Source organism: Achromobacter sp. 01N37 (assembly GCF_056399725.1).
In genome coordinates, this window is the sequence record NZ_JBFTRX010000004.1 from 224,991 (window position 1) to 282,661 (window position 57,671).

44 protein-coding genes (1 of these 44 only partly in view) are annotated in these 57,671 nt (G+C 65.1%); 27 read left to right on the plus strand and 17 right to left on the minus strand.

Features of this window, described 5'->3' with window-relative positions; translation table 11 throughout:
- Nucleotides 1–555, minus strand: partial view of an MFS transporter gene (locus AC1DSJ_RS09995; protein ID WP_441371363.1) — the 5' portion only. 675 nt of this gene lie to the left of the window's left edge; only the first 555 of its 1,230 coding nucleotides appear in the window; its start codon is at nt 553–555; the stop codon falls past the left edge of the window.
- Nucleotides 556–653: 98 nt separating this feature from the next.
- Between AC1DSJ_RS09995 and AC1DSJ_RS10000 the strand changes: the two genes are divergently transcribed.
- Nucleotides 654–1,604, plus strand: a complete 951-nt coding sequence (locus AC1DSJ_RS10000; protein WP_441371364.1) for a LysR family transcriptional regulator — start codon at nt 654–656, stop codon at nt 1,602–1,604.
- Nucleotides 1,605–1,641: 37 nt separating this feature from the next.
- Here the strand turns inward: AC1DSJ_RS10000 and lhpI are convergent, their stop codons facing one another.
- Nucleotides 1,642–2,583 (minus strand): bifunctional Delta(1)-pyrroline-2-carboxylate/Delta(1)-piperideine-2-carboxylate reductase, encoded by a 942-nt coding sequence (gene lhpI, locus AC1DSJ_RS10005; protein WP_342066280.1) that lies wholly within the window; start codon nt 2,581–2,583, stop codon nt 1,642–1,644.
- A 404-nt stretch (nt 2,584–2,987) separates the two neighbouring features.
- Here lhpI and AC1DSJ_RS10010 point away from each other — a divergent pair, with 404 nt between their 5' ends.
- From AC1DSJ_RS10010 to AC1DSJ_RS10030, 5 genes are all read left to right on the plus strand, one after another.
- Nucleotides 2,988–3,926, plus strand: coding sequence for an ABC transporter permease (locus AC1DSJ_RS10010; RefSeq protein WP_054421119.1), 939 nt, complete (start codon nt 2,988–2,990; stop codon nt 3,924–3,926).
- Nucleotides 3,923–4,828: an ABC transporter permease gene (locus tag AC1DSJ_RS10015; RefSeq protein ID WP_245636246.1), complete on the plus strand. Its 906-nt coding sequence runs from the start codon at nt 3,923–3,925 to the stop codon at nt 4,826–4,828. The genes AC1DSJ_RS10010 and AC1DSJ_RS10015 overlap by 4 nt, the downstream gene beginning before the upstream one ends.
- 80 nt (nt 4,829–4,908) lie before the next feature.
- On the plus strand, nt 4,909–6,486 hold the full coding sequence (locus AC1DSJ_RS10020) for an ABC transporter substrate-binding protein (protein ID WP_054421121.1): 1,578 nt from the start codon (nt 4,909–4,911) through the stop codon (nt 6,484–6,486).
- A gap of 92 nt (nt 6,487–6,578) precedes the next feature.
- Nucleotides 6,579–8,033, plus strand: coding sequence for an amidohydrolase family protein (locus AC1DSJ_RS10025; RefSeq protein ID WP_054421122.1), 1,455 nt, complete (start codon nt 6,579–6,581; stop codon nt 8,031–8,033).
- Nucleotides 8,030–9,808: an ABC transporter ATP-binding protein gene (locus AC1DSJ_RS10030; protein ID WP_054421123.1), complete on the plus strand. Its 1,779-nt coding sequence runs from the start codon at nt 8,030–8,032 to the stop codon at nt 9,806–9,808. Before AC1DSJ_RS10025 ends, AC1DSJ_RS10030 begins: the two co-directional genes overlap by 4 nt.
- 36 nt (nt 9,809–9,844) lie before the next feature.
- On the opposite strand, the gene AC1DSJ_RS10035 is transcribed toward AC1DSJ_RS10030, so the two are convergent.
- Nucleotides 9,845–10,501, minus strand: a complete 657-nt coding sequence (locus tag AC1DSJ_RS10035; RefSeq protein ID WP_441371365.1) for an aspartate/glutamate racemase family protein — start codon at nt 10,499–10,501, stop codon at nt 9,845–9,847.
- A gap of 91 nt (nt 10,502–10,592) precedes the next feature.
- On the opposite strand from AC1DSJ_RS10035, the gene AC1DSJ_RS10040 reads away from it, so the two are divergent.
- A complete protein-coding gene (locus AC1DSJ_RS10040) occupies nt 10,593–11,549 on the plus strand; it encodes a LysR family transcriptional regulator (RefSeq protein ID WP_441371366.1) in 957 nt (318 codons plus the stop codon).
- Here the strand turns inward: AC1DSJ_RS10040 and AC1DSJ_RS10045 are convergent.
- The 3 genes from AC1DSJ_RS10045 to AC1DSJ_RS10055 form a co-directional block, all read right to left on the minus strand.
- Nucleotides 11,546–12,478: an N-carbamoyl-D-amino-acid hydrolase gene (locus AC1DSJ_RS10045; protein ID WP_175170696.1), complete on the minus strand. Its 933-nt coding sequence runs from the start codon at nt 12,476–12,478 to the stop codon at nt 11,546–11,548. The genes AC1DSJ_RS10040 and AC1DSJ_RS10045 overlap by 4 nt on opposite strands.
- An 84-nt stretch (nt 12,479–12,562) precedes the next feature.
- On the minus strand, nt 12,563–14,032 hold the full coding sequence (gene hydA / locus AC1DSJ_RS10050) for a dihydropyrimidinase (RefSeq protein ID WP_175170695.1): 1,470 nt from the start codon (nt 14,030–14,032) through the stop codon (nt 12,563–12,565).
- Nucleotides 14,033–14,320: 288 nt separating this feature from the next.
- A complete protein-coding gene (locus AC1DSJ_RS10055) occupies nt 14,321–14,746 on the minus strand; it encodes an Lrp/AsnC family transcriptional regulator (RefSeq protein WP_054421128.1) in 426 nt (141 codons plus the stop codon).
- A 124-nt stretch (nt 14,747–14,870) separates the two neighbouring features.
- Between AC1DSJ_RS10055 and AC1DSJ_RS10060 the strand changes: the two genes are divergently transcribed.
- The 4 genes from AC1DSJ_RS10060 to AC1DSJ_RS10075 all read left to right on the plus strand — a co-directional run bounded on the left by AC1DSJ_RS10060 (nt 14,871) and on the right by AC1DSJ_RS10075 (nt 21,136).
- Entirely contained in the window at nt 14,871–15,923 is a 1,053-nt protein-coding gene (locus tag AC1DSJ_RS10060; RefSeq protein WP_441371367.1) for an ornithine cyclodeaminase, read from the plus strand.
- Nucleotides 15,924–16,107: 184 nt separating this feature from the next.
- Nucleotides 16,108–17,595 carry an EAL domain-containing protein gene (locus AC1DSJ_RS10065; protein WP_441371368.1) on the plus strand — a complete coding sequence of 496 codons (1,488 nt, stop codon included), beginning with the start codon at nt 16,108–16,110 and terminating at the stop codon, nt 17,593–17,595.
- A gap of 90 nt (nt 17,596–17,685) precedes the next feature.
- The gene (locus AC1DSJ_RS10070; protein ID WP_441371369.1) at nt 17,686–19,236 is read left to right on the plus strand and encodes a hypothetical protein; all 1,551 of its coding nucleotides are present in this window, start codon (nt 17,686–17,688) and stop codon (nt 19,234–19,236) included.
- A gap of 10 nt (nt 19,237–19,246) precedes the next feature.
- The gene (locus AC1DSJ_RS10075; RefSeq protein WP_441371370.1) at nt 19,247–21,136 is read left to right on the plus strand and encodes a hypothetical protein; all 1,890 of its coding nucleotides are present in this window, start codon (nt 19,247–19,249) and stop codon (nt 21,134–21,136) included.
- A gap of 9 nt (nt 21,137–21,145) precedes the next feature.
- On the opposite strand, the gene AC1DSJ_RS10080 is transcribed toward AC1DSJ_RS10075, so the two are convergent.
- From AC1DSJ_RS10080 to AC1DSJ_RS10095, 4 genes are all read right to left on the minus strand, one after another.
- A complete protein-coding gene (locus tag AC1DSJ_RS10080; RefSeq protein WP_054421132.1) occupies nt 21,146–21,358 on the minus strand; it encodes a DUF1059 domain-containing protein in 213 nt (70 codons plus the stop codon).
- A 203-nt stretch (nt 21,359–21,561) separates the two neighbouring features.
- Nucleotides 21,562–23,694 (minus strand): putative bifunctional diguanylate cyclase/phosphodiesterase, encoded by a 2,133-nt coding sequence (locus tag AC1DSJ_RS10085; protein ID WP_441371371.1) that lies wholly within the window; start codon nt 23,692–23,694, stop codon nt 21,562–21,564.
- Between the two features lie 184 nt (nt 23,695–23,878).
- Nucleotides 23,879–24,985, minus strand: a complete 1,107-nt coding sequence (locus AC1DSJ_RS10090; RefSeq protein ID WP_441371372.1) for a YcjF family protein — start codon at nt 24,983–24,985, stop codon at nt 23,879–23,881.
- A gap of 40 nt (nt 24,986–25,025) precedes the next feature.
- Nucleotides 25,026–25,979, minus strand: a complete 954-nt coding sequence (locus tag AC1DSJ_RS10095; RefSeq protein ID WP_441371373.1) for a LysR family transcriptional regulator — start codon at nt 25,977–25,979, stop codon at nt 25,026–25,028.
- 229 nt (nt 25,980–26,208) lie between these two features.
- On the opposite strand from AC1DSJ_RS10095, the gene AC1DSJ_RS10100 reads away from it, so the two are divergent.
- The 4 genes from AC1DSJ_RS10100 (at nt 26,209) to AC1DSJ_RS10115 (ending at nt 31,263) form a co-directional block, all read left to right on the plus strand.
- Entirely contained in the window at nt 26,209–27,672 is a 1,464-nt protein-coding gene (locus AC1DSJ_RS10100; protein WP_346552505.1) for a sodium:solute symporter family protein, read from the plus strand.
- A gap of 49 nt (nt 27,673–27,721) precedes the next feature.
- A complete protein-coding gene (gene speB, locus AC1DSJ_RS10105; RefSeq protein WP_441371374.1) occupies nt 27,722–28,768 on the plus strand; it encodes an agmatinase in 1,047 nt (348 codons plus the stop codon).
- A gap of 342 nt (nt 28,769–29,110) precedes the next feature.
- Complete coding sequence (locus AC1DSJ_RS10110; protein ID WP_175170623.1) at nt 29,111–30,124, plus strand: hypothetical protein; 1,014 nt, start codon at nt 29,111–29,113, stop codon at nt 30,122–30,124.
- Entirely contained in the window at nt 30,121–31,263 is a 1,143-nt protein-coding gene (locus AC1DSJ_RS10115; RefSeq protein WP_175170622.1) for a glycosyltransferase, read from the plus strand. The genes AC1DSJ_RS10110 and AC1DSJ_RS10115 overlap by 4 nt, the downstream gene beginning before the upstream one ends.
- A 9-nt stretch (nt 31,264–31,272) precedes the next feature.
- Here the strand turns inward: AC1DSJ_RS10115 and AC1DSJ_RS10120 are convergent, their stop codons facing one another.
- The 3 genes from AC1DSJ_RS10120 to AC1DSJ_RS10130 form a co-directional block, all read right to left on the minus strand.
- A complete protein-coding gene (locus AC1DSJ_RS10120) occupies nt 31,273–33,204 on the minus strand; it encodes a bifunctional metallophosphatase/5'-nucleotidase (protein WP_476760304.1) in 1,932 nt (643 codons plus the stop codon).
- Between the two features lie 169 nt (nt 33,205–33,373).
- Entirely contained in the window at nt 33,374–34,483 is a 1,110-nt protein-coding gene (locus tag AC1DSJ_RS10125; RefSeq protein WP_054421138.1) for an S-(hydroxymethyl)glutathione dehydrogenase/class III alcohol dehydrogenase, read from the minus strand.
- Between the two features lie 29 nt (nt 34,484–34,512).
- A complete protein-coding gene (locus AC1DSJ_RS10130; RefSeq protein ID WP_054421139.1) occupies nt 34,513–34,803 on the minus strand; it encodes a metal/formaldehyde-sensitive transcriptional repressor in 291 nt (96 codons plus the stop codon).
- 119 nt (nt 34,804–34,922) lie between these two features.
- Between AC1DSJ_RS10130 and hutC the strand changes: the two genes are divergently transcribed.
- The 8 genes from hutC to AC1DSJ_RS10170 all read left to right on the plus strand — a co-directional run bounded on the left by hutC (nt 34,923) and on the right by AC1DSJ_RS10170 (nt 44,940).
- Nucleotides 34,923–35,666, plus strand: coding sequence for a histidine utilization repressor (hutC, locus tag AC1DSJ_RS10135; protein ID WP_175170620.1), 744 nt, complete (start codon nt 34,923–34,925; stop codon nt 35,664–35,666).
- Complete coding sequence (locus AC1DSJ_RS10140; RefSeq protein ID WP_441371376.1) at nt 35,663–36,259, plus strand: HutD/Ves family protein; 597 nt, start codon at nt 35,663–35,665, stop codon at nt 36,257–36,259. Before hutC ends, AC1DSJ_RS10140 begins: the two co-directional genes overlap by 4 nt.
- Before the next feature lie 199 nt (nt 36,260–36,458).
- The gene (gene hutU, locus AC1DSJ_RS10145) at nt 36,459–38,156 is read left to right on the plus strand and encodes a urocanate hydratase (protein ID WP_441371377.1); all 1,698 of its coding nucleotides are present in this window, start codon (nt 36,459–36,461) and stop codon (nt 38,154–38,156) included.
- Nucleotides 38,140–39,573: a purine-cytosine permease family protein gene (locus tag AC1DSJ_RS10150; RefSeq protein ID WP_441371378.1), complete on the plus strand. Its 1,434-nt coding sequence runs from the start codon at nt 38,140–38,142 to the stop codon at nt 39,571–39,573. The genes hutU and AC1DSJ_RS10150 overlap by 17 nt, the downstream gene beginning before the upstream one ends.
- 45 nt (nt 39,574–39,618) lie before the next feature.
- Nucleotides 39,619–41,148, plus strand: a complete 1,530-nt coding sequence (gene hutH, locus AC1DSJ_RS10155; protein ID WP_175170616.1) for a histidine ammonia-lyase — start codon at nt 39,619–39,621, stop codon at nt 41,146–41,148.
- Between the two features lie 119 nt (nt 41,149–41,267).
- Nucleotides 41,268–42,677: an amino acid permease gene (locus AC1DSJ_RS10160; protein ID WP_346552511.1), complete on the plus strand. Its 1,410-nt coding sequence runs from the start codon at nt 41,268–41,270 to the stop codon at nt 42,675–42,677.
- Nucleotides 42,678–42,701: 24 nt separating this feature from the next.
- Nucleotides 42,702–43,919: an imidazolonepropionase gene (gene hutI / locus AC1DSJ_RS10165; protein WP_441371379.1), complete on the plus strand. Its 1,218-nt coding sequence runs from the start codon at nt 42,702–42,704 to the stop codon at nt 43,917–43,919.
- 256 nt (nt 43,920–44,175) lie between these two features.
- On the plus strand, nt 44,176–44,940 hold the full coding sequence (locus AC1DSJ_RS10170) for a carbon-nitrogen hydrolase family protein (RefSeq protein WP_054421393.1): 765 nt from the start codon (nt 44,176–44,178) through the stop codon (nt 44,938–44,940).
- A gap of 126 nt (nt 44,941–45,066) precedes the next feature.
- Here AC1DSJ_RS10170 and AC1DSJ_RS10175 read toward each other — a convergent pair whose 3' ends face one another.
- Together AC1DSJ_RS10175 and AC1DSJ_RS10180 are read right to left on the minus strand one after the other, a co-directional pair.
- Nucleotides 45,067–46,665: a methyl-accepting chemotaxis protein gene (locus AC1DSJ_RS10175; protein ID WP_346552513.1), complete on the minus strand. Its 1,599-nt coding sequence runs from the start codon at nt 46,663–46,665 to the stop codon at nt 45,067–45,069.
- Nucleotides 46,666–47,000: 335 nt separating this feature from the next.
- Entirely contained in the window at nt 47,001–48,410 is a 1,410-nt protein-coding gene (locus AC1DSJ_RS10180) for an MFS transporter (RefSeq protein WP_054421147.1), read from the minus strand.
- Between the two features lie 460 nt (nt 48,411–48,870).
- Here AC1DSJ_RS10180 and AC1DSJ_RS10185 point away from each other — a divergent pair, with 460 nt between their 5' ends.
- Genes AC1DSJ_RS10185 through AC1DSJ_RS10200 form a run of 4 tightly spaced genes read left to right on the plus strand, consistent with a single transcriptional unit; the run spans nt 48,871 to nt 53,506 of the window.
- Nucleotides 48,871–49,377: a Csu type fimbrial protein gene (locus AC1DSJ_RS10185; protein WP_427948514.1), complete on the plus strand. Its 507-nt coding sequence runs from the start codon at nt 48,871–48,873 to the stop codon at nt 49,375–49,377.
- Between the two features lie 47 nt (nt 49,378–49,424).
- A complete protein-coding gene (locus tag AC1DSJ_RS10190) occupies nt 49,425–50,102 on the plus strand; it encodes a fimbrial biogenesis chaperone (RefSeq protein ID WP_156336335.1) in 678 nt (225 codons plus the stop codon).
- A gap of 42 nt (nt 50,103–50,144) precedes the next feature.
- A complete protein-coding gene (locus AC1DSJ_RS10195; RefSeq protein WP_427948512.1) occupies nt 50,145–52,493 on the plus strand; it encodes a fimbria/pilus outer membrane usher protein in 2,349 nt (782 codons plus the stop codon).
- Nucleotides 52,490–53,506 (plus strand): Csu type fimbrial protein, encoded by a 1,017-nt coding sequence (locus AC1DSJ_RS10200; protein ID WP_441371380.1) that lies wholly within the window; start codon nt 52,490–52,492, stop codon nt 53,504–53,506. Before AC1DSJ_RS10195 ends, AC1DSJ_RS10200 begins: the two co-directional genes overlap by 4 nt.
- 12 nt (nt 53,507–53,518) lie before the next feature.
- Here AC1DSJ_RS10200 and AC1DSJ_RS10205 read toward each other — a convergent pair whose 3' ends face one another.
- Together AC1DSJ_RS10205 and AC1DSJ_RS10210 are read right to left on the minus strand one after the other, a co-directional pair.
- Nucleotides 53,519–55,621 (minus strand): site-specific recombinase, encoded by a 2,103-nt coding sequence (locus AC1DSJ_RS10205; protein ID WP_441371381.1) that lies wholly within the window; start codon nt 55,619–55,621, stop codon nt 53,519–53,521.
- A 16-nt stretch (nt 55,622–55,637) separates the two neighbouring features.
- The gene (locus tag AC1DSJ_RS10210) at nt 55,638–57,329 is read right to left on the minus strand and encodes an MFS transporter (RefSeq protein ID WP_441371382.1); all 1,692 of its coding nucleotides are present in this window, start codon (nt 57,327–57,329) and stop codon (nt 55,638–55,640) included.
- Between the last annotated feature and the right edge of the window lie 342 nt (nt 57,330–57,671).

Genomic DNA, 57,671 nt, shown 5'->3' on the forward strand with positions numbered 1-57,671 from the left:
CGCGCCCAACGCCACGATAGTGACGGCGGCCGCCACGAACATGGCGCGCCAGCCAAATTGCTCGGCGACAAAACCGCTGACCACGCGTGACAGCAGAATGCCCAGCAGCAGGCCGGTCATGACCGTGCCGACGATCTTGCCGCGTTGTTCCACGGGCGCCAGATGGGCGGCGGCGGGCACGATGTCTTGCGCCAAGGTGGCCGACAGGCCGACGACGAAACTTGCCGCCAGCAGCACGCCGATGGACGGCGACACGGCGGCGGCCAGCAGCGCCAGGCTCAGCACGGCGGCCTTGATCAGGATGATCTGCTTGCGGTCATGGCGGTCACCCAGCGGCGCCAGCATCAGGATGCCGAAGGCATAGCCCAGCTGCGTCAGCGTGGGAATCCAGCCCAGCGTTTCAGCGCTGGCGTGGATGTCCACGCCCAGCACGCCCAGCATGGGCTGGCTGTAATACAGGGACGCAACCGACAGGCCCGCGCCGATGGCAAGCAGGAAAACCAGGCCGCTGGATAGCGTGCTGGCTGGATGGGAGGGAGAGGTTTGGGAAGACATGATGGGCTATCCGAGGGATCGAGTACGGGGCAAATTCTGGGCTTCCCGCCCGCGTTTTGGTAGCCAACCTAGGGGTACATCCGTTATACGATAGGCGTATGACCACCCCTGCCCTGACCGCCGCAGCCGGCACCGACCGCATGCTGCTGATCGAAACTTTCGTGCGTATCGTCGAGGCCGGCAGCCTGTCAGCCGCTGCCGCGCAGATGGGCGGCACGCAGCCGACCGTCAGCCGCCGATTGCAATTGTTGGAGCGCACTTTTGGGGTGCGCTTGTTGCAACGGTCCACGCATGCCATCCGCCTGACCGAAGATGGGCAGCGCTGCTACGAGCGCGCCAAGGAACTGATCGCAACGTGGCAGTCCTTTGAAAGCGAGGTGCGTGGCGCGGGCGATGAACCCATCGGCACGTTGCGCGTGGTGGCCCCGCATGCGTTCGGCCAGGACCAATTCGTGGAGCCGCTGGCGCGATATCTGAAGCAGTATCCGAACATGCGCGTGGAATGGCTGCTGCATGACCGCATGCCCGACCTGATTGCCGAGAACGTGGATTGCGCGATTCGGGTGGGCGCGGTGACGGACCCGTCAGTCATTGCCGTGAAGTTGGGCGAGGTGCCGCGCATCGTGATCGCGTCGCCCGATCTGTTGCAGGGCGCGCCGGTGCCGCAAGAACCTGCCGAGCTGGCGCGCTTGCCGTGGCTGGCGCTGCGTACGTTCTATCGCACCGAAGTCAGCCTGACGCATTGCACGACGGGTGCGACGGAACGCTTCGGCATTCAGCCGCGCTTATCCACCGATGGCCTGCATGCGTTGCGCAAGTCGGCCGTGCTGGGGCTGGGCGTGGCCTTGGGATCGGCCTGGGCCATGCAGGACGATTTGGCTGCGGGCCGCTTGGTGCATCTGGCGCCCGAGTGGCGCGCAGACGCTTTGCCCGTGTTCCTGGTGTATGCGCCGTCGCGCTTTCAGCCGGCGCGGCTACGCCGCTTTATCGAAATCATGCGCGAGCATCTGCCGGTGGAATTGGCCGAGCCGGACAGGGATCGCATTTGACCCATGCATCTCCCGCGCTTCACCTGCGCGTCTCCCCTCAAGCCGCGTCGCTCACCGCCTCATACACCAACGTCGCCAGCGTCAAATCCTCCAGCGCGCTGCCCACGGCCTTGAACACCGTAATCTCGTCATCACGCTGCCGGCCCGGACGCTGTCCCGTCGTCAGCTGATGCAGATCCCCTTGAATCGCGTCTAGCGTCAGCACGCCCGCATCGAAAGCGGACAGCAGATCGCCGGACTTGGTCGGCGCTTCATCCGTGTCCACGTACACCGTCGTGCCGTCAAAGCAGGCGGGGTCGGTTTCGCGCATTTCGGGTTTGAAGCTGCCGATCAAATCCAGATGTACGCCGGGGCGCAGCCACGCGCCCTGGATCAGCGGCACGGTGGACAGCGTGGCGCAGCTGATGATGTCGGCCTGGCGCGCGGCGGCTTCCAGGTCGGTCGTGGCGTCGGCGTCAAAGCCTTGTTCGCGCAGGCTCGCCGCCAGCGCGTCGGCGCCGGCTGCGCGCACGTTCCACACCAGCACACGTTCAATCGGGCGCACGGTGCGCATGGCTTGCGCGACCAGCCCCGCGATGCGGCCCGACCCCACGATCAACAACGTGCGGGCATCCTTTCTAGCCAGGTAGTCCGCGCCCAACGCCGCCGCGCCCGCCGTGCGGTAAACGGTGACGATGTCGCCGTCGACTTGGGCAATGGGCACGCCGGTGGTGGCGCTGTACAGGTTGTAGGTGGCGTGCAGGCCCGGCAAGCCCTGATGCGTGTTCTCGGGAAAGATGTTGATGATCTTCACGCCGAAATAACCGCGGTCGCTCCATGCGGGCATGATCAGCGTGGTGCCATGCGCCGTGCCGGACTGGATGGCGTGGACGTGGCGGGGCGGCACGGTGGCGCCGTCGCGAAACGCGTCCCGCAAGGCGGGAATGACGGCGTCAAAGGACAGCGCGTTGCGGGTCTGTTCAGTGTCGATAAAGCGCATGGGATCACTGCCTGAAAGGGGTCAATCAATCAAAGGGCCGCAGGCAGTCTAGCAGCGCGTCCCCGGGCGGGTCCCTGGCAGGCCGTTCGCGGCTATCAATCTTTGCGCAGGCGTCATAACGCCCCGTTATCGGATGCCCTTTTGTGCGGTGCTCCGAATGCGCATAAATACATTGCAGATCAAGGGTTTGCGATGCGGAAGCGGCGATGCGCGCCATTCGCTTCATAGTGGATTTCCCTGGGTCCACGCGGCTCGGGCGCACTGGCATTCTTCGACCACCGTAAGCCCCCGGGGCGCACCAAGAGAGGTTGCTTTATGCCGAGATCCGTTCACCCTGCCGCCGCACAGTCCCTGCCGGGCTGCTGCAACGGCGGGCCGAATTCCGCGACCGGAGTCCGCGTCGCATGATCCGGCAACTGCTTAACCGTCTGTACATTTCCCTGCCCGTGCTGCTGGGCGTGATCGTGGTGTGCTTCGTGCTGCTGCAAGTGGCGCCCGCCGACCCCGCCGCCGTTATCGCCGGCCCGACCGCCTCCGCCGACGAACTGGCGCAGGTGCGCCAGGAGCTTGGTCTGGACAAGCCGCTCGCCGTGCAGCTGACCGGCTACATGTGGCGTCTGGTCCATCTGGACCTGGGCCGCTCGATGATTTCGAACGTGCCCGTCATCGATGAAATCGGCAGCACCATCGGGGCCACCGTTGAATTGATGCTGGCCAGCGTGATCTGGTCGATACCGCTGGCGATCCTGCTGGGCACGCTGGCGGCGTATCGCCGCGGCAAGTTGATCGATCGATTCGTCATGACCTTGTCGGTGGTAGGCGTGTCGCTGCCTGTGTTCTGGGTGGGCCTGCTGCTGGTGCAGCACGTGGGCGGGGCCGGCATCCTGCCTTACATCGGCCGCAACGGCCCATTGTGGACGCTGGCCGGGCTGGAATCCATTGCGCTACCCGCGCTGACGCTGGGCTCGGTGCTGATCGGGCCGGTTGCGCGCATCACGCGCACTGCCGTGATCGAAACGCTGAGCGGTGATTACGTGCGCACGGCGCGCGCCAAGGGGGCGGGCGAGTCCCGCGTGGTGCTGCGCCATGCGTTGCGCAACGCGCTGCTGCCGATCGTGACGCTGGTGGGCCTGCAAGTGGGCAACCTGCTGGGCGGCGCGGTGGTGACCGAACAGATCTATTCCTGGCCCGGCGTGGGCCGCATGGCGGTGGGCGCCATCTTCGCTGGCGACTTTCCGCTGGCGCAAGGCGCGATTCTGGTCACGGCGCTGGGCTTCATCATCATCAACCTGATCGTGGATCTGCTTTACGGCTACCTGGACCCGCGAGGACACAAATCATGAGCGCAGGTTCGACTTCTTCGATGGGCGCCTTGCCGCCCCAGGCCATGGCCACGCCGCTGGCGCGCATCGGCGCCCGGCTGCGCCGCGATCCGATTCTGCTGCTATCGCTGCTGGCGGTCATCGCCATCTTGCTGACTGCGCTGTTCGCGCCGTGGCTTGCGCCGCATGATCCGTACTCCACCAACATGTCCATCGCGCGCAAGCTGCCGGGCTGGGTGTCGTCCGACGGCATCACGTATCTGCTGGGCACCGATGTGCAGGGCCGAGACATCCTGTCGCGCATCATCTACGGCATCCGCGCCACCTTGCTGCTGAGCGTGCTGGCGGTGATTGGCGGGTCGGGTATCGGCGCCATCCTGGGCATCCTGGCGGCGTACTACCGGCCGCTGGAAGGCGTGATCATGCGCGTCGTGGATGTGCTGCTGTCGTTTCCCGCCATTCTCTTCGGCCTGAGCCTGTCGGCGCTGCTGGGGCCTGGCACCGTGGCGATGGTGCTGGCGTTGGGCGTGTCGGCCATTCCAGGCATGGCGCGCATTGCACGCGGCTCCGCCATGGTGGTGATGAAGCAGGAATACATGGAAGCTGGCCATGCCATGGGCTTTGGCAACTTCTACCTGATCACGCGCTACCTGCTGCCGAACTGCTCGTCCATGCTGATGATCTACGCGACGCTGCAACTCGGCCACACGATTCTGCTGGGTTCGGTGCTGTCATTTCTGGGCCTGGGTCCGCAGCCGCCGTTTGCCGAGCTGGGCAGCATGGCCGCCGATGGCCGCAAGTTTCTGCAGATCTTCCCGCACATCTCCACCATTCCCACGATGACGATCTTCTTCATCGTGCTGGCCTTCAACTTGCTGGGCGACAGCTTGCGCGATGCGCTCGACCCAAAGTTGCGCTTTTGACCCGCGCTCTTGATCCGCGCATTTGATCCGCGCCAGAACCACATCACGCCACAACACACCACAACGGGGAATCCACCACCATGACGTTCATCAAAGGCCTGGCCGTTGCGCCCTTGGCGCTGACCTGCCTGCTCGCCGCACCGACGCACGCCGTCGCCCAAACTGACAAGACGGTGCTGATCCTGCGCGAGCTGGACACCGACAAATACGACCCGCATCGCACCACCGCGCGGGGCGCGGCTGAAGTGCTGTTCATGGCCGCCGACACCATGGTCGGCCTGGACTACGACATGAAGACGCCGGTGCCGGCGCTGGCCAAGAGCTGGACGGTGTCGCCCGATGGCCTGACCTACACCTTTGCGCTGCGCGACAACGTGACGTTTTGCAGCGGCAAGAAGATGACCGCCAAAGACGTGGTGGCCAGCTACGAGCGTTGGCTGAACCCGGAAACCAAAGGCCTGGAGCGCTGGCGCGCCGGCCCCGTCGACAGCATCACCGCGCCCGATGACGTCACCGTCGTCTACAAGCTGAAGAAGCCCTACAACGAGCTCTTGCAGCAGATGGCGCACTACATGCACTCGGTCATCAACATCGATCAGGTCAAGGAACTGGGCCCGGACTACGGCGTGAAAGCCTTTGACGGCACGGGCCCGTATTGCTTCCAGAGCTGGTCGCCGCGCAACGAAGTCGTGCTGACCAAGCATGCCGGCTACAACTGGGGCCCGTCGATCTACAAAGACCCGACGCCCAAGGTCGACAAGATCATCTGGAAGATCGTGCCCGAAGAAAGCACCCGCCTGACCGCGTTGCAAAGCGGGCAAGCCGACTTGTCGCGCTATCTGCCGCAATGGGCCATCAAAGACCTGAAGGCCGACAAGCGCCTGTTCGTCAGCCGCGCCGACCCGTTCTACTGGACGTTCTTCCTGGGCTTCAAGATCGACAAGCCCATGCTGACCGACGTGAACGTGCGCCGCGCCATCAATCTGGCGATCAACCGCCAGGCGTTGACCGAAGCCATCACCTTCGGCGAAGCGCAACCGGCGACCAGCATGCTGGCTACTAAAACGCCCGCCGGCAGCAATGACGCCTACCGCTACGACCCGGCTGCGGCCAACAAGCTGCTGGACGAAGCCGGCTGGAAGAAGGGGCCTGACGGCTACCGCTACAAAGACGGCCAGAAGTTGTCGCTGCTGCACTACGGCATCACCGGCTACTGGAAAGACATCATGGAAGCCGTGCAAGGCGACATGAAGAAAGTGGGCGTGGACCTGCGCGTGCAGCTGTTCGATTCGACCTCCGCCTGGGGCAAGCTGGCCACGCAGGAATTCGATGAATTCAGCATGAGCTTTGGCTACATGAGCACGGGCGAAGCGCTGAACAGCTACTTCCTGTCCAACAGCGTGCCCACGCCCAACCGCATGAACTGGAAAGACCCCGAGACCGACAAGTGGCTGGCCGAAGGCAGCGAGGCGCTGGACCCGGCCGCGGGCGACGCCATCGTGTCCAAGGCGTTGACGAAGATCTCGGACGGCGCTGCGTGGATTCCGCTGTATCACGACTCGATGTACCTCGTGGGCGGCCCGCGCATGAAGCCGATGAAGGCGCATGGCATCTTCGGTGCTGCGGCCTACAAGGGTCTGGACATCGCGTTCAAGTAAACGACGCCCCTGCGGCGCGGCCGGTGCCGCGCCGCAGGGGCTGCTTCGCCTCTTCATCGTTCCCCATCTTCAAGCTGTACTGAGAGCCTGCCGTGAGCGACACCAATCAAGCCCGCATTACCCACTTCAAGAACCTGTCCACGCTCGTCGCGTGGGATGCCGAACTGGGTTCGCACGTCTACATCGAAAACGCCGATCTGGTGATGCGCGGCAACACCGTCATCCACGCGGGCACCGGGTACGCCGGGCCGGCGGATAACGTCGTCGCGGGCCATGGCCTGATGGCCATGCCGGGTCTGGTCAACGTGCATACGCATCCGTCGTCGGAACCCGGCAACCGCGGCCTGCTCGAAGAGTTGGGCAGCGACAAGCTGGGCCAAAGCTCGTTGTACGAGTACATGCCCGTCTTCCGCATGGGCATCGAGACCGCGCAATATTCCAACCAGGTCGCCATATCGGAAATGCTGCTGTCGGGCGTGACCACGTTCGTGGACATGTCGCTGCCGCGCCCAGGTTGGGCCGACGTCGTGGCCGGCACCGGCATCCGTGGCGTGCTGGGTCCGATGTTCCGTTCCGCCGCATGGCGCACCACCGACGGCCACTCGGTGGAATACACCTGGGACGAGGCCAGCGCCGTTAAATCTTTCGAAGCTGCGCTGGACGTAGTGAATAGCGCCATCGATCATCCAAGCGGCCGTCTGAGCGCCATGCTGTGCCCCTCGCAGGTGGACACATGTACGCCCGAACTGCTGAAGGAAGCGCAGGCCGCCGCGCGCAGCCTGGGCATCCCCATGCAGATTCACGCCGCGCAAAGCGTGGTGGAATTTTCCGAGATGACGCGCCGCCATGGCCGCACGCCCATCGAATGGCTGGACGACCAGGGCTTGCTGGACCCCGACCTGATCATCGGCCACGGCATCTTCCTGAACGATCACCGCACGCTGTACTGGCCGCATGCCGACGACTTCGGCCTGCTGCAACGCTCTGGCGCGCACGTGGCGCACTGTCCCACGGTGTTCGTGCGCCGCGGTATTGCGATGAGCTTCCTGGGCCGCTACCTGCGCGCCGGTATCAACGTGGGCATTGGCACCGACACCTTCCCGCACAACATGCTCGATGAGATGCGCCTGGCCTGCTATGTGGCCCGTTTGCAGGCCGGCCATTTCCGCGCCGCATCCACCGAAGAAGTGTTCAATGCCGCAACGGTGAACGGCGCCAAGATGCTGGGCCGCGACGACATCGGCCGCATCAAGGTGGGCGGCAAGGCCGACTTTTCGCTGGTCGACTTGTCACACCCCTACATGCGCCCCGGCCGCGAGCCGTTGCGCAGCCTGATCTATTCGGCTGGCGACCGCGCCATCCGCGACGTGTATGTGGACGGTGAACAGGTCGTGAAGAACGGCGAACTGCTGACCATCGACATCGAGCGCTGCATGCAGGAAGTGGAACGCGCGCAGGCGCAGACGATCGCGACGGTGTCGCAGCGCGACTACGCGGGACGCAGCATCGACGCCATGTCGCCGCGCGTGTTCCCCAGCCGCGCATGACGGAGAGCGCCTTGAACAACGAGACACTACTGGCGGTGGAAGGCCTGAGCGTGGCGTTTGGCGCCCGCGCCAACCCGTACCGCGCTGTGAAGTCGCTGGACTTCACCATCGGGCGTGGTGAAACGGTGGCGCTGGTGGGCGAGTCGGGGTCGGGCAAGTCGGTGACGGCGCTGTCCATCTTGCGCCTGATCGAACGCGCGGGCGGCCGCATCGCCACGGGCGCGGCGCGCTTTGTGCCGCGCGACGGCCAGGAAGTGGACCTGTTCAAGCTGCCGGAGTCCAAGCTGCGCCGCATCCGCGGCAACGAGATCTCGATGATCTTCCAGGAACCCATGACATCGCTGAACCCGGTGATGACGGTGGGCGACCAGTTGGCCGAGGTCTATCTGCTGCATCAGGACATCTCGCGCGAGGAAGCCTGGAAGAAGGCCGAAGCCATGCTGGTGGCGGTGAAGATGTCGGAACCGCAGCGTCGCATGACGCAGTATCCCGGTGACTTGTCCGGCGGCATGCGCCAACGCGTGATGATCGCGATGGCCTTGGCCTGCCGTCCGCAGCTGCTGATCGCCGACGAGCCGACCACCGCGCTGGACGTCACGGTGCAGGCCGAAATCATCGACTTGATCCGCGACCTGCAACGCGAAGTCGGCATGGCGGTGCTGTTCATCACGCACGATATGGGCGTGGTGGCTGAAATTGCAGACCGCGTGGTCGTGATGCGCCATGGCGACAAGGTCGAGGAAAACGCCACCGTGGCGCTGTTCGACGCGCCGCAACAGCCGTACACGCGTGACCTGCTGGCCGCCGTGCCCAAGCTGGGCGATGGGTCGCCTGACGAAGCCGTGGTGCACGACCGCCCCGCCGTGCTGGAAGTGGCGGGCCTGGCCAAGCGCTTTCCCGTGAAGGCGGGCGCGTTCGGCAAGGTGGTGGCCAACGTGCATGCGGTGGAAGGCGTGTCGTTCACGCTGCGCGCGGGCGAGACGCTGGCGCTGGTGGGTGAGTCCGGGTCGGGCAAGTCGACCACCGGACGCTTGCTGATGAAGCTGGTGCAGCCGACCGAAGGCGTGATCCGCCTGGCGGGCCAGGACGTCACGCATATGTCGCCCGACAAGATGCGTGACATGCGGCGGCATATTCAGATGATTTTCCAAGACCCCTACGCGTCCTTGAACCCGCGCCTGCATGCGTGGGACTTGGTCAGCGAGCCGTTGAAAGTACACGGCGGCTACACGCGCGAACAGCGCCGTGAACGCGCCGCGCAGCTGCTTGAACGCGTCAACCTGCCGCGTGAATTCCTGGACCGTTATGCGCACCAGTTTTCAGGCGGACAACGCCAGCGCCTGTGCATTGCACGCGCGCTATCGGTGAACCCGAAGATCATCGTGGCGGATGAACCGGTGTCGGCGCTGGACGTTTCCGTGCAGGCCCGCGTGATTGAACTGATGAAGGAATTGCAGGCCGAGATGGGCTTGTCGTACCTGTTCATTTCGCACGATATGGCCGTGGTGGAGAAGGTCAGCCACCGGGTTGCGGTCATGTATATGGGCCAGATCGTTGAGATCGGACCCACGCAGGAAGTGCTGCATCGGCCGCGTCATCCCTACACGCAGCGGCTGCTGTCGGCGGTGCCGATTCCCGATCCGGCGCGCCGCCATCAACGCACGGTGCGCGCGGCGCGGGATATCCCCAGCCCGATCCGCAAGGTGGGCGACAACCCGCACGTGGCAGAACTGGTGCAGGTCGCCGCAGGGCATTTTGTGCAGCAGGCGGCGTGATGAATGGCGCGCGATGGCGCGCCATCCATACTCTTCCTATCGGCTGAACACCCTTCCCGCCGCCATCGCCACCGCCGCCTGCGTGGGCTCCACTACCGGCAGGCCGCATGCGTCTTCCAGCCGGCCACGCAGGTCGGCCATGCCGGCGCAGCCCATGATCAGCACCTCGGCGCCATGCGCATCGCGCAGCGTCTTGCCCACCGTCGCCATGCGCGCGAACGCCAGCTCGGCGTCGGCCAGCTCGCTGACTTTCATATCCAGCGACAACTCCGCGCAGATACGATCGGCCACACCCATCGCGCGGAAATTGCGCAGGTGGCGTGGCACGGACGCGGCGGCGATGGCGATGACGCCGATGCGCGTCGCCATGCTCATGGCCGTCAACACCGAACTTTCACCGATGCCCAGCACCGGCGCGGACACCAGGTCGCGCAGCCCATGCAGGCCGGGGTCGCTGAAGCAGGCGACGATGAACGCATCCGTCGTGTCTGCTTCTTGTAGAAACAACTGCGCCATCGGCGCGATGCTGGCGTCGGCTTCTGCCTGGGTCTGAATGCCGGCGGGCCCGCCTGTCGACGTCAGGCAGCGGAACTCCAGCGGCAGGCGCTGGAACGGCACCACCGCCCGGGCGATGGCGTCGGTGACCTTGGTCAGCGAATTCGGGTTGACGAGCGTGATGCGAGCGGTGGACATGATTGAGTAGAATCCCTGCAAAAGAAGCGGAAAAAATTCGGCGCAAACGCGCGCTGACCCTACCGCTCAGGTCAAGAGGAAAGAAAGCAGCATGTCTGAATTACCCGGGAAGGTCCGGTCTGGCCCGCTGAACCTGCGGCAGATCGAGGTGTTTCACGCCATCATGATCACGGGCTCGCTTAGCGCCGCCGGGCGGCTGCTGCATGTGACGCAGCCCGCCATCAGCCGCGTCTTGGCGTCGATAGAACTGCGCTTGGGCTACGCGCTGTTTGAACGGTTCAAAGGCCGCCTGCATCCCACCAAGGAAGCGCGCAAACTTTTCCAGGAAGTGGAATCCATTCAGGCGGGCGTCAACCGGCTGAACGACATGGCTGCTGGCATGGCGGGCCATGGCGGCGGGCTGGTCAGCGTGGTGTCCAGCCCCAGCTTCGGCGAATGGCTGATCCCGGCGGCGACGGCGAAGTTCTGCGCGCGCAACCCGGGCGTGCGCATCCGCTATCGCCCATTGGGCATGGATGCGCTGCTGCCCCAGCTGCTGCTGGGGCATGCGGACATCGCTATCTCTACCTTCAAGCCCGAGCATCCCAACCTGATCACCAGCGAGCTCGCGCAGGGCGAGATCGTCTGCGTGCTGCCCGCGGGCCATCGGCTCGCGCGCGAAAGCGTCATCCATCCGGCGATGCTGGCTGGCGAGATGCTGGTGGGCTACGGCCGTGATACGCCGCTGGGCGAAACCTTGTTCAACTACCTGGAGCCCTTGGGCCAGGCGGTCGCGCCAGCCATCGAGGTGCGTTCGTCCCAGACGGCGTGTTCGTTCGTGCGCCAGGGCGTCGGTGTGGCCCTGGTGGATTCGTACGGCCTCACGGATACGTTGATGCACGGCATCGTGGTGCGTCGTATCGAGCCAGCGATTTCGTTGTCCGTGCACGTGTCCCATTCCCGGATCGAACCTCCGCCATCCATCGCGAAGGCGTTTCTGACGCAGTTTTCCCAGATCGTCAAAAAAGAATTGCCTGCAATGACGCAGGCAATCATCAACCGGGCTTAGACCACTTCTGGCACGGGCAGCGGCTCGCCCGCGCCGGTGCGCTCGGTGATCAGCTTGTAGTGGTGCGGGCTGCGGTGCTTGGCGAAGTTGAACACGTGGTCGCGGAAGGTCTGGCCCATGCCCAGGTCGATCTTCGCGGTGATGACTTCGTCTTCCTCGCCGCTGGAACGCGCCACGATTTCGCCCGACGGCGCCACGATCATCGAGCTGCCGATCATGTGGTGGCCGTCTTCATGGCCGCACTTGGCGGCGGCGCCGACCCACACCGCGTTCTGATACGCGCTGGCTTGCAGCACGATTTCGTGCGTGGTGGTGCGCCAGTGCGCGGGCTCGTCCCAGTGGATGTTCAACGACGGCGTGTTGTAGCCCAGCACGATCAGCTCGGCACTTTGCAGCGACATCACGCGATACGTCTCGGGCCAGCGGCGGTCATTGCACAGGCACATGCCGATCTTGACGTCGTTGGTCTCCCACACGCCAAAGCCCAGGTCGCCCACTTCAAAGAACTTCTTCTCCAGATGCTGGAAAGGCGCGTCGACCTTGTGGTCCGAGTGGCCGGGCAAGTGAATCTTGCGGTACTTGCCGATGATCTTTGCGCTGCGATCCACCAGGATGGCGGTGTTGAACTGGCGGCCTTCCGGCGTCAGCTCGGCATAGCCCAGATAAAAGCCGATGCCCAGCTCGCGCGCCGTGTCGAACAGCGGCTGCACATCGGCGTTGGGCATGGTTTTTTCGAAGTAGCGGTCGACAGCTTCGGCGTCTTCCATCCAGTAGCGCGGGAAGAACGTCGTCAGCGCCAGTTCCGGGAACACGACGAATTCGGCTTTGCGGGCGGCGGCCTCGCGCATCATGTCGACCAGGCGGCGCACGACCACCGCGCGGGTGTCGGCCAGGTTCACGGCGCCCATCTGGGCGACCGCCAGGCCCATTTTGCGGGAGGGGGTTGCGTTGCTCACGATATCAATCTCCAGGGTGTTCTTATCGAATGGGGTTCAGGTGATGGGCGTGGTGCATCACGGCTCAATCACGGTCGGGAAAATCTTGCGCAGCAAAGCAGCGCGCGGCGAGATTTCGCGCGTCTTCTGCAACGGGGCGGGCAGACCTCGCGCGATGAACTGGCCGCGGCCGCGTTCGGCATGCAGGGCGCCGTCATCCACGATGACGTCGCCGCGGCTGATCACGGTGGTGGGCCAGCCCGTAACCTGGCGGCCTTCATACGGCGTGTAGCCAACGTTGTCGTGCAGGCCATTGGCGGACAAGGTCACGACGCGTTCGGGGTCCCAGATGGCGATGTCGGCGTCAGCCCCAACGGAGATCGTGCCCTTCTTCGGATACAGGCCGTACATGCGGGCGTGGTTGGTGGACGTCAGCGCCACGAACTGCTGCAAGCTCAGGCGGCCGCTGCGCACGCCTTCGGAGAACAGCAGCGGCATGCGCACTTCCAGGCCGGGCAGGCCGTTGGCGATTTGCTTGAACGTGGTGGCGTCGCCTGCGGGCAACTTGCCGGATTCGTCGTAGCGGTACGGCGCATGGTCGGACGACAGCAGCGCCAGCGTGCCGCTATCCAGGCTTTGCCACAGCGCCTGTTGCGACACGGGGTCGCGCGGCGGCGGGCTGCAGCAGAACTTGGCGCCTTCCACACCGGGGATGTCGATGTCTTCGGCGGTCAGCAGCAAATAATGCGGGCAGGTTTCGCCGTAGACGGGTGCGCCCAGCGTCTGCGCGGCGTGAATCGCCTGCGCGCCGCCTTGCGTCGACACGTGCACGATCAGCACCGGCACTTCCAGCACAGAGGCCAGGCTGATGGCGCGTTGCGTGGCTTCGTTTTCGGCAATGGGGTCGTGGCTGACCGCGTGGTACTTCGGCGCGGTGTGTCCGGCCGCCAGCAGATGGCGCGCAATCCAGCTGATCACATCGTTGTTCTCGGCGTGCACCATCGGCAACGCCCCTTCGCGCGCGGCAATGGCGAACACGTCCAGCAATTGCTTGTCGTCGAGCTTGAGCTTGTCGTAGGTCATGAAGACCTTGAACGATGTGATGCCGGCGCGGATCAGCTCGGGCAGGTCATGGTTCAGCGTCTGCGGCGTGGGGTCGGAAATGATCAGGTGGTAGCTGAAGTCGATGACTGACTTTGCCGCCGCCGATGCGGCGTACTCATCGGCCACCTGCCGCAGCGACTGGCCGCGATGCTGCGCCGCGAACGGCACGATGGTGGTGTTGCCGCCGTGCGCGGCCGAGACCGATGCGCTGTACCAGTCGTCGGCGCACAGCACGCCCATGCTCGACAGTTGTTCAACGTGGCAGTGGCTGTCGATGCCGCCGGGCATCACCAAGCGGCCCGCGGCGTCGATGGCGCGCTTGCCGGCAGGAAGCTTTGACGAGATCGCGGTGATGACGCCGTCAACGATGCCGATGTCGCCAATAAAATCGGCATCCGCGGTGACGATGCGGCCGTTGTGCAGAGTCAGGTCGAAGTCGGTCATGGAGTGTGGGGATGCAGGGTTGCCTGCCGCAAGGTGCCCGAAGCCGGGCGCGGCTGAAGATGCAAGCATGCATGCGTCCGCAGAAATTCGATACCGCGCGGCGGCGCCTCGTGCAAGGCGGTGGCGTGCGCGGGCGATTCTGCTAAGGCACTGATTGGATTGACGATTTAGCGGCGGCGGGCCAAGGCCAAGCACCCCACGCATAACGCTGGATCATGGACGCTATGCAAAGTTTTATATCGGGTTTCCCCGCGCTCTCGTGCGTGGATTGCCCGAGGGCGCGATGTCTTAGAACGCCTTGAACGTCTTCAGATGAATGCTGGTCTCGGTGGCCGAGATGCCCTTGAGCGTGCGCAGGCGGTCCAGCACTTCGGACAGCTGGTCGATGGTGGGCACGCGCAATTCCGCCAGCAAGTCCCAGCGGCCATTGGTGTCGTGCAGGCCCGCCACGCTGGGTTCGCCCATCAGCAGGTTCACGATCTTGCGGGTTTCATGGCCTTCGACGGCGATGCTCATCCAGGCCACGATGTCATCGGTTTCCGCTTCCGGGCGCAGCCGCACGGTATAGCCCACGATGATGCCGCGCTCTTCCAGTTTGCGGATGCGGTTGTCGATGGTGCCGCGCGAGACGTCCAGCTTCTTCGCCAGCGTCGCCACCGACAGGCGGGCATTGGCGCGCAACAGGCCCAGCAGGCTTTGATCCAGCGTATCCATTGTGAAAAGTGCTAATTGTGGCTGTCGAATTGCCAGAATCTTAGCGTTTCGTGTGGAATGTTGTCACTATGAATTGATTTGGCCGTCAGCCAGAATTTCTGTTCCATAACTTGGGGAGAAAAATATGACGACACTGCTGACGACTTCCGACGTTGCCAACATCGTGGCCTTGCAAGGCCCGCGCAAGGTCTTCACCGACCTGCTGGACTATGTGTTGGCCGACTTTCTGCGATGGCAGGAATTCGATAAATGCGCACGCGTAGCCAGCCATTCCGCCACCGGCGTCATCGAACTGATGCCCACTGCCGACAACGAGCTCTACAGCTTCAAGTTCGTGAACGGCCACCCCGACAACCCGCAAGCCGGCCTGTCCACCGTGATGGCCTTTGGCGCGCTGGCGCACGTCAGCACGGGTGAACCGCTGCTGATCAGCGAACTGACGTTGACCACCGCCTTGCGCACCGCCGTCACCTCGGCCCTGGCCGCGCGCGCGCTGGCCCGCCCCGATTCGCGTTCGATGGCCTTGATTGGCAACGGCGCCCAAGCCGAATTCCAGGCGCTGGCGTTCCACTATGTGCTGGGTATCGACACGCTGCATGTGTATGACGTGGACCCCGACGCCACCCGCAAGCTGGAAAGCAATCTGGCTACCGTTGCGCCGTCGTTGCGCATCCTGCGTTTCGACAGCACCGCCCAGGCCGTCAAGGGCGTGGACATCATTACTACCGTCACCGCCGACAAGGCCTACGCCACCATCCTGACCGCCGACATGGTCGAACCCGGCATGCACATCAATGCGCTGGGCGGCGACTGCCCGGGCAAGACGGAGCTGCACGCGGACGTGCTGCGCATGGGCCCGGTGTTCGTGGAATACGAACCGCAGACGCGCATCGAAGGCGACTTGCAACAGATGCCGGCCGATTTTGCCGTGACGGAATTGTGGCGGGTGCTGACCGGCCAGAATGGCGGCCGCCCAAGCGCGGATGCCGTGACCATTTTTGATTCCGTGGGCTTTGCGCTGGAAGACTTCTCGGCCCTGCGCTGGTTGCGCGATAGCGCCGCGCGGCATGGCATTGGCGCCCAAATTGAAGTGGCGCCGCAATTGCAAGACCCGAAGAACCTGTTCAACGTGGTGCGCACGGCCCGCAATGGCCAGTCCGCCCTGGTTCAGGGATAAGCGGACAGCAGGTTTTGCCAAAAAAAAAAGAACGCCCATTCACGAGATGGGCGTTTTTCTTTTTGGGGGACGGGACGCTTGCGGTTACATTGCCTTACGCGCAGGTGCTCCCGTTGAGAAGCGCCGCCAGTGTCCCTCCCTTACCCCGATGTCACGTATTCGAATTACGGCCGTAGTCCTGTTGATGTCGACGCTGGGTTTCCTGGCGGGCTTGTTGGGCGGACGGCTGATTGAACTGAATCAGGTCGACGACCGGCTGGCGGCCCATAATTCCCGCCTGCTGGCCCACGCCCTGCGCGTGGCGCAGGAAAGCCATCGCCTGATCGACGCCGCCACGCACACGACGGCGCTTTGCTCGGCGTCCGACATTGCGACGTTGCGCGTGCTGTTGTTCAACGCCACCTTTCTGCGCGACATCGGCCGCCTGCGTGACGGCATGCTGGTGTGTTCCGCTGCGTGGGGGCTGTTGGCGGAACCCCACGCGTTGCCGCCCGAAGCCTTCAAGACCCGTAACGGCGTCACGCTATGGGTGGGCGCCGCCAATATCATCGACCGCCGCATCATCGGCGACATGGCCGCGCGCAATAACGTGGTGGTGTTTACCGCGCCGGGCGCCTTTGACGGGTTTCCCGAACCGGGCTCCGGCATCGACGCCAAAGTCGAAACGCGCGATGGCGCCCATGTGTTCCGCCGCTTTGGCCGCACTGACGGGCTGGCATTCAACCAAGGCGACAACGCGTCGCAAACCCGTTGGCGGGCCGAACGCGTGATTGCGGAATGCGCGCCCGGCACGGTGGACATCTGCGCCGTGTCGCGCGCCCATGTGCAGTCGTGGTTCCCCTTGCCCGCCTTGATCCTGGCCTCTGCCGGCGCGCTCGTGGGCGGGCTGCTGGCGGGCTTGTGCGTGTTGTGGCGCCAACAATCCAAGAGCGATCGCGCCACCTTGCGCAAAGCCATCCGGCGCGGCGATGTGCAGGTCCGCTATCAGCCTCTGCGCGAACTGGCGACGCGCCGGCTCGTGGGCGTGGAGGCCTTGGCGCGTTGGCGCGCGCGCGACGGCTCGGCCGTGCCGCCCGCGCTGTTCGTGCCGCTGGCGGAAGAGATCGGCCTGGGGCGTGAGCTGTCGCGGCTGGTGACGGAGCGGGCGCTGCACGAGCTGGCCGGACGCCTGCGCACCGACCCGGCGTTCTACGTCAGCATCAATGTGTCGGCGGAAGATTTGCAGAACGACGCGTATCCCGACTTCTTGCTGCGCCGGGTGAACGAACAAGGCATCGCGCCGCAACGGGTGGCGCTGGAAATCACCGAAGGCACGCCGCTGGCGGACAGCCATGTGCTGGGTACGATTCGCACCTTGCGCCGTCAGGGGTTCCGGATACTGATCGACGATTTCGGCACCGGCAATTCCAACCTCAACTACCTGGCCGAGATCCAGGCCGACGCCATCAAGCTGGACCGCCGCTTCACGCAGGCGATTGGCGCGGAGCAGGCGGGCACGCTCATCATTGACCACGTCATTGATATCTCGCGCGAGCTGGGCCTGGGGCTGATCGTCGAAGGCATCGAAACCGAAGAGCAGGCGCAATACCTGTCGTCGCGCCAACCCGCAACCATCGGCCAGGGCTGGCTGCTGGGGCGGGCGGTGCGGGCGGAGGATATTCCGCGGGAGTAGCACGTGGGGTGGCAAGGGTGCCCCCCCACGGCCGTGACACCCTGCACCCGTATACTGGCCCCCTTTAAATCGCCAAAAGGACCCGCCACGATGACGCCTGCGCCCGGAGATATCTACGTCGTTCATAACAGCCGACTCGATGCCTATACGGCGGTGCAAGTGACCCATGTGGGGGGCGAAAATCGCGCGGGGCTACTGGCGGTGTTGACGCTGGACTGGCTGGGCAAGAGCCTGCCCGACGACGCGGCGCTGGACGCCATGCGGCCCGGCAGTTTCGACTTCATGTTCTGGAATGCGCACCGCCAGCACCTGTGGCTGCAAGGGCCTGTGCCGCAGCGCTTTCAGCATGTGGGCCGGCGCGAGCCGCTGGTCACGGCCGATACCCAGAGCTTTGGCGGTGGCTGGCCGGATGGCGATACGCATTTTCTGCAACGCCGCTGGGATGCCATCGATGCCGACGTGCGCGCGCGTTTCAAGACGGCGGCCCGGGAAGAACGCCACGACAAGACAGTGGTGCTGGAGGCGGGCGGCCTGGCATTGACGCGGTCCACGGGCCGCGTGAACGGCAAGGTGCTGAGCGCGCTGGCCTCGCTGGCGGACCTGGATGCCCTGCCCTTGCTGACCACGGTGGAAGCCGATGCGCCCGTGCCTGGGCTGCTGCCGTGGCTGCGCACACGGCCTACGATCAACGAACTGATTCTGTCGGGCCAGGACACGCCCGTCATCGATCTGCGCGGCACGAACCTGGGGCGTGTGGCCATCGACATGACGGGCGTGCGCGAAATCCATCTGAACGACGGCCTGGATACGTTGACGTTGAACGGCACGGCCAGCGCCGATCTGGTGGTGCATGGCGAAGACAACGGCCGTTGGCTCACGGTGAACCTTCAAGCCGTGGCGCCCGTGTGGTCGGGCTTGCCTGAGGTGTCGTCGCTGAACCTGCATGGCGTGAAGTCGTTGGACGCCAACGACATCGTGCAGGCGTTCCCGCGTTTGCAGGACCTGCGCATCTGGGGCGCACCGGGAATCTTGCAGGGCTTGGAACGCTTGGCGGCATTGAAGTCGCTGACTACGTTGATGCTTAACGACGTGTTCCCGCCTGCGGATGCCGCCCTGCCGGGGCCGTCGGCATGGCCAGCGCTGGCCATGCTGTGGCTGACCAGCGTGCCGGCTGATTTGGCGGCGGCCGCCAAGAAAGCCTACAAGGCCGAGACGGCGCGCGGCTTGAACCTGAGCGTGCGCCAGCCGCGCAAGCCCGAGTGGCTGGCCGCGAATCTGGACAACCCGTTTCGCGAATGGGATGGCAGCGAATTCGTGACGTCGGCGCAAGCCAAGAAGGCCGCCACGCTGTACCGCAAGGCACGCACCGATGCGCTGAAGCTGGCGGCTGACATGGCCACGCAAGCCGGTCCGCTGGCCGACGCCTTGCGGCCCGTTGTGCTGGCGTACACCGAAGGCTTCAACGCCATGGACCGCCGTTCCAGCTTCATTGAAACGGTGGAACGCGAGCAGATCTACATGGCGCTGATGGGCATCGTCGACGCGGTGGAGGCCAAGCGGCGCGAGGTGGCGGGCGACCGCATCGACGCACTGGACCGCGCGCGCGTGGAAGAGGCCATGGACGAAGTGCGGGAGTTTTAAGATGGCGCCCATGCTCACCCCTCTGACTCGCACGCTGCTTGCCGCCGCGCTCTTGTCCGCCAGCGCAACCCTCTGGCCCGCTGCGGCATGGGCGGAGAATCAGGACGCCGCCACAAGCGTTCCGGCATCCGCCGACGCCAGCCCGCCGCAGACTTCCCCCTTCGTGCAGCACATGCAGGAGGCCCATCGCCTGATCGCTGAAAAGGACTGGCCCGCCGCTACCGGCGCGGCCCGCAAGGCAGTCGAGGCGGCGCGCCAGGGCGAAAACCACTACGAAGAATACGATGCCGTCGCCACGCTCGTCCGCCTGCTGCACAAGCAACAGCGCTACAGCGACGCGCGCCGCGAGGCCGAAGCGCAAATCGTCATTTTCGACAAGCGCAACGCCAGCGAAGACGCCACGGAACAACTGCTGGTGATGGCCGTGCGCGAAGCCGCCGCCGCCAACGAAGCCGCCGATGTGGCGCGCTTGCAGGCGCGCATTTACGCGCAGGGCAACGCCTACCCCGGACTTTGGACGCGTGATGCTGCCGCTGGCCGCTTGAACTACACGCTGGCCGGCATGAGCCTGCCGCTTGCCACGGGCCGCTGGGCCTTGGTCAGCTTCAAGCCGGCCGACAGCCGCACGGAACGCGCGCAGCTGGATTACATGCAAACCCTGGACGACGGCAGTGCGCTGTCGGCCCGCATCTGGGTCTCGTATCGCGAAGACCTGCGCGCCAAAGACGCGCAAGCGCGGCGCCAGGCATTGGCCAGGCGGATGGGCGAACCCGAAGGCGACCAGACACCGGCGCCGGACACGGAAGCCGCGTTGCCGGGCTTGCCGTTCAAGGACGCCGTGGCCGCCAAGCGCGCGTTGCAGGCCGACTACCCCGGCGGCAAGGGCATTGAAGCGCAATGGATCGCGGCGCGCGGCGAGTGGTATGTCGAGGCGCGCGCCTCGTTCCCGCAAGGCAAGCAGGACGCGGCCATCGCCCAACTGCGTGAGCTGTTTGACGCCATGACGTGGACGGGGGATGTGCGCCTCTTCCGTGACAAGACCATGCAGGAGCAGGACCGCGAAATCGATTCGTATTGGTCGATGGCGCATGACTGGGACCAGGCGGCCGAGCTGTCTGAAGCCGCCCTGCCCGATGCGGTCTTTCCGCTGGAGATTGCGCGCTTGAATACCGTGATCGGCCGCGCCGCCTATGACCGCGACGATCTGCCCGAAGCCCGGCGCAGCCTGGAGCTGGCGCTGCCGGCCTGGGCGCATGCGAGCAAGGCGTATCACGACGAATCGCTCTATCAGACCGCGCTGGATATCGCCGCCGATGTGGCCTACCGCCAAGGCCGCACGCAGGAAGCAGTGGCGTTGAATCGTCAGTTCATCCAGTGGGTGGGCAGCTTGGGCGATGGATGGTCACTCGCTGAAAAAAGCCCGGTGGTGGTGTACGACGACACGGGCATGACGCTGCCGTTGCGCATCGGCGAATTCCGGCTGGAGCCCATCGACTCGAACCGCTTTTACTATCGCAATCTGAAGACAGGCGAACAGTTGGGCCTGGCGCTGAACCAGAACGCAGCGGTGCCAGACGACAAGCTGGAAGCGTCCATGCGGTCCTTCATTGAAGACAACCTGGGCCTGCGCATTCTGAACCTGAATACCGAGGCCTTCGCGCCGCACGCGCAGGAAGGCATGAAGGGTGCGGTACAAGGCCGTCAATATACGTTCCAGGTGGAAGCCAAGCCCGATGATGGCCGCACGATCAGCCTGAGCGGGCCGTTCGGTGCGCCGCCTGCGCAGATGGTGTTTTGGGTGGTGGACCGGGACAAGCGCCGCAGCATTCTAAGGGCGCCCCTGCCGGCGGAGGGTATCCAGACCGGCGTCGCGCAGTTTGTGCAGACGCTGGCCTGGTAAGCAGCGCGGTCAAACGCGCTGCGGTGAATCTGCGGGCGGCGTACCGTCGCGGAACATGCCTTTTAGTTGCGTGCGCAGTTCGGGCGAGTCGGTGTGTTTGTGTACGGTGGTGGCGTGCTGCACGGCGGTTTCCAACAGCTCGTCGTCGGAATCCGCGGCAAAGGCCACCGAGCAATTGATGTCGCTCGGAAATTCGCGGCAGTCGATGTATTTGCGAGTCATGGAATTCTCCTTGCGCAGCGCTCCGGGGGAGACCCCGCTGGGGCGGCTTGCGTGATGGCACTTCCGACGCGCGGCACGGCAGGCATCGGGCAGGATGGCGCGTCGCAGCGCACCCGATGATTTGAAAAGTATAGGTCTGGCCGGGCGCGCCAGGGGCCGCGAATTGCGGGGACGGCCCCTGATTCCGGGGCCGTCCGGCCGCGCTAGTCTGCGGCGCCGGGTGCGGCGGTGTGTGGGGCGTTGGGTGTGGCGTCGGCGGTGGCTTCGGCTGTGGCGTCGTGCGACACCGGCCGGCCCAGCAGATAGCCCTGGAAATGCGAGCAGCCTTCCTGCGTCAGCCGGTCCAGCTGTTCGGCGGTTTCCACGCCTTCCGCCGTGGTGGGAATGTCCAGGCTGCGCCCGATGCCGTTGATGGCGCGGATGATGGCCAGCGCCTCTTTGCTGGATTCCACGTCTTGCGTGAACGACTTGTCGATCTTGATCTTGTCGAACTCGAACGAACGCAGATAGCCCAGCGACGAATAGCCCGTGCCGAAGTCGTCCAGCGCTACCTTCACGCCCAGCTCCTTCAGGCGATTCAGTGTGTTCAGGTTGGCGGCGGAATTGGCCAGCAGCACGGATTCGGTAATTTCCAGCTCCAGCCGGCGCGCCGGCAGCCCGGACTTCGACAGCGCCGACTCCACCAGCGACACCAGCGCGCTATTGGTGAACTGGCTGGCCGACAGGTTCACGGCCACGGTTTCATGGTCGTCCCAGCGCATCGCTTCGGCGCAGGCCTCGTGCAAGGTGAAGGCGCCCAGCTCGTGGATCAGCCCGGTTTCTTCGGCGATGGGGATGAAGTCACTGGGCATGATCAGGCCCTTCACCGGATGCTGCCAGCGCATCAGCGCCTCGCGGCCCACGATGCGCACATGGCTCACGTCCATGATGGGCTGGTAATGCAGTTGCAGCTGCTGCCACATGATGGCCTGGCGCAAATCCATTTCGACTTCATGCCGCTTGAGCGCCGCCGTCTCCATCTCGGGCTTGAAGAAGGCCAGGCAATTGCGGCCATTGCGCTTGGCTTCGTACAGCGCCATGTCGGCGTAGCGCAGCAGATGGTCGGCGGTGCAGTCGGCCGTTTCGGCCAGCGCGATGCCGATGCTGACGCTGATGGGCACGGTGTGGCCGTCCACTTCAAACGGCTGGCGCACCACGTCGATGAGCCGTTCCGCCATCTTGCGCACGTCGTCTTTTTCGCCGATGTTGGGCAGCACCACGGCGAACTCGTCGCCACCCAGGCGGGCCAGCGTGTCGTGCTCGCGCAAACTCTTGGGCAGGCGCTTGGCCAGCAGCCGCAAGAGTTCGTCGCCGCAAGGGTGGCCCAGCGTGTCGTTCACGCTCTTGAAGTTGTCCAGGTCCAGGCACAGCACCGCCGTGCTGCGCCCGCCCGTCCGGCTGCTCAATGCCTTGAGTAATTGTTCGCGGAACAGGCGCCGGTTCGGCATGCCGGTCAGCGTGTCGTGGTGGGCCATGTAGCGCACTTGCGCATGCGCCGCGTTTTCGTCGGTGACGTCGTCCGTAATCAGCAGCACGTAGCGCGAGCGCGGGTCGTTGCTGTGGAAAACCAGTGTCTTCGTGCGCAAGGTGCGCGGGCCGCGCGCGGTGATCAGTTCTTCTTCGGCTTCGCGCAAGCCGCCATCCGAGCGCAGCGCTTCATTGGTCAGCCGGTCGAACAGCGCGCAGACAGGCGGGGGCAGGCTGCGCTGCGCAGGCTTACCCATCATGTCGCTGCGCGACGCGCCGAAGGTGGTCTCCGCCTGGCGGTTGGCCAGCAGGATGTTGCGCGACACCGCGTCCAGCACCAGCACGCAGGACGGAATGTGCGACACCACGGCTTCCAGGAAGCTCGACAGCGACGTCAGTTCGCTATTGAAGTGTTCGGCCAGTTCCTTGGCCTTCAAGAGCTGTTGCTCGCGTTCGCGCCGTTCGGTGACGTCGCGCGTGATCTTCGCAAAGCCCAGCAGCGCACCCTGCTCGTCGTAGATCGCGTCGATGACGACGTTGGCCCAGAACAGCGTGCCGTCCTTGCGCACCCGCCATCCCTCGGCCTCGAAGCGTCCTTGTTCGCGCGCGGTCGCCAGGCCGAATTGCGGCAGTCCGGCCGCCTGGTCGTCTTCGCTGTAGAAGCAGGCGAAATTTTTGCCGACGATTTCTTCTTGGGTGTAGCCCTTGGCGCGCTGGGCGCCGGCATTCCAGTTGGCGACGGTGCCGTCCGGATGGAGCATGTAAATGGCGTAGTCGACGACGCCCTGCACAAGGTGCCGGTACATGACGTCGGAGTTGTCGATGATCATTGGATGGGGGGCGGGCTGGAGCGGCCGCGTCTTGCGCGCCTTGCCGGCGCACACGTGGGCTGTCCCGCGAAAAAACTGAGGGATATACGGCTTAACGTCGTGGAGCGCGCAATATTTAACGCGTTAGCAGGAAAAGCGCGATTCTTGCGAATCGTGTCGCTGAAACACATTTGATTGCAGCGATCTACAGCTTCACCCGCTGCTTTAACGCCTGCGCAATCATGGCGATGTCGATGTCCTTGCCGGGGTTCTTCTGGCAGAAGTCATACAGCACCGCCACGTAGGCGTTGCCCAGCAATTTGGTGATGGCGCCCGCCGTGGTGGCGGCGATGGTGCCGCCGATTGCGCTGCCCGCGCCGGGAATGAACTTCAGCATGCCCGACACGACCGAACGCCCGATCAGCGTGGCTGCCGACGCGCCCAAGGTTGACGTGACGAGCGTGGTGATCGCAGTGGTGTTCAGCTCCATGCCGAAGGTGATGCCGATCTTCGCGATCATGCCGACCTGAATGGGCACCAGCGCAACGGCGTCCGAGAAAGGAATGGGCGCCGCGGCGGCCGATGCGGCCAGCCCTGCGGCCACATTCACTTCTATCTCAGCCCGCTTTTTTTTTACTTCCAGGGCCTTCTTGTTGCGGGTGGACAGCGCGTTGGCGTAGGCGCGTTGCTGCGCCTCGGGGATGTATTCAGCCGTGGCTTCGATCAGGTTGTCCAGGCCCATCGGCGGCAGCTCGGCGTCCAGCTCGTCGATCCATTCTGGCAGCGCGCGCACCGCCACAACCTGCTTTGCGCGCGGCAAGAGCTTGCGCGCCTCGTCCAGAAAGGGGCTGTTCTTGCGCGCTTTCGTCAGCACGGCCACGACGGGAATGCCGGCGTTGGCCAGCATGTCGCACAGTTCGATTTCGGCGTCTTCAACGCGGTGGCTGCTGTCCTGGACGCAGAGCCAGGCCACGTGCACATGCTTGTCGTGGTCGTCCGAGGCGGAACGTTCCTGGATCAGGTCCGTCAGCTGTTGGCGCGAGCGCGCGTAGTCGCCCACTTCCAGGCCGCGCGTGTCGATGATGGTGAGCGGGTGGCCGGGCTTTGTGTATTCCTGCGTGCTTTGCGTGACGGGTTTGCCCGCGCCGGTCTTGGCCAGTTCGCCGCGAAAGACGGCGTTGATCAACGTGCTTTTGCCTACCCCCGTTTTGCCGGCGATAAGAATGTTCACACGGCCTGCGCCGCGCGTGGCCGTGCTGATGGCGTCGGCAATGGCGTCTTGCAAGGCGGGGGAGTCGGGGCGTAGCGGCATCGGGCGTGGGTGAAAGGCGTAAGGGCGTTCGGGAACAATATCAGATGCCGCTGACTTCCGTGCGGCCAGGGTGGCCGCCCGCGCCGTCATTGGCCGCAACCCCCAGCGCCGCCCGGATGTCCTCCAGGAACGCCACCGTGATGTCGTTCAGATACGGGCGCTTCTTGGCCACCATGCTGATGTCGACGTCATAGCGAAACGTGTTGGCGTCCAGCGCGTGCAAGAGGCCCGCCGCCACATAGGGCGCGGCAAAGTGTTCAGGCAGATAGCCCAGATGCGCGCCCGACAGAATCAGCATGGCGGCGGCCTCCATGTTGTCGGCCTGTGACGTGATGCGGCGGGGCCGGCCCGTGAACGAGGCTTCTGGCAGCGGATACGTGCGCCAGGTCCAGTCGGCGTTGGCCACCTCGTCCACCGTGACGTGGCCGGCGCGCGGCGCCAGCGGATGCGTTGAGCCGCAGTACGCCACCTGGCGCTCCTGGAATAGCGGCGTGTAGTCCAGCATCGGCACGCGGTGCAGAAAGTAGCCCACGGCAACTTGCATGTCGTCTTTCAACAGCAGCTCTTCCAGTTCGCGCGGCCCGCGGATCAGTACTGACAAGCGCACCGCTTCGTCGCGCTGGCGGAAGCGTTCGATGGCCTGTCCGATGCGCACGTTGTGCGCCATCGTGGCGTTGCCGATCAGGCCCAGCGTCAGGTCGCCCACCAACTGCCGATGCATGTTGCGCGCTTCGGCGCTGAAGGTGTTCAACGACGCCAGCGCGCCGCGCGCCAGTTTTTCAAAACGCTGGCCTTTCGCCGTCAGCCGGAAGCCGCCGCGTCCGCGTTCGCACAGCTTGAAATCCAGCCGGGTTTCCAGCGTGGCCAGCTGGCTGCTGATGGTGGACTGCCCCACGCCCAGCATGTCCTGCGCGGCCGACACGCCGCCCGCATCCACGATGGCGATAAACACCCGGATCAAGCGGAGATCAAGGTCGGAAACTTGGGAAAGCATAGGGTTGGCACCTATAAAACATCGACGTGCATCGATGCTTGTAAGTCGAACGAGATATGGATCAGCGTTGGCGTCATTCCTATTATCCACAGGGCTGTCGGGGCGGCCGAACGAGGCGACCGACCGCACATCAAAACGGCCGGGCACTGCAATACGGTGAAACGGCGATTAATAACTTCTATCCGGCTCGGTGTGATGCCGGCGATAGGCGTGTGGGGAGGTGTGGGACATGATTCTGGACATTGGCGTCGTCTTGATTTATCTGGCGGGCATGTTGCTGCTGGGCTGGTACGGCATGCGGCGCGCGAAGACGCAGGAAGACTTTCTGGTGGCCGGGCGCAATCTGGGGCCGAGCCTGTACATGGGCACCATGGCCGCCACCGTGCTGGGCGGCGCCAGCACCGTCGGCACAGTGCGGCTGGGGTATGTGTACGGCATCTCGGGCTTCTGGCTATGCGCCGCGCTGGGGCTGGGCATCATGGTGCTGAACCTGGTGTTGGCCAAGCCCTTGCTGAAGCTGCGCATCTACACGGTGACGCAGGTGCTTGAGCGGCGCTTTACCGCCAACACCAAGCACGTCAGCGCGCTGGTGATGATGGCGTATGCATTGATGCTGGCGGCCACTTCCGTCATTGCCATCGGCACCGTCATGCAGGTGCTGTTCGGCCTGCCGTTCTGGGTATCGGTGGTGGTGGGCGGCGGCGTCGTGGCGCTGTACTCCGCCGTGGGCGGCATGTGGTCGCTGACGCTGACCGACATCGTGCAGTTCGTGATCAAGACGGTGGGGCTGATGTTCATTTTGCTGCCCATCTGTTTGATGCGAGTCGGTGGCTGGGATGAGCTCGTCGCGCGTTTGCCTGCCGCCAGCTTCGACATGGCGGCCATCGGCTGGAGCACGATCATCACGTACTTTGTCATCTACTTCCTGGGCATCCTGATCGGGCAGGAAATCTGGCAGCGCGTCTTCACCGCCCGCACGACCCGCGTGGCGCAGGTGGCGGGCACCGTGGCGGGGCTGTACTGCATTGTCTACGGCCTGGTGGGCGCGCTGATCGGCATGACCGCCAAAGTGCTGCTGCCCGATCTGGACAATGTGAACAACGCGTTTGCCGCCATCGTGCAGGCCAGCTTGCCGGACGGTATCCGGGGGCTGGTCATCGCGGCGGCGCTGGCGGCCATGATGTCCACCGCCAGCGCGGCGATGCTGGCCACGTCCACCGTCTTGACCGAAGACCTGCTGCCCGCGCTGCGCGGCGGCCGCGCGTTCACAGATGTGCGCCTGAACCGGCTGATCACGCTGCTGGCGGGCTTGTCGGCGCTGGGTATCGCGCTGGTGGTGGACGACGTGCTCAGCGCCCTGACCTGCGCCTACAACCTGCTGGTGGGCGGCATGCTGGTGCCGTTGCTGGGCGCCATCTACTGGCGCCGCGCCACCACCGCGGGCGCCATCGCCAGCATGCTGCTGGGCTGCTTCACCGCGATTGGCTTCATGTTGAAAGACGGGCTGGCGGCCAACACGCCGGTGTATGCCGCGCTGGCAGCCAGCGCCATCAGTTTCATTGCGATCAGCCTGCTGGGCCGCGCGGAGGCGGCGCGGGCATACCGCGACGCGCCCGCCCCGCAGCGACACCGGGAAGCGCCCGCCCCGCAGCGGCATCGCGACGCGCCCGCCCGCCCAGCCGGGGCGGAATGAACCCGCCGACATCAGCCATCCCCCCATCCATCCCTGACAGGAGACCAGCATGACCTACACCCCCGACAAGCTCGCGGCCTTGCGCGCCCGCTTTGGCGGCGACAACGAAGCGCAGATTCACGACCCGCATTTCAGCGCCGTGGCCGCCAACATCATCGACGCCAGCGGCACGCGCAGCGCGCCTTACGCGGGCATGCCCACGCTGATGGATGCGCCCGCACACCAGATCGATTGGAGCGCGCCCGACTTCGGTGACCTGCAAGTGGCGCTGACAGGCGTGCCGATGGATTTGGGCGCCAGCAACCGCAGCGGTTGCCGCTTCGGGCCGCGCGCGCTGCGCGCCATTGAACGCGTCGGCCCGTACCACCACGTGCTGCGCTGTACGCCCACGCGCGACCTGCGCGTGGCCGACATTGGCGACGTGCCCATGCGCAGCCGCTTCAGCCTGGACCAATCGCATCAGGACATCGAAGACGCGTACGCCAAGATTCACGCGGCGGGCGTCATGCCGTTGTCCGCCGGCGGCGACCATTCCGTCACGCTGCCGATCCTGCGGGCGCTGGGGCGCGAACAACCGTTGGCGTTGATCCACTTTGATGCGCACTGTGACACCGGTGGCCCGTTTGATGGCAGCCGCTTCCATCACGGCGGCCCGTTCCGCCAGGCCGTGCTGGATGGCGTGCTGGACCCCACCCGCACCATTCAAATCGGCATCCGCGGCGCGGCGGAATACCTGTGGGAATTCTCGTACGCGTCCGGCATGACGGTGATTCACGCCGAAGACATCGCCACGATGGGCGTCCCGGCCATCATCGCCCGCGCCCGCGAGGTGGTGGGCGACTCGCCCGTGTACGTCTCGTTCGATATTGATTGCCTGGACCCGGCGTTCGCACCCGGCACCGGCACGCCAGAGGTTGGCGGCGTGACGGTGCGCGAAGCGCAGGCGATGCTGCGCGGGCTGGCGGGTATCAACATCGTGGGCGGGGATCTGGTTGAGGTGGCGCCGGCCTATGACGCCACGGCGAACACCGCGCATGCGGGCGCGCAGATCATGTTCGAGATCCTGAGCCTGATGAGCGTGCGCCACGCGCGCTGAACGCGGCAACCGGCGGCTGCGGTGCTTGCTTGCAGTCGCCTTTCGTTTTGGCGCAAAACGTAATGGAAGGTACGTTGGCGCGTCCCGCCCGGATCAGGCCGGCTAGTGCCGAAGGCACAGTGCGCATGCACGGTTCTGGTGCAATGTCGACGCGTTTGGCTGCCCCCCCGTTCCGCTATGTGGGAAGCCCGGAAACGCCAGGTGGCAGCCGCCAAATTAAGGGGCAAATGGCGGCCGCCAATGCTGTTACATCTCAAATGTTTCGAACCCGTCGTGAGGGGGGGCGGCTGAGTAGAATCCGCCTCTCGCTAGGTTTCGCCGCGCTTTCAGTGGCACCCATTCATGACCCGTTTTGCGCTTGTCCCTCGCCTGCTCCGCTCGCGTCCGTTGACCAAAGGCTTTCGCTATTTTTACCGCTACACGCGTGGCGGAGCCTATCGGCACAACGAGACGCTGTGGCCATTGGTGAAGGTGCGGCGCGAAGGCAGCGAGCAACTGGTGGCGTGCGATCTGGTGGGCGTGCGCGGGCCGGCCACGCTGCCGATGGGACAGGTGCCGCGCGCCATTCACGGCGACGCACACCTGATTCTTAGCGGTCCGTCGGTTGCGCAGATCGATTACGCGCAATGCGGTCTACGTTCCGTCATGGGCGTGAACGGGTCCATCGCGCTGCGCCGCCAGCATCCGGCGTTGCGCTTCGATTACTACGCGATGCTGGACGCCGGCTTCGTCAAGCGCCGGCGCGATCTTGTGGCCGAGGTGCTGTCGCAAGACCTGCTGCTGTTCGTCACGCCCGAGGTCTATCGCTGGATTGCCTTCCTGTTTGATGCCGGCGCCATCCGTTGCCGCATCGCGCTGTTCGAAGAAGTGCACCAGCGCGCGCTGCAACCGCGCGCGCAACCTGATGAACTCGAAGCGCAACTGGCGCGTGACCCCGAGCTGGTGCTGTTCGACGCGCACAACCCTGAACACGCGCACGGCTTCAGCCTGAACCCCGCGCGCGGCCTCTTTGGCGGCGGCACCGTGGCATACACGGCGTTGCAGCTGCTGGCCTGGATGGGGGCGCGCACCGTGTACCTGCACGGCCTGGACCTGACCGCGGCGGCTGGGCCGCGCTTCTACGAACAACCCGGGGCGCAGTTGGCCACCGCACTTGACCGCCAATTCACCGGCCACATCGAACCCGCTTTCCGCGCGGCCAGCCGCTTGCTCGCCGCACGTGGCGTCAAGGTCTACAACTTGTCTCCCGGCAGCCGTCTGGGCGATGACGTATTCGAAAAGCGTCATTGGAGCTGTTTGCTCAATCAAGGGGAGTCTCCGCCTTCCCCGCAACTGCTCTCGGGCCTTACATCATGAAGATTCTCTACACCAATTTCCATCAGGGCGATGGCGGCGGCCACACCACTTATGTGATGTCGCTGGCGCGCATGCTGCGCCAGCGCGCGCACATTACGGTTGCCGCGCCGCGCGGCAGCCGTCTGCTGGCCGAGGCGCATGCCTTGCCCGGCGTGCATTCCATCGACCTGGAGTTCAAGGGGCGCCCGTTTCAGCAGTTAAGCGCGTTGCGCCGCTTGCGCACCTTGCTGCGCAAAGAGCAGTTCGACGTCATCCATGTGAATGGGTCTGCCGACCATCGCCTGTGCATGCTGGCCACGGTGGGCATGGGCGCCAAGCGTCCGTTCATCGTCTACACGCAACACACCGATCGGGCCTCGAACAGCCTGGGTGTGCGCATGCGCGCGAAGTGGGGCACGAACCGCGTCATCTGCGTGTGCGGCCACACCTTTCGCCGTATGAAAGATTCTGTGTTCCGCGATGAAGACCTGCGGGTGGTGCACAACGGCGTTTGCACGCAGCAATATCAACCGGCCAGCGCAGAAGAAGCGGCGGCGGCGCGTGCCGCCCTGTTGCCGGCCAGCATGCAGCGCCGGCTGGTGATCGGCAGCAACGCCGGCACCGCCATCTACAAGAATTGGCTGGACATGGTGACCGCCGTGTCGCTCTTGCCCGAGCATCAGCGGGATCAGGTCGTGATTCTGATCGCCGGCAAGGCGCCCGATGACGAGCAGCGCCAGCGCGTGGCCGATCTGGCCATGACGGATCAGGTTATTTTCACGGGTCTGCTGGATGACGTGCGCCCGTTCCTGGCGGCGTTGGATGTGGGCTTCGTGCTGTCGTCGCGGCTTGAGACGATTTCGTTTGCCTGCCGCGAAATGATGGCGGCCGGCAAGCCCGTCATCGTCAGCAAGGTGGGCGGATTGACCGAGAACGTGACCGACGGCCGCAACGGCTGGGTGGTGCCGCCCGGTTCAGTCAGCAGCGTGCTGACGACGGTATCGTCGATTTTGAATGACCGCAGCATCGCCGTGAAGATGGGGCAAGAAGCCCGCAGCACGGCGCTGCGGGAATTTTCGCTGGCGCGCTTCGTCGGCCAGACCGAAAAGGTGTACCTGGAAGGCCAGACGCCAGGCCGGCAATTCGGCCTGACCTCCTGATCCGTTCCTTTATTCGCTATACGACTTGGTGCTGTACAGGCTGACGGGCAGCAGGTTCAGCACGGGCAGGCCGGACACGGGGTCCTTGGCTTGCTTGTCGATATAGCTTTGCAGCACGTCGGCGTCCAGCACGCCGATGTCCTGACGGCGTTCGGCGGGCACGCTCGCCAGCGTCTTGTAGCCGTCGCCGCCGGTTGCGTTAAAGCTCAACACGAACAGCTTGTAGGTGCGCGCGGCGTTCAGCGGCTGCCACGTGCTGGTGGCCGCATCCAGCACTTCGATGTTGGTGACGCGGCTGCCCTGCGCTTGCGCGCCGTTCACATCCCAGCGCAAGCCGCCCGTGTACGGGTACGGACCCGTGGAGCCGCCCGCGCCGAACACCGCCTGCATGCCGTCTTCCAACATGCCCTTGACCTCGGCGCCGGTCACGTCCAGACGCCACAGCATGTTGCCGAACGGCACCACCTCGATCACGTTGGCCGCCGTCACATTGCCCTTGAGCGCCACGCGCACGCCGCCGCCGCTTTGCAGCGTGATGTCTGCGCCGCCGTAGTTGGCGTTGGCCACATCCAGATAGGCTTGCGCCACCAGTTGCTGCATGTCGCCACCGCGCAGGTCGACGCTGCCCAGGGTGTTGCAGTCGGCGCTTGAGCGGCTGCGGTCACGCGTCAGCCCCGGCACGCGGCRCGAGCACAGCTCTTGCGGAACCGAGGCCACGATGCTGGCGCTGAAGGTGTCCACCTTTGCCTTGAACGGCTGCAACACGGCTGCGGCCTGGGCGTCCGGCTGCTGGATGCGCAGGAAGCCGCTGGCCGCCACATCGGCAAGCATGGCGGTGTTGTCGGCGGCGGCGGGGGCGGCGCCGCCCACCGTCAGCGCGTCGCCCATCAGCACGTGCGGCGTGCCGGCGCATTCGGTCACGTCGCCGTTGGCGTCGAAGCTGACCTTCAGTTCGCCCACCACCTGCGAGTATTCCCAGGCCTGCACCAGGCAGACGCGCTTGCCGTCCTTGTTTTGCAGCACGGTCGGGTAAGCGCCCGACGGCGTGCCCACGCCGTAGCTCACCATCGAATCCGGGCCCAGCAGCGTGTGCGAATCACCGCCCACCACGACGTCAACGCCGCTTAGCTTGGGGATGATCTGCTTGTCGTAGTCGTAGCCGATATGGCTCATCACCACGATCTTGTTCACGCCTTGGGCGCGCAGCGCGTCGATCTGCGTTTGCGCGGCGGCGGCTTCATCCGAGAACAGTGTGCCCGCGTCGGGGCTGGACGATTGCTGCGTCTTGTTGGCGATGGTCAGGCCCACCAGGCCGATCGCCTGGCCGTCGCGCTGCAACACGATCGACGGCTTGACCATGCCGGGGGCGCGTGACGGATTCAACGCCGAGGCGTCGGCGAACGTGACGTTGGCGCTTAGCACCGGCGTCTGGCATGTGCCGGCGTGCAGCAGGTCGATAAAGCGCTTCAATCCGGTGTCGCCCTTGTCGAACTCGTGGTTGCCGAGCGTCATCGCGTCAAAGCACACCGTGTTCATCATGGCCGCATCGGCCTCGCCGGCTTCGCCCGCGCGGTTGAAGTACAGCGTGCCGGTGTTGGCGTCGCCCGCGTGCAGCTTCAGCACGTTGGCGGACTGCGCCGACAGCGCGTTGATGGCGCCGGTGACGCGCGGGAAACCTCCCACGTCCACATTCGCCGTCACCGCCGTACCGGCGGCGTTCTTCAGCTTCAGATCTTTTTTCTTGCTGTCCAGATTGGAGTGATGATCGTTGATGTGCAGGATCGTCAGTTCCATCGGCCGGCTGGCGGCGGGTTGCTCGGGCGCGGGCTGTTCTGGCGCCGGGCTGGCGGACGTGTCGTCATCATCGTCATTGCCGCCGCAACCGGCCAGCAACAGGGCGCTCAGCATGGCCGCGCCCGCATTCCTCTTCCACGTAATCATTCGTGTGATCCCTCGTTTATGAAGGGCGAATGGTTGCGGCCGAAGATGACGTGAAGATGAATGACAGCGGTGTCATGAACGCGCGCGAACTTGTCTTGGGCGCGTCATAAAAAAACAGGCCCGGCGCATTGCGCGCCGGGCCTGCCGGAACCTGCCGCGAACGTGACGCTTAGAAGTGAATCACGGTGCGGATCGACTTGCCTTCATGCATCAGGTCGAAGGCTTCGTTGATGCGTTCCAGCGGCAGCGTGTGCGTCACGAACGGGTCCAGATCGATCTTGCCGCTCATGGCGTCTTCGACCATGCCCGGCAGCTGCGTGCGGCCCTTCACGCCACCGAAGGCGGAACCGCGCCACACGCGGCCCGTGACCAGCTGGAACGGACGCGTGCTGATTTCCTGGCCCGCGCCGGCCACGCCGATGATGATGCTTTCGCCCCAGCCCTTGTGGCAGCATTCCAGCGCCGCGCGCATCACGTGCACGTTGCCGATGCACTCGAACGAGAAGTCCACGCCGCCGTCGGTCAGTTCGACGATGACGTCCTGGATGGGCTTGTCGTAGTCCTTGGGGTTGATGCAATCGGTGGCGCCCATGGCGCTGGCCAGCACGAACTTGTTCGGGTTGGTGTCCACCGCGATGATGCGGCCGGCCTTGGCCTGCACCGCGCCCTGGATCACGGCCAGGCCRATGCCGCCCAGGCCGAACACGGCGACGGTGTCGCCTTCCTTGACCTTCGCGGTGTTGTGCACGGCGCCAATGCCCGTGGTAACCCCACAGCCCAGCAGGCAGACCTTTTCATGCGGGGCGGCGGGGTTGATCTTGGCCAGCGAGATCTCGTTGACGACCGAATATTCGCTGAACGTCGAGCAGCCCATGTAGTGGTAGATCGGCTTGCCTTCGTAGCTGAAGCGCGACGTGCCATCGGGCATCAGGCCCTTGCCCTGGGTGGCGCGCACCTTCTGGCACAGGTTGGTCTTGCCGGACAGGCAGAACTTGCACTCGCGGCATTCGGCCGTGTAGAGCGGAATGACGTGGTCGCCGGGCTTCAGCGACGTGACGCCTTCGCCCACTTCCACGACGATGCCCGCGCCTTCGTGGCCCAGCACGGCAGGGAACAGGCCTTCAGGGTCGTCGCCACTGAGGGTGAAGGCGTCGGTGTGGCAGACGCCGGTGTGGGTGATCTGCACCAGCACCTCGCCGCGCTGCGGCGGGGCGACGTCGATTTCAACAATTTCCAGCGGCTTGCCGGGTCCGAATGCGACTGCTGCGCGTGATTTCATAGCGGTTACTCCACGAATGTCGGGTGGGCTTACTTCAAATAGGAACGGACGATGCGCATCAGTTGATCGACCTCGGCTGCGGGGTCGATCTTCGCGTCTGGCGGCCCGCCCTGGGCGGATTGCAGGAAGGTTTCCCGGAGATGGCTTTCCAGCACTTCGGCCATCAGGCCGGTGGCGGCGCCGCGCAAGGCGGCCAGTTGCTGCAACAGCGCGCCGCACTCCGTGCCTTCATTGACCGCGCGTTCCAATGCTAACGCCTGCCCCTGGATACGGCGCAGGCGGGTGACGACACGCTTCTTTTCTTCCGGCGAATGCGGCACGGCAGGCTCCGAAAACGATACAGGGGGGGAGTATACGGAAATTCGGTTCCCGTTCGCAAGACATGTGTACCTGTCTATACTAGAACCCGATTTTTCCCGTCGCACACCAGGACTCCCCCGTGGCTTCTTCCCCCCCTCGATTGCCCGCCCAGACCAACGCCCTGCCCGCCCCGCTATACGCACAGGTCAAGCAGATGATTGCGCAGCAGATACGCAGCGGCGCCTGGCCCGCGCACTACCGTGTGCCGTCCGAAAGCGAACTGGTCGATGAATTGGGTTTCAGCCGCATGACGATCAACCGCGCGCTGCGCGAGCTGACGTCCGAGGGCCTGCTGGTGCGCATGCAGGGCGTGGGCACGTTTGTGGCGCAGCCCAAGGCGCGGTCGGCGCTGTTTGCCGTCAACAACATTGCCGACGAGATTGCGGCGCGCAATCACCGCCATCACAGCCGCGTCGTGCGCCTGGCCGAAGAGGCGGCGGGCGCGGAACAGGCGCAGGCGCTGGAGATCCGTGCGGGCCAGCCGGTGTTCCATTCCGTCATCGTCCATTTCGAAGACGACGTGCCGATTCAGCTGGAAGACCGTTACGTCAATGTGCGGCTTGCGCCGGATTATCTGAAGCAGGATTTCACGCAGAGCACGCCCTACGAATACCTGACGCGTGTTGCGCCCTTGAGCGAAGGCGAACACGTCGTTGAAGCCATTCTGGCCAAACCGCGAGAATGCCAGTTGCTACAGATCGAACGCGATGAACCCTGCTTGCTTATCAGCCGCCGCACGTGGTCTGGCGACCGCGCCGTCACCCTGGCGCGCCTGATCCACCCCGGCTCACGCCACCGCCTGGAAGGCAAGTTCACGACATGAATACCCCCGACATCCATCTGTACCGCGCGGCCGATTATCCGCGCATGCCGTGGCGCAACGGCGGCGGCACGACACAAGAGGTTGCCTGCAACCCGGGCGGCAGCACGGCGGCGTTCGATTGGCGCCTGTCCATTGCCGATGTGGCGCAGGACGGCGGCTTCTCGGCGTTTACGGGGTATCAGCGCATCATCACGGTGCTGGAAGGCCAGGGCATCCAGCTGACGGTCGATGGCCACGAACAAGCGCCGCTTGCGCCGCGCAAGGCGTACGCGTTCTTGGGTGATGCGCAGGTGGATTGCCGGCTGCTGGACGGCGCCATCCGCGATTTCAATCTGTTCTACGCGCCGGCGCGTTATCACGCTCGGCTGCAATGGGTGTCGGCGGCCTGCACCTTTCACAGCGCGGCGCACAGCGTGCTGGTGCTGAATGCGGGCCAGGCGCTGACGGTGCGCATCAACGGCGCGGCGCACGCGTTGCCGTCGCGCTATGACTGCCTGCATGTGGAAGGCCAGAGCGGGCTGGCGCAATACCAGCTGGATGCCGCGGGCGGGGTGGATGCCTGCGTCATTGAATTGCAGCCCCGCGCTTGCTGAACGCCTGACCCCTGGCCGGGGTGATCCCATTGGTTATCGAACGTGCCGGACCCGATCAAGGTCCGGCATTTTTCATTGGGGAAATCCCTGAGCCAAATAATGGTCTTCTCATCTTGTATATACAAGCATAGGCATCCTATGATTCGGGCAACCGCCGCGCCGCGTCGTTCGCGCGGCCGAACCGATCAAGGAGAGCCTCTTGGACCAACCGACCCGATATCGCGACGTCGTCATCCGCGCCCCGCGCGGCAATCAACTGACCGCCAAGAGCTGGCTCACCGAAGCCCCTTTGCGCATGCTGATGAACAACCTCGACCCCGACGTGGCCGAAAACCCCAAAGAACTGGTGGTGTATGGCGGCATTGGCCGCGCCGCGCGCGACTGGGACTGCTACGACAAAATCGTTGAATCGCTCAAGGAACTGAACGACGACGAGACGCTGCTGGTGCAATCGGGCAAGCCCGTCGGCGTGTTCAAGACGCATGCCAACGCGCCGCGCGTGCTGATCGCMAACTCSAACCTGGTGCCGCACTGGGCCACSTGGGAGCACTTCAACGAGCTCGACGCCAAGGGTCTGGCGATGTACGGCCAGATGACCGCCGGCAGCTGGATCTACATCGGCAGCCAGGGCATCGTCCAAGGCACCTACGAAACCTTTGTCGAAGCCGGCCGCCAGCACTATGGCGGCAGCCTGACGGGCCGCTGGGTGTTGACGGCGGGCCTGGGCGGCATGGGCGGCGCGCAGCCGCTGGCGGCAACGCTTGCCGGCGCGTGCTCGCTGAACATCGAATGCCAGCAAAGCCGCATCGATTTCCGCCTGCGCACACGCTATGTCGACGAACAAGCCGCCGATCTGGATGACGCGCTGGCGCGCGTCGCCCGCTACACCAAGGAAGGCCGTGCGGTGTCCATCGCGCTGTGCGGCAACGCCGCCGACGTCCTGCCCGAGCTGGTGCGCCGTGGCGTGAAGCCCGACCTCGTCACCGACCAGACCAGCGCGCATGATCCGCTGAACGGTTATCTGCCCGCCGGCTGGACGTGGGACGACTACCGCGAACGCGCCAAGCGCGAACCCGCTGCCGTCATCAAGGCCGCCAAGCAATCGATGGCAGTGCATGTGCAAGCGATGCTGGCGTTCAAGCACCAGGGCATTCCCACGTTCGACTACGGCAACAACATCCGGCAGATGGCCAAGGAAGAAGGCGTGGCCGATGCGTTCGACTTTCCCGGCTTTGTGCCCGCCTACATCCGGCCGCTGTTCTGCCGTGGCGTGGGCCCGTTCCGCTGGGCCGCGCTGTCGGGCGACCCGCAAGACATCTACAAGACGGACGCCAAGGTCAAGGAACTGATTCCCGACGACGCGCATCTGCACCACTGGTTAAGCATGGCGCGCGAGCGCATCAGCTTCCAGGGCTTGCCGGCGCGTATCTGCTGGGTCGGCTTGGGCGCACGCGCCAAGCTCGGTCTGGCCTTCAATGAAATGGTGCGGTCTGGTGAGTTGTCTGCGCCCATCGTCATCGGCCGCGACCACCTGGATTCCGGCTCGGTCGCCAGCCCCAACCGCGAAACCGAAGCGATGCGCGACGGCTCGGACGCCGTGTCTGACTGGCCGCTGCTGAACGCCCTGCTGAACACCGCCAGCGGCGCAACCTGGGTATCGCTGCATCATGGCGGCGGCGTGGGCATGGGCTTCTCGCAGCATTCGGGCATGGTGATCGTGTGCGACGGCACCGACGCCGCCGCCGAACGCATCGCCCGCGTACTGATCAACGACCCGGCCACCGGCGTGATGCGGCATGCCGACGCCGGCTACGACATCGCGATCGAATGCGCGAAGGAACAGGGCTTGAACCTGCCCATGGTGACCTCGGGGCAACGCGATGGCGCAGCACGGTGAGCCAGGCGCCGCGCCGCTGATCGAGCGGCGCTCCATTGACTACATTCCGGAATCCGAGCGGCACGGCAAGCTCTACAGCCAGTTCACGCTGTGGATGGGCGCCAACCTTCAGATCACGGCCATTGTCACCGGGGCGCTTGCCGTGGTGTTGGGGGGTGACGTCTTCTGGTCGCTGATTGGCTTGTTCATCGGGCAGGTGCTGGGCGGCGGGGTGATGGCGCTGCATGCGGCGCAAGGCCCGAAACTGGGCCTGCCGCAGATGATCTCCAGCCGCGTGCAGTTCGGCGTGTACGGCGCGGCGATACCGATCGTGCTGGTGTGCCTGATGTACCTGGGCTTCACCGCCACGGGCACGGTGTTGTCGGGGCAGGCGCTGGGCCAGTTGTTCGGCGTCAGCGACACCACCGGCATCCTGATCTTCGCGGCCGTGATCATCGCGGCCACGCTGTTCGGCTACCGCGTGATCCACATCATCGGCCGCATCGCCACGGTGTTCGGGCTGATCGCCTTCGTGTACCTGTTCAGCCGCGTTATCGCGGTGGGAGACGTGGGCCAGCTGCTGCAGATCCGGCATTTCAGTTGGGACAAATTCCTGCTGGCCGTGTCGCTGGCGGCATCGTGGCAGATCGCATATGGCCCTTACGTAGCGGACTATTCGCGTTACCTGCCCAGCCGCACGTCTCCGGTGAAGACGTTTGTGGCGGTGGGGCTGGGGTCTGTCTTGGGCGCGCAGATTGCGATGGTGCTGGGCGTGCTGGCTGCGGCCATGGCGGCGGGCCAGTTCGCGGGGCGCGAGGTGGCGTACATCGTCGGGCTGGGCGGCACAGGCACGATGGCGGCGCTGCTGTACTTCAGCATCGCGTTTGGCAAGGTCACGATTTCCACGCTGAATTCGTACGGCAGCTTCATGTGCATCGCAACCATCGTCAGCGGCTTTCGGGGCCATGTCGAGATCACGCGGCGCCAGCGTGCGGTGGCGGTGGTGCTGATCGTGGGCGCGGCGACGGCCGTGGCGCTGATCGGCCAGCATTCTTTCCTGAACGCATTCAAGTCCTTCATCCTGTTCCTGCTGGCGTTCTTCGTGCCGTGGAGCGCGGTGAATCTGGTGGACTACTACTTCGTCAACCGCGAGCGCTACGACGTGCCGGCGCTGTCCGACCCGAACGGGCGTTACGGGCGCTGGAACCTGCCCGGCATTCTGGTTTATGCGTTTGGCGTGCTGGTGCAGATGCCCTTTATCTCGACCAAGCTGTACACCGGCCCGATGGTCGAGCGGCTGGGGGGTGTGGATATCTCGTGGATCATCGGGCTGATCGTGCCCAGCATCCTTTATTACCTGTTTGCGCGGCGCGGGCCGCGTCCTGAGGCCGATGCGTCCGACGCGTCGGCGCGGCGGCCCACGCAAGAACCCGCGTAACCACGACATTGCATGAAGCCGGCTGACCGGCGTAGGAGATCAAGAATGGATTTGCATATCAAGCCCGGCCACCTGACCTTGTCGGATCTGCGCCGTGTGTATCACGAGCCCGTGCGCCTGACGCTGGACGCCAGTGCGGCGGACCCCATCGACGCCAGCGTGGCGACGGTTGAACGCATCATCGCGGAAGGCCGTACCGTGTACGGCATCAACACCGGGTTTGGCTTGCTGGCCTCTACCAAGATCGCGCGCGAAGACCTGCAAGCGTTGCAGACGTCGCTAGTGCGCTCGCACGCGGCGGGCGTGGGCGAGGCGCTGGATGACGCGATGGTTCGCCTGATCATGGTGTTGAAGATCAACAGCCTGGCGCGTGGTTATTCCGGTATCCGCCGCCACGTCATCGACAGCCTGATTGCGCTGGTGAATGCGGGCGTCTACCCGCACATCCCGCTGAAAGGTTCGGTCGGCGCATCGGGTGACCTGGCCCCGCTTGCGCATATGTCGCTGGTGCTGCTGGGCGAAAGCCGCGCGCGCTTCCAAGGCGAATGGCTGCCTGCGCAAGAGGCGCTGGCGCGTGCAGGCCTTGTGCCGCTGACGCTTGCCGCCAAGGAAGGGCTGGCGCTGCTGAACGGCACGCAGGTGTCCACGGCCTACGCGTTGCGTGGCTTGTTCGAAGCCGAAGACATGATGGCCGCGGGTCTGGTTTGCGGCAGCCTGAGCGTGGAAGCCATGCTGGGCTCGCGCGTGCCGTTTGACGCCCGCATTCACGCCGCACGCGGCCAGCCCGGCCAGATCGCCGTGGCGGCCGTGTACCGCGAACTGCTGGGCGACGATAGCGAAGTCGGCCATTCGCATGCGGATTGCGAAAAGGTGCAAGACCCCTACTCCCTGCGCTGCCAGCCGCAAGTGATGGGCGCCTGCCTGACGCAGATTCGTCATGCGGCGCAGGTGCTGCAAATTGAAGCAAACGCGGTGTCCGACAACCCGCTGGTGTTCACCGCCCAAGGCGACGTGATTTCTGGCGGCAACTTCCATGCGGAACCGGTGGCGCTGGTGGCCGACAACCTGGCGCTGGCGCTGGCGGAAATTGGCGCGCTGTCTGAACGGCGCATCGCGCTGATGATGGACAAGCATATGTCGCAGCTGCCACCGTTCCTGGTTGCAAAGGGCGGCGTCAACTCGGGCTTCATGATCGCCCAGGTCACGGCCGCCGCGCTGGCCAGCGACAACAAGGCGCTGGCGCACCCCGCCAGCATTGACAGCATGCCCACGTCCGCCAACCAGGAAGACCACGTTTCCATGGCGCCCAACGCGGGCAAGCGCCTGTGGGCCATGGCTGAGAACGTGCGCGACATCCTGGCCATCGAATGGCTGGGCGCCTGCCAGGGCCTGGACTTCCGCGAAGGCTTGAAGACGTCGCCCAAGCTTGAGCAGGCGCGCCGCGCGCTGCGCGAGCAGGTGCCGCATTACGAAGAAGACCGCTTCTTCGCGCCTGACATCGCGGCGGCCAGCGGCCTGCTCAGCGCGCATGTCATGAATGGCCTGATGCCCGCCGGCCTGCTGCCCAGCCTTTGATTTCGATGTTGCGGCCGTCGTTTGACGGCCGCCATTGCTGCGCCGTGCGCACGCGCCCATAGAAGGCGCTCGCGCGGCGTTTGATGCTGTACGCCTATAAAACAAGTACGGAGACAGACATGCAAGCACAACCGCAGGATCTCAAACGGGGACTCAACGCCAGACATATCCGGTTCATGGCGTTGGGTTCGGCCATTGGCACGGGGCTGTTCTACGGATCAGCCAAGGCCATTCAAGAGGCTGGCCCGTCGGTGCTGCTGGCCTACATCGTGGCGGGCGCCGCCGTGTACATGGTGATGCGCGCGTTAGGGGAAATGGCGGTGCGCAACCCGGTGTCGGGTTCGTTCGGGCATTACGCCACCAGCTATCTCGGCCCGATTGCGGGCTTTCTCACGGGCTGGACCTATGCGTTTGAGATGATCATCGTGTGCCTGGCCGACATCACGGCGTTCGGGCTTTACATGGGTTTCTGGTACCCCGACGTGCCGCGCTGGATCTGGGTGCTGTCGATCGTGTTCTTCATTGGCGCCATCAACCTGCTGTCGGTGAAGGTGTTTGGCGAACTGGAATTCTGGCTGTCGCTGCTGAAGGTGGGCGCCATCATTGCGATGATCGCGGGCGGCCTGGGCATCATGCTGTTTGGTTTCGGCCTGAGCGCGGATACCGCGGCAACCGGTGTGCATAACCTGTGGGAGCACGGCGGCTTCATGCCCAATGGCGTGGGCGGGCTGATTGCGTCGCTGGCGGTGGTGGTGTTTGCGTTTGGCGGCATTGAAATCATCGGCATCACGGCGGGCGAAGCCAAAGACCCGGGCCGCACCATTCCGCGCGCCATCAACGCAGTGCCGATGCGCATTCTGCTGTTCTATGTGCTGACGCTGTTCGTGCTGATGTCGATCTTCCCCTGGACTCAGATCGGCAGCAAGGGCAGCCCTTTCGTGCAGATCTTCGATAGCCTGGGCATTGGCTCGGCGGCCACCATTCTCAATATCGTGGTGATCTCGGCGGCGGTGTCGGCTATCAACAGCGACATCTTCGGCGCGGGCCGCATGCTGTATGGCATGGCGCAGCAAGGCCAGGCGCCGCGCGGGTTCGCGGCCGTCTCCCAGAACGGCGTGCCGTGGATGACTGTGGTGGTGATGTCGATTGCGCTGCTGCTGGGCGTGCTGCTGAACTACCTGATTCCCGAGGGCGTGTTCATGCTGATCGCTTCCATCGCTACCTTTGCCACGGTGTGGGTCTGGCTGATGATCCTGTTGTCGCAAGTGGCGATGCGGCGCAAGATGAGCGCGGAAGAGGTCGCGGAATTGAAATTCCCGGTGCCGTTCTGGCCGGTGGGTCCGTTGCTGGCCATTGCGTTCATGGTGTTCGTGATTGCCGTGCTGGGTTACTTCCCGCGCACGCAGGCCGCGCTGGCCGTGGGCGTGGTGTGGATTGCGCTGCTTTGCGTGGCGTACCGTTTCTGGGTCTATCCCAATCGTCCGGGTGACGGCGGCATTTCCGTGCCGTTGGCGCAAGGTTCGGACTGATGTAGCTGCTTTCAGGAGATGTGCATGAGACAGGTCTGGCGACACTGCCACGCCGCCACGATGGCGGGTGGTGGCTATGCGGTGATTGAGCGCGCGGCCATTTTGACGCGCGCCGATCGCATCGAATGGATCGGGCCAGAGGCCGAGTTGCCAGGCGTGGATGCGGCGCATGTCCATGATCTGGGCGGGGCGTGGGTTACGCCCGGCCTGATCGACTGTCATACCCATCTGGTGTTTGGCGGCAACCGCAGCACCGAGTTCGAACAACGCCTGCAAGGCGTGGACTATGCAACGATCGCCGCGCAAGGCGGCGGCATTGCCAGCACCGTGCGCGCCACCCGCGAAGCCTCGGAAGACGAACTCTATGTCAGCGCGCGCAAGCGTGCGCTGCATCTGCTGCGCGACGGCGTCACCACGCTTGAAGTCAAGTCGGGCTACGGGCTGGATTTGCCTAACGAGCGCAAGATGCTGCGTGTGGCGCGCCGGCTGGGCCAGACGCTGCCGCTGACGGTGCAGGCGACCTGCCTTGCCGCGCACGCGCTGCCGCCCGAATTCCGCGGGCGGCCCGACGATTACATCGACGAAGTGGCGCGCCGCATGTTGCCGGTGCTGGCCGCCGAAGGGCTGGTGGATGCGGTGGATGCGTTCTGTGAGCATCTGGCGTTTTCGCCTGAACAGGTCGAACGCGTGTTCCAGGCCGCGAGGCATCTGGATTTGCCCGTGAAGCTGCATGCCGAGCAGTTGTCGTCGCTGCATGGCGCAAGTTTGGCGGCGCGTTATGGCGCCTTGTCGGCGGACCATCTTGAATACCTGACCGAAAGCGATGTGCTGGCCATGGCCCAGGCTGGCACGGTGGCGGTGTTGTTGCCCGGCGCGTTCTACGCCTTGCGTGAAACGCAGCTGCCACCGCTGGAGCTGCTGCGCCGCCATGGTGTGCCGATTGCGATTTCCACTGACCTGAACCCGGGTACGTCGCCCGTGTTGTCGTTGCGGCTGATGCTGAGCATGGCATGTACCTTGTTCAAGATGACGCCGGAAGAGGCGCTGGCGGGCGCCACCGTACACGCGGCACGCGCGTTGGGCTTGCAGGCCACGCATGGGGCGCTTGAGGCTGGCAAGGTGGCGGACTTTGTGGCGTGGGACATCGCGCATCCGTCGGAGTTGGCGTACTGGATTGGCGGCGACCTGCCCAAGCGCGTGGTTCGCCACGGCGCGTTGCTGGACATGGCGGCGCTGGCCTGAACCGCGCGGAACGCGCACGGCTTTGCGGTCGAAGGGGATGCCGTGCGCGGCCACACGGCTGCGGCGGAAAACGGACCACGACGCGCCGGATACGGACCACGACGCGTCGGATACGGACCACGACGCGTCGGATACGGACCACGACGCGACAGATACGGACCACGTGCGCCGCTACCGCACTATCGCCACGCGCGGCGTTCTACGATGTGGCCTGACCGCGTCCGATGCCGGGCGCACCGCGCATCCAGGAGAACGTATGCGGATCTGCATGATGGAAGGGCCGGTGGATCTGGCCCCCGATAGCCCCACGTGGGCAGGCATTGCCGAGCGCATTGCCGAATTGGAACCCGACCTGCTCGTCACGAACGAGATGCCTTTTGGCGAGTGGCTCGCGGGCTCGCCCGTCTACGATCCGGCGCGTGCGGCCGAATCCGTGCGCATGCACGAAGCGGGCCTGACCGCGCTGGCGGCGCTGCCGGTGCCAGCTATTGTCTCGTCGCGCCCCATACCCGCAGGCGACCGGTTGGCAAACGAAGCCTTCGCCTTGCAGGGCGGGCGCTACACGCGCCTGCATCACAAGCAGTACTTTCCGGAAGAGCCGGGGTTCTTTGAAGCCACCTGGTTTCGTCCGGCGATGGAGGGGTTTGAAGTCGTCGACGTGGGCGGCATTCGTCTGGGCGTGCAGCTGTGCACCGAGCTGATGTTCAACGAACGGTCGCGTCGTTACGGACGCGACGGGGCAGAGCTGATCGTGGTGCCGCGCGCAAGCGGCGCATCCATCGGGCGCTGGCTGACCGCGGGCGCGATGGCGGCCATCACGTCCGGTTGCTACGTGGTCAGTTCCAACCGCGCTGGGCGCACCGCCGACGGCCAGGTATTCGGTGGCCGCGCGTTCGCCTTCCAGCCCAACGGCGAGCCGCTGGCGCAATCCACCGACACGGAATCCATCGTGGTGGTCGACGTGGACCCGGCGCGTTCACGCGCGCAGCAGTCGCAATACCCCTGCTACGTGAAGGAATAGGTGGGGGGCGCCGAGCTGGGAGCGCCGAGCTGGGGGCGCCGAGCTGGGTGCGCCTGGCCGGCCGCACCTGGCCGGCCGCACCTAGCCGGCCGCACCTAGCCGGCCGCACCTAGCCGGCCGCCGCCCTCAGGCCGCGATGGCGATGGCGCGCTGGTCCTGGATCAGCGGCGGCAAACGGAACGCGCTGACTGCGCTCTGCAAACGCTGCGCCTGCGTTTCAAGCGAAGACGCGGCGGCCGCCGCTTCTTCGACCAGCGCCGCGTTTTGCTGCGTGACCTGATCCATCTGGTTCACCGCGGTGTTCACTTGGTCGATACCCGTCACCTGTTCGTGCGATGCGGATGCGATGTCGTTGACCAGCAGGGTCAGGCGTTCGATGGTCGACAGAATCTCTTCCATCGTGCGCCCCGCAGCTTCCACCTGCACTGAGCCCGCCTGCACCGTGGCGCCGGACGTGTTGAGCAGCTGCTTGATTTCTTTGGCGGCGCCCGCGCTGCGCTGCGCCAGCGACCGCACTTCAGCCGCCACCACGGCAAAGCCCTTGCCCTCCTCGCCCGCACGCGCCGCTTCCACCGCTGCGTTCAAGGCCAGGATGTTGGTCTGGAAAGCGATGCCGTCGATCACGCTGACAATGTCTTCGATGCGGCCAGAGTCCTGCGCAATTTCGCGCATGGTGCTGACGGCTTGCTTGACCGCCTGGCCGCCGCGCTGAACCACTTCGCTGGCGGTGGCCGCCATCTGGTTGGCCTGGCGGGCATTTTCGGCGTTGCTGGTGACGGTGGACAGCAGCTGCTCCATGCTGGCGGCGGTTTCCTCAAGCGAGGCCGCCTGCTGCTCGGTGCGGCTGGACAAGTCCTGGTTGCCGGCCGCGATCTCGCTGGACCCCGTGTTGATCTCGATGACGCCTTCGCGCACCGCGTGCACCGTGCGCACCAGGCTCGCCTGCATCTCTTGCAGATACGGAATCATCTGGCCCACGCAGTTGGCGCCATAGTGCGGAATGGGCGCGGTCAGGTCGCCGCTGGCGATGCGCCGGAAATGGGCTTTGATGGATTCCAGCGGCTGCCGCACGAACACCACCACATAGCGGTCGCCCAGCACCAGCAACAACAGGCAGATGCCCAGCACAACGCCCATGCCGATGTAAGCCTGCTGGCGCTTGTTGGCCGCATCGGCCCACAACTGGGTTTCGCGTTCCTTGGCGTAGGCCTCGTAGTTTTCGATGCTCTTGCCGAAGGCGCGGCTGGAGGCGACGACGGCGCTTGCCGCGTGCGCACGGGCGCGCGGGATGTCGCCCGCGTCCAGATGCTGACGCTGCACGGCGATGCCGCCGTTGACCAGCGCGTCAAAGCCCGCTTGCATGGGCTCCAGGATGGCGGCGGGCGCGTCCTTTTTGGCCAGTTCGATAAAGACCGCTTGCTGCTTGCGGGCTTCGTTCAGTGCGGCGTCGATGCTGCGCCCTTCTTCGGCGGCTTGGGCCGCCTGGCCATCGCTGGCGTATTCCAGCTGGCGCGACAGGCGCAGCCGCGCCCGCATGATCTGATCATTGACCCGGGACAGGGCGGAGACTTCGTGCAGGAGTTCGTTGCTGTCGGCAAGCGCCTCGCCGGCGCTGTGCAATCCGTTGACGCTGATGGCCGACAGGCCGGTAATCAGGGCGCTGATCATGAGCAAAGTGCACAGAATCATGCGGCGGATCGTGATGTCTTTCAAAAACTGTGTCATGCGTGTCGTTCCCAGATACAGCGAGTGCTGCAACGACAATTACGACCTCGCCGCTGGGATATTTAGCGGCTGTTTCACAACTTACGAATATGTCGGCGTGTTGCTTGAATATATTGAAAGATAGCGCAACATTGTTGCGTTTTGGTGCCATCTGAGCGATGCGTTGCCGGCTGGGTTGGCGGCATAGTTGATGGCATAGTCGGTGGCATAGTCGGTGGCATAGTCGGTGGCATAGTCGGTGGCTTAGTCGGCGGCATAGTCGGCGGCATAGTCGGCGGCTTAGTTGCCCCGGTCCAAGCCCACGCTGGATCGCCCCTGTGGACGGCCCGGCCGCCCTACCTCGTCGCGGACGCTTGCGTCGGTTCCGACGCGTCAAACCGCAAGCGGGAAAAGCTGGCGATGCAGGCCAGCGCCGCACACAATCCGCCCAGCCACAAGGCGGCAATCGCGCCGTGCGTGGTGGACACATGGAAGCAGGCGGCCACCAGCGCCGCGCCGGTGGCCTGGCCCAACAGGCGCACGGTGCCGATCATGCCGCTTGCGCCACCGGCCCGCGATGCCGGGGCAGAGGTCATGATGGCGCGCAGATTGGGCGACTGGAAAAAACCAAAGCCCGCGCCGCAAATCGCCATGCGCCATGAGATGTCCCACACCGACGGCGTGGCGGGCATCAATGCCAGCAGCACCATGCCCAGCGCCAACAGCGCAAGGCCGACGCCGCCCAAGATGCCGGCGGGATACTTGTCGGACAGGCGCCCCGCAATCGGCGCCATGATGGCCACAACGACCGGCCACGGGGTAATCAGAAAGCCGGTATGCACCTGGCTGTAGCCCAGCACCGTCTGGAACAGAAAAGGCAGCGAGACGAACGCCAGCGCCTGCGCGGCGAAGGCGCAAACGGCGGTGGCGGCGGACAAGGCGAACAAGGGCCGGCGCAGCAGGTCCACGGCCAGGATCGGGGCGGGATGCCCTGCTTGCCGGCGCATCAGCAGCCACAGGCTGGCGATGGCGCCGCCCCACTCCAGCACCACGCGCGGCCACGGCGCGGCATGCGCCAGTTCGTTGGACCCCAGCACGAACAAACCCAACGTCAGCGCGCACAGCAAGGCGGCGACGCCATCAAACCCGTGCGGCGCGCGGGCGGTTTCAGGCAGGCCGCGCAGGCCCAGCACCGCCGCCAGAATGCCGATCGGCACATTGATCAGGAACAGCCAGTGCCACGACCCCAGCAGCAGAATGGCCGATGCGGCCGTGGGGCCGGCGGCGAACGACAAGCCCACCACCATCGCGTTCAGCCCCAGGCCGCGGCCCAGCATGTGCGACGGATAGATAAAGCGCAGCAGCGCGCCGTTTACGCTCATCACGCCCGCTGCGCCCAAGCCCTGCAAGATGCGCGCCACCACCAGCGTGGGCAGCGACGGCGCCAGCCCGCAAGCCAGCGACGACAACGTGAACACCACCAGCCCCACGATGTAAACGCGCCGATGGCCCAGGATTTCACCGAGCGCCGCCGCAGGCAGCAGCCCCGCCACCATCGCCAGCTGATAGCCGCTGATGACCCAGATGGAGCCCGCGTCGCTGGCTTGCAGGTCGCGCGCAATGGTGGGCAGCGCGGTGTTGGCGATGGCCGTGTCCAGGCTGGCCATGCAAACCGCCAGCATGACGGCTAACAGCGCGCCCAGGCGTTCCGATGCAGGCAAGCCGGCGCCAGCCGGATAAACGGTGTTGCGGGAGAACGAGAGCATGGGGCGGAGGTAACAGCGAGGGTTCCGGGCGGGGCGTCCGGAATCAAGAGCACTGATTCTAATGCCGCATCGCGATTCAACGCTTCGTCAGCCGAAGGGCGTGGCGGCGCCAATGGTGTTTGGTTTGGCCGGTCAGGCATTAATAATGCGACCGCATGGTCACATGGCTTAATGCCTTTACTGAATCAGTTATTTGCACCGCCCGAACGGGTTTGTTTGAATATTGTCACGGTGGGACACGGGCTTCGGTGCATAAATATAACTAAATGTATGTGGCTAACTTGTTTGAGTTTTCATAGATAAACTGACGGCTTTGGATAATCCGGCATGCGTGGGTTTAGTTAGAAAACGTAATAATGGCGCGGGTAAATTGAAACGAAGTCGTGCCGGATTTATTTATTCGACGTACGATTATTTTTCGTACGTCGCATGGTGCAACTATTTGGTGGAGGGTTTCCTTATGAAACGCTTGTCCTGGTATGCAGCAACGTTGTCCTTAATCGGCGCTGGCGCCGCGCCCGGTATGGTTTCCGCGCAAACCACCGCCACCGCCACCTTCAACGTCACACTGACCATCAACGCCAACTGCGCGATCGCCGCGAATGATCTGGCGTTTGGCGCACACGGCGTCTTGAATGCCGCCGTTCCCGGCTCCACCACGCTGAACGTCACGTGCAGCAACACCACGCCTTATGCGGTGGGGTTGAGCGCAGGCACCGGCACCGGGTCCACCGCGACCACGCGCTTCATGAGCGCCACCGGCGCCAACACCGCCACCGTTTCCTACCAGCTGTACAAGCCGGGCAGCCAGACCGTGGTGTGGGGCGACGCCCAGGTTGCCGACCGCGTCAGCGGTGTGGGCAACGGTACGGCGCAGCCGCTGGTGGTCAATGGCATCGTGCCGGCCCAGACCACGCCCGCCCCTGACAACTATTCGTCCACGGTCACCGCCACGGTCTACTTCTAGTGGGCGCGCCAATGCAGAGGCTGTGTCGGGCGGTATTGGCGTTGTGCATGGCGGGCTGGTCGGGGCTTCTGTCCGCAGCGGCGTTGCAGATATCGCCGGTGCTGGTGGATATCGCGCCGCAGCAGGCGGCAAGCGGCATCATGCTGCGCAATCCCGGCACGACACCCGTCTATGGACAGGTTCGGATCTACCGCTGGGAGCAGGCCAATGGCGACGATGTTCTGACGCCCACCGAAGAAGTTCAGGCAAGCCCCCCCATCATTCAGGTGCCGCCCGGCGGCGAGCAATTGGTGCGGCTGGTGCGCGCATCCAAGGAACTCGCGCCGCTGGAACGCGGCTACCGGCTGGTTATCGACGAAATCCCCGACCCGGCCACGCCCGGCATCAATGGCGTGGTTTTGCGCCTGCGGTATTCCGTGCCCGTGTTCGTGGCGGGCGCTACGCCCTCGCCCGAACCCGAGCTGGCCTGGAACGCCACGCGCGCGGGCGGCGACTGGGTGCTGCGGCTGGCCAACACCGGCACGCGATACGCGCAGGTGGCGGCGTTGCAGGTGCTCAACAGCGCAGGCAAACCGGTGGCGGGTATTGAAGGATTGGTGGGATACGCCTTGGCGCAGCGCGAACGCGAATGGCGCATCCCCGCAAAACAAAACGCATCGGGACCGGTGCGGATCAAAGCCCTGATCAACGGTGACGTCGTCACCGTAACGCCTCGCGTTGATTGATCGCGCGCCGGCACGCCCGGCACCAACGAGGAAGGCAGCAACATGGCAGTACGCGCTCCCCGTGTTCGCGGGCGACGCGCCTGGTGCCTTGCCCTCTGTTTGCTGGGGGCGCCGGCCCTGGCGGCGGAATCGCCCGATCTATTGTCGTTCGGCAATATCGCCGAGCGGGATGTCTTTCTGGAGGTCAGCATCAACGGGGTCAACACTTCGCAACTGCTGCGCTTTCGCGATGCGCAAGGCCGCTTGTCCGCCAGCGGCGATGCGCTGCGTTCGGTGGGCGTGGATGTGTCCAAGCTGGGCCTGCCCGACACGCGTGAGGTCGCGCTGGACCGGGTGGCGGGCTTGCGCTATTCCTACAACGCGGCGGCGCAGACGGTGGACATCGTGCTGCCCGACAACTTGCGCACGCCTTATCAGGTGGGGCGCAACCTGGCGGCTACGCCGCTTGCCACCGCGGGCCGCGGGCTGGTGCTGAACTACGACGCGTATACGCAAACGGACGCCATGTACAAGCTGTCGCTGTTTACCGAGCAGCGCTACTTTGATTCCAATGGTGTGTTCAGCAACACCGGCACCGCCTACTTCGGCGGCGAGGGGGATCGAGGCGACCGCTATGTGCGCTATGACACGTACTGGACGCGATCTGATCAGGAAACCCTGCGCACGCTGCGGCTGGGCGACACGATTTCTTCGTCGTTGAACTGGTCGCGGTCGGTGCGCATGGCGGGCGTGCAGTGGGGCCGGAATTTTGCGCTGCGCCCCGACTTGGTTACCTTCCCCGTGTCATCGTTAAGCGCCTCGTCGGTGGTGCCGTCATCGGTGGCGCTCTACATCAACGGCGTGCAGCAGTATTCGGGCAATGTGCCGCCCGGGCCGTTCGTGGTGAACCAGATTCCCGGCATCACGGGCGCGGGCCAGGCCACGCTGATTACGCGCGATGCGCTGGGCCGCACGGTCAGCACGTCGGTGCCGTTGTATATCGATACCCGCATGCTGGCCGGGGGCCTGTCCAGCTATTCGCTTGAAGCCGGATTCGTGCGGCGCCAGTTCAGCATTCGTTCGTTCGATTACGACAACCAGCCGGTGGCGACGGCGTCCGGGCGCTATGGGTACAGCGATGACCTGACGCTGGAAGCGCACGGCGAAGCCAGCGCGGGCCTGTACAACGTGGGTGCGGGGGCCATGGTCAAGCTGGGCCAGGCGGGCGTGCTGAGCGGCTCGCTGTCGGGCAGCGCGGGCCAGTATGACGGCGGCCAGATCAGCCTGGGGTATCAGTACATCCGCCCGGAATTCAGTATCGATTCCCAAGTGACGCGCGTGGTGGGCGACTACGGCGACCTGGGCTCGCGCGAAGATGCGCCGGTGCCGACGCAAACAGAGCGGGTGACGGTGTCGCTGCCGCTGACCACCTCGCAAAGCGTGGCCGTGAGCTACATCGGCTACCGCATGCCGCAACTGCCCACCGCCAAGCTGGGCTCGGCGTCGTACATGGTCAATCTGCACAGCCGTGTCGTCATGACGCTGAGCGCCTATAACGATTTCACGCAGTCCAACACGCGTGGCGTGTACTTGGGGTTGACGATGATGCTGGGCGAACGTTCCCAGTTGAACGCGTCGGTGGGCCGGCAAGGCGGCGACTCGACCTACAGCGTGGGGGCGCAAAGCAGTGTGGCTTACGAGGGCGGCTGGGGCTGGGGCGTGCAGAACGGGCGCGTGGGCGGCATGGGCTACAACCAGGGCCAGGCCCAGTATCTGGGGCGCTACGGCCAGGTGGCCGGCATCGTGCAGGACTACGGCGGCCGCACGCAGGGCGCGTTGCAGGCGTCGGGTTCATTGGTGTTGATGGACGGAACGGTGCTGCCCACGCGCCGCATCAACGACAGCTTTGCGCTGGTGTCGACCGATGGCGAGCCGGATGTTGCCGTGCTGCACGAAAACCGCAAGCTGGGCAGAACCAACCGCAGCGGCTACCTGTTGGTGCCCGACTTGAATTCCTATCAGACCAACCGCATCGCCATCGACCCCGAGGACTTGCCGGTGGACGTGAAGCTCGACACCACCAAGACCGTCGTCGTGCCGCAAGGCGGCTCTGGCGTGCTGGCGAAATTCCAGATCGAGAAATACGCGGCGGCCTCGGTCATTCTGAAATTGCCGGACGGCGCGTTCGTGCCGGTGGGCGCCGAAGTGGCGCACGTGGAAAGCGGCAAGCGTTCGGCGCTGGGATACGAAGGCCTGACGTTCGTTGAAGACCTGGTGGCGCGCAACCACTTGCGCGTCAAAGGCGCGGGCGTGTCGTGCACCGTGGAGTTCGACTACGAACATGATCCGAAACGGCCGCTGCCTACCTTGGGGCCGTTTGTCTGCGAACCGTTGGCGCGGGGGCGGCAATGACGGCGGCCTTGGGGGTGGCAATGAGGGCGGCGCGGGGCCGATACGCGCCGTGGCTGCTGGCGGCGCTGTGCATGGGCTCGGCCGCAACAGCAGAGGCAAGCTCCTGCGCATTGGGCGCGGGCACCACCGGCACAATGGATTTCGGCACGATCAACCCGTTGCTGTCAGCGGATACGGTGAACTCGGGCGGGCAAATCGTTGTGACGTGCGACTTCACCGCCCTGTCGTTGGCGGCGCGGCTCTGCTTCAACCTGGGGCTGGGCAACACCAGCACGTCGAACAACCCCCGCACCTTGGGCGCGGGTGTGAACCGCATGAACTACAACCTGTACACGGATGCCGCGACCAGCCAGGTATGGGGCACGGCGCTGACGACCGCACCCACGTCGGTGACGCTGATCGGCCCGTTGCTGGGCGGCACGGCGTCCACCACGTTCAGGTTCTACGGCAAGGTGCCGGGCAACCAGCCGCTGGTCAAGACCGTGAACAATGCCGACACGCGCTATTCCGAAACGTACTCGACGACCGCAACAGTGGATGTGTCGATCGGCCTGTTGAGCGGCCTGACGAATTGCCCGCTGACCTCGCCCACGCGCATCTCCATTCCCCTGACCGTGACCGCGCTGGTGCAGAAGAACTGCACGATCAACGCCACCAACATGGCGTTTCCGCCCAAGGGGGTGCTGAGCTCTGCCACCACCGCCACCAGCCAGATCACCGTGAAGTGCACCAACAACAACGCGTACTCGGTGGCGTTGGATGGCGGCTCCGTCGCCAACAACGTGCTGGCGCGCAAGATGAAGCACGCGACGCAGGCGGACACGGTCAGCTATCAGCTCTACCAGGACGCGGCTTACGCCACGATCTGGGGCAACGCCAGCGGCGGCGCGCCGCGGGCGGGAACCGGCACGGGGTCCAATCAAACGTACACGGTGTATGGCCGCGTGCCGGCGCAAGCGACGCCCCGGCCGGGGGACTACAAGGACGTCGTCACCGCCACCATCACGTTCTAAGCCACACCACGTTCAAGACTGCTCGGGCGCGGGCCGGGGTTTGACGGGCCAGAACAGCGTGGCGGGCCGCTGCCAGATGCGCTGGCGCACACCGGCCGACAGCGAATCGCGATCGCCCCGGCGCAGGTTGCGCGAGCGCAGCGCCACGTTGAACGCCAGCGCGAAACTTACTCCCACGTTCAACAGCCCCGTCATGGCGGTGCCTGCCACGGCCATCCAGAACGTTTGCGTACGCACGACGTCCCAGCCTAAGGTGCCGATGGCGGTGCCGATCTGCCCCGCGCTGAGCGTCACGTGGCGCACTTCGACGTGCGGGCCGAAGAAGCTCACGATGGCGGGGCCCAGGCCCAGCATCAGCCCCAGCGACACATTGCCCGCGATGCCCGACACGTTGCGTTGCCAGAATCCCGCCCAGCGCACGGCGCCGCGCTCGCCAAACAGATGCCGTACGCGGCGGTTGTATGCCATCACGTCGTGCACGCGGTGCAGCGCGAACCAGTTGTCGGCCCATCCGGCGATCAGGCTGGACAGCCATAGCAGCACGCCGGTGGCCGCGGCGTAGATGGGGGTGGCGCCCCAGATGGAAAACGAGGCCAGCGTTTCTTGCGCCTTCTCCGCGCTGATCAAGGGATGGTCCAGCGCGTTCACGGCCACCCATTGCACGGCCCACGCCAGCGGAAACACCACGGCCAGGTTGCCCAGGATGGCGGCCGCGTTGGACCGGATCATGGCGAGCGTGTCGTCCAGAAAGGCGTCGCGCCCTTCCGGCGTGTAGGCATCATCCAGCCGGTGAGCCAGCGCCGGCCCGGTCATGGCGGGTTGCTTCGTGGCCAGCGTGTAGTGGGCGAAGTGGATCACCAGGAAGCCGCCCGCGTAGTTCAGCGACGCAAGCAGCCCTTCGATGAACTTGTCCAGATGCAGCGAGACGATGAAGAACTTCAGGTAGACGGTGAACACCATGATGAAGCCGCCGCCCAGCGACGCTTTCAGCATCGTCAGGTACTCGGTGGCGTCGCGCGCGATGTAGTGCTCGCCGGTCTCGGCGGTGCGCTCCATCACGCGGCGCGCCAGCTGCGCAAACGAGGACGCGGCCAGATGGCGGATGCTGCTGCGCGCTTGGGTTGAGCGGATCAGCTCGGCGGTCAGGTGCACATACTTGTGGCGCTGCGTGGGGTCTACCCACACGCTCAGCAGCAGTTCGATGCGGTCCAGACGCAGTTTCATGCGTTCGATCTGGAACACGACTTCGACGGATACGCCGTTTTTTTCCAGCTCGTCGTAGACGCCTTGCGAGGCGGCGCGGCAGCCATCAAGCAAGGCGCGGAACATGTTCAGGCGGCGGCCGAAAACCTCGCGGGGAGTGTCGGCGGTGCTGTCGCACAGTTCAGCCGCGGCGGCGGCCAGCGCAAAGAAAGGCGTGTCTTGCACGCGGCCGGGCAGGCGCGAGCGGATGTCTTGGCTCAGACCCGTGGCGCGCACCTGGCTGACCAGCACCTGGATGCTGCTGGTTAGTGCTTGCGTGAGCCGCGGGGTGGGCGGTTCGGGCGCGATGGGGTCGGGCCGCGCCACGCCGTCGCTGATGCGAAACAGTGCGCGCATGCGGGCGAGTGTGTCGTCGTCCAGCGTCTCGATCCATTGCGCGTCGCCGGCGCGGCGGAAGATCAGCGAGAACAGGCCGAACATGTCGCTGCGGTTGGGCGGCGGCGGCAACAGGCGCGCCTGCGCGCGTTCCCAGAATTCGCCCCAGAAGCCAGGGTGTGAAGCCACACCGGTGTCGCAGAGCAACGAGGTGGGATCGTTGTCGGCCACTAGCGAGCGCAGCGTGGCGGCGACGGGCGCGGCGCGCTCGGGATTGTTTTCCAGCACTTGCAGCACGTAGCGCAGGCGCGCGTGCTGGGGGTGGCGGATGGGGGCGTCGGGGGTGGCGCTGGTGGTGGCGTCGGTGGCGGGTGTGCGTGCCGGCCGCCCCGGGCGGTCGAGCCAGCGGCACAGGTCCACCATCCACAGGTTGCGTTCGGCTAAGGGGGCGTCGGGGTTGGCGTTCGCCAGGATGACATCCAGCTGAGGCCCGCCGTGCCGCGCGGCCCGCCATGTGCGCCAAAGAGAGGTAAGCATCGACGGGCCTCGCGGGTCATAGGGATTCGGGGTCTCGGCGCAGTGAGAAGCCTTGCGCTTCGTTCATGGCCAGATAACTGACATTGCGCGATACCACGGGCGGTTTGTCGCCGCTGTGCAGCGCGCGGACTTCATCCAGCACCATCTTGTCGGCCAGCGTCAGGCGGTCGAGCATGCGCAGGTATTGCATCCAGCTTTCCACGAGGAAGACTTCGCGCCAGACGCCCTCGCGTTCCAGGTCGCGGAACAGCTGCCATTGCTGCGCGCCGTTGCGCAGGCGCAGTAATCGCAGCGGATGCGCGGCGCTGAGCAGCGCCGGCAGTCTGTCGTGTTCGATCAGGTATTCCACGGCGACCAGCACGGAGCCATGTTGCGTGTTGAAGCCGGCGGCAGCCAGCGCCGGTTCGGTGCTGTCGACACGTGCGAGCGATTGGGTGTCGACGTGTTCGGGCAGGCGGGAGCGGTACAGCAGGGCAACGGTAATGCCCAGCGTGATGCCGGCGGTGACCAGCGCGCCGGATACGCCCATGGTGCCGGCGAAGTGGCCCCACATGAATGAGCCCGCGGCCAGGCCGCCGAAGATGGCGGTCTGGTAGAGCGCCAGCGCGCGGGCCTTGACCCAGTCGGGCACGAGCATCTGGACGGTGGTGTTGTAGGTGGCCAGCACGCCGATCCAGCAGCTGCCTGACACCAGCAGCGCGGGAAAGGCGACCCACAGGCTGCCGGTCAGGCCCAGCGCCAGCAAGCACACGGCCAGCAGCCCGGCGGCGACGGTGACAAGTCCGCCCGAGCCCCATGCTGCCTGCACGCGGCGCACGAAGGCGCTGCCCAGGATGGCGCCCAGGCCAAGCGCGCCCAGCATGTAGCCGTAGAGCAAGGCGCTGCCGTCTTCCTGGTCGTGCGCCAGCAGCGGCAGCAGTGCCCACAGGGCGCTGGCCGACAGGCCGAAGGCGAATGAGCGCAGCATGACGACGCGCGTGACGGTGGAGTGCTGGGTGTAGCGCAGGGCGGCGACGACGCCTTCGAACAGGCCTTCGGGCGGCAGGCGGCGTTCAGGCAGGTCTCGCTTCCATCGCCAGATGGCCCAGATCAGGCCGCCATAGCAGAAGCAGTTCAGCAGGAAGACCCAGGGGGCGCCCATGGCGCCCAGCAGCAGGCCGCCAATGGCGGGGCCGACGGCGCGCGCAACGTTGTAGTTGACGCTGTTGAGCAGGACGGCGCTGCCGACGTGGGCGCGCGGCACCTGTTCGCCAACGGCGGCTTGCCAGGCGGGGGTGACGATGGCGCTGCCGATGGCGATGCAGAAGACGGAGGCGATGAGGGTGATGGGGTGCAGGAGGCCGGCGAACGCCAGGATGGTGATGAAGACGCCGCCGGACAGTTCCAGCAGCATGCCGGTCAGCATGACTTTGCGGCGGTCGTAGTTGTCGGCGAGCACGCCGGTCAGGATGGATAGCGCGACCAGCGGGAAGGCGGCGGCGACCTGGATCATGGCGACCATCAGGGGGCTGCTCTGTTCGGTGGTGATGATCCAGGCGGCGGCGACGGATTGCGCCCAGGTGCCTAGATTGGCGAACAGGTTGGCGATCCAGATGATGCGGAAGGCGGGGAAGGATAAGGGGGAGAGGGTGCTGACGGTCAGGGGTTCTGCCGGGGCGGCAGGGGGGGCGGCGGGAAGGTCCGCGGAGGGGGAGACGGGTTGGAGCATTGGCTCGTCTGTCTTTTTTTGGGGGGATTTTTTACGGCGGGGTGAGGGGTATGGTACGCCTTGGTTTGCGGTTTTGGGTGGGGGGTTGGGGTTGTTGTTGTGGTCGCGGGTTGGGTTCTTGATCCGCCTGGGGCGTGGGGGGCAGGGGGTGCGCGGGTCAACGATTGCGGTCCGGAGCCTTCGCTCCGGACTTGCCTAGGCGGCCCCCCCCGTTGTCATCTTCGTTGTTGCCTGCGGCAACTGCCTTCAGATTCCCTCGGGCGCATCGACTCCCCGCGCACCCCCTGCCCCCCACGCCCCAGGCTGCGTTGTCGGAAACTTTGCGGGCGCTGGGGCGGGGGG

What these genes read in the sequence shown, in the direction of transcription:
- AC1DSJ_RS10010 (WP_054421119.1), top strand. Translation starts at nt 2,988, where the DNA reads ATGATCCGGCAACTGCTTAACCGTCTGTACATTTCCCTGCCCGTGCTG.
- AC1DSJ_RS10040 (WP_441371366.1), top strand. Translation starts at nt 10,593, where the DNA reads ATGTCTGAATTACCCGGGAAGGTCCGGTCTGGCCCGCTGAACCTGCGG.
- AC1DSJ_RS10170 (WP_054421393.1), top strand. Translation starts at nt 44,176, where the DNA reads ATGCGGATCTGCATGATGGAAGGGCCGGTGGATCTGGCCCCCGATAGC.
- AC1DSJ_RS10015 (WP_245636246.1), top strand. Translation starts at nt 3,923, where the DNA reads ATGAGCGCAGGTTCGACTTCTTCGATGGGCGCCTTGCCGCCCCAGGCC.
- AC1DSJ_RS10065 (WP_441371368.1), top strand. Translation starts at nt 16,108, where the DNA reads ATGTCGACGCTGGGTTTCCTGGCGGGCTTGTTGGGCGGACGGCTGATT.
- speB (WP_441371374.1), top strand. Translation starts at nt 27,722, where the DNA reads ATGACCTACACCCCCGACAAGCTCGCGGCCTTGCGCGCCCGCTTTGGC.
- hutH (WP_175170616.1), top strand. Translation starts at nt 39,619, where the DNA reads ATGGATTTGCATATCAAGCCCGGCCACCTGACCTTGTCGGATCTGCGC.
- AC1DSJ_RS10070 (WP_441371369.1), top strand. Translation starts at nt 17,686, where the DNA reads ATGACGCCTGCGCCCGGAGATATCTACGTCGTTCATAACAGCCGACTC.
- AC1DSJ_RS10200 (WP_441371380.1), top strand. Translation starts at nt 52,490, where the DNA reads ATGACGGCGGCCTTGGGGGTGGCAATGAGGGCGGCGCGGGGCCGATAC.
- AC1DSJ_RS10160 (WP_346552511.1), top strand. Translation starts at nt 41,268, where the DNA reads ATGCAAGCACAACCGCAGGATCTCAAACGGGGACTCAACGCCAGACAT.
- AC1DSJ_RS10045 (WP_175170696.1), bottom strand. Translation starts at nt 12,478, where the DNA reads ATGGGCCTGGCGGTCGCCCAGATGGGCGCCGTGAACCTGGCCGACACC.
- AC1DSJ_RS10150 (WP_441371378.1), top strand. Translation starts at nt 38,140, where the DNA reads ATGGCGCAGCACGGTGAGCCAGGCGCCGCGCCGCTGATCGAGCGGCGC.
- AC1DSJ_RS10100 (WP_346552505.1), top strand. Translation starts at nt 26,209, where the DNA reads ATGATTCTGGACATTGGCGTCGTCTTGATTTATCTGGCGGGCATGTTG.
- AC1DSJ_RS10035 (WP_441371365.1), bottom strand. Translation starts at nt 10,501, where the DNA reads ATGTCCACCGCTCGCATCACGCTCGTCAACCCGAATTCGCTGACCAAG.
- AC1DSJ_RS10140 (WP_441371376.1), top strand. Translation starts at nt 35,663, where the DNA reads ATGAATACCCCCGACATCCATCTGTACCGCGCGGCCGATTATCCGCGC.
- hydA (WP_175170695.1), bottom strand. Translation starts at nt 14,032, where the DNA reads ATGACCGACTTCGACCTGACTCTGCACAACGGCCGCATCGTCACCGCG.
- AC1DSJ_RS10175 (WP_346552513.1), bottom strand. Translation starts at nt 46,665, where the DNA reads ATGACACAGTTTTTGAAAGACATCACGATCCGCCGCATGATTCTGTGC.
- AC1DSJ_RS10030 (WP_054421123.1), top strand. Translation starts at nt 8,030, where the DNA reads ATGACGGAGAGCGCCTTGAACAACGAGACACTACTGGCGGTGGAAGGC.
- hutI (WP_441371379.1), top strand. Translation starts at nt 42,702, where the DNA reads ATGAGACAGGTCTGGCGACACTGCCACGCCGCCACGATGGCGGGTGGT.
- AC1DSJ_RS10190 (WP_156336335.1), top strand. Translation starts at nt 49,425, where the DNA reads ATGGCGGGCTGGTCGGGGCTTCTGTCCGCAGCGGCGTTGCAGATATCG.
- AC1DSJ_RS10060 (WP_441371367.1), top strand. Translation starts at nt 14,871, where the DNA reads ATGACGACACTGCTGACGACTTCCGACGTTGCCAACATCGTGGCCTTG.
- AC1DSJ_RS10020 (WP_054421121.1), top strand. Translation starts at nt 4,909, where the DNA reads ATGACGTTCATCAAAGGCCTGGCCGTTGCGCCCTTGGCGCTGACCTGC.
- AC1DSJ_RS10110 (WP_175170623.1), top strand. Translation starts at nt 29,111, where the DNA reads ATGACCCGTTTTGCGCTTGTCCCTCGCCTGCTCCGCTCGCGTCCGTTG.
- lhpI (WP_342066280.1), bottom strand. Translation starts at nt 2,583, where the DNA reads ATGCGCTTTATCGACACTGAACAGACCCGCAACGCGCTGTCCTTTGAC.
- AC1DSJ_RS10210 (WP_441371382.1), bottom strand. Translation starts at nt 57,329, where the DNA reads ATGCTCCAACCCGTCTCCCCCTCCGCGGACCTTCCCGCCGCCCCCCCT.
- AC1DSJ_RS10115 (WP_175170622.1), top strand. Translation starts at nt 30,121, where the DNA reads ATGAAGATTCTCTACACCAATTTCCATCAGGGCGATGGCGGCGGCCAC.
- AC1DSJ_RS10205 (WP_441371381.1), bottom strand. Translation starts at nt 55,621, where the DNA reads ATGCTTACCTCTCTTTGGCGCACATGGCGGGCCGCGCGGCACGGCGGG.
- AC1DSJ_RS10075 (WP_441371370.1), top strand. Translation starts at nt 19,247, where the DNA reads ATGCTCACCCCTCTGACTCGCACGCTGCTTGCCGCCGCGCTCTTGTCC.
- AC1DSJ_RS10055 (WP_054421128.1), bottom strand. Translation starts at nt 14,746, where the DNA reads ATGGATACGCTGGATCAAAGCCTGCTGGGCCTGTTGCGCGCCAATGCC.
- AC1DSJ_RS10095 (WP_441371373.1), bottom strand. Translation starts at nt 25,979, where the DNA reads ATGCTTTCCCAAGTTTCCGACCTTGATCTCCGCTTGATCCGGGTGTTT.
- AC1DSJ_RS10180 (WP_054421147.1), bottom strand. Translation starts at nt 48,410, where the DNA reads ATGCTCTCGTTCTCCCGCAACACCGTTTATCCGGCTGGCGCCGGCTTG.
- AC1DSJ_RS10195 (WP_427948512.1), top strand. Translation starts at nt 50,145, where the DNA reads ATGGCAGTACGCGCTCCCCGTGTTCGCGGGCGACGCGCCTGGTGCCTT.
- AC1DSJ_RS10085 (WP_441371371.1), bottom strand. Translation starts at nt 23,694, where the DNA reads ATGATCATCGACAACTCCGACGTCATGTACCGGCACCTTGTGCAGGGC.
- AC1DSJ_RS10185 (WP_427948514.1), top strand. Translation starts at nt 48,871, where the DNA reads ATGAAACGCTTGTCCTGGTATGCAGCAACGTTGTCCTTAATCGGCGCT.
- AC1DSJ_RS10080 (WP_054421132.1), bottom strand. Translation starts at nt 21,358, where the DNA reads ATGACTCGCAAATACATCGACTGCCGCGAATTTCCGAGCGACATCAAT.
- AC1DSJ_RS10090 (WP_441371372.1), bottom strand. Translation starts at nt 24,985, where the DNA reads ATGCCGCTACGCCCCGACTCCCCCGCCTTGCAAGACGCCATTGCCGAC.
- AC1DSJ_RS10000 (WP_441371364.1), top strand. Translation starts at nt 654, where the DNA reads ATGACCACCCCTGCCCTGACCGCCGCAGCCGGCACCGACCGCATGCTG.